This is a genomic window from Variovorax sp. P4_B11 (assembly GCF_056402355.1).
Genome location: NZ_JBFUHO010000004.1, coordinates 224,026 through 279,572, shown reverse-complemented (window position 1 = coordinate 279,572; position 55,547 = coordinate 224,026). Strand labels below are relative to the sequence as shown.

At 61.2% G+C, this 55,547-nt stretch carries 57 protein-coding genes and 1 pseudogene (2 of these 58 only partly in view); 29 read left to right on the top strand and 29 right to left on the bottom strand.

The window, feature by feature from the left end:
* Positions 1-1,349: the 5' portion of an ABC transporter permease/substrate-binding protein gene (locus AC1DYD_RS06920; protein ID WP_478171998.1), read on the bottom strand. 199 nt of this gene lie to the left of the window's left edge; 1,349 of the gene's 1,548 nt are visible here — the first part of the coding sequence; the start codon lies at positions 1,347-1,349; its stop codon lies off the left edge, out of view.
* Between the two features lie 89 nt (positions 1,350-1,438).
* On the opposite strand from AC1DYD_RS06920, the gene AC1DYD_RS06915 reads away from it, so the two are divergent.
* Entirely contained in the window at positions 1,439-2,263 is an 825-nt protein-coding gene (locus AC1DYD_RS06915) for an alpha/beta fold hydrolase (protein ID WP_478172030.1), read from the top strand.
* 15 nt (positions 2,264-2,278) lie between these two features.
* Positions 2,279-3,358, top strand: a complete 1,080-nt coding sequence (locus AC1DYD_RS06910; RefSeq protein ID WP_478171997.1) for an ROK family protein — start codon at positions 2,279-2,281, stop codon at positions 3,356-3,358.
* A gap of 9 nt (positions 3,359-3,367) precedes the next feature.
* On the opposite strand, the gene AC1DYD_RS06905 is transcribed toward AC1DYD_RS06910, so the two are convergent.
* The 4 genes from AC1DYD_RS06905 to AC1DYD_RS06890 form a co-directional block, all read right to left on the bottom strand.
* Positions 3,368-4,045: a dienelactone hydrolase family protein gene (locus AC1DYD_RS06905; protein ID WP_478172029.1), complete on the bottom strand. Its 678-nt coding sequence runs from the start codon at positions 4,043-4,045 to the stop codon at positions 3,368-3,370.
* A gap of 74 nt (positions 4,046-4,119) precedes the next feature.
* Positions 4,120-5,502: a phospholipase D-like domain-containing protein gene (locus AC1DYD_RS06900; protein WP_478171996.1), complete on the bottom strand. Its 1,383-nt coding sequence runs from the start codon at positions 5,500-5,502 to the stop codon at positions 4,120-4,122.
* Positions 5,499-6,167 (bottom strand): glutathione S-transferase family protein, encoded by a 669-nt coding sequence (locus tag AC1DYD_RS06895; protein WP_478172028.1) that lies wholly within the window; start codon positions 6,165-6,167, stop codon positions 5,499-5,501. Before AC1DYD_RS06895 ends, AC1DYD_RS06900 begins: the two co-directional genes overlap by 4 nt.
* Positions 6,168-6,199: 32 nt before the next feature.
* Positions 6,200-7,321 carry a 5-methyltetrahydropteroyltriglutamate--homocysteine S-methyltransferase gene (locus tag AC1DYD_RS06890; protein WP_478171995.1) on the bottom strand — a complete coding sequence of 374 codons (1,122 nt, stop codon included), beginning with the start codon at positions 7,319-7,321 and terminating at the stop codon, positions 6,200-6,202.
* Positions 7,322-7,468: 147 nt separating this feature from the next.
* Between AC1DYD_RS06890 and AC1DYD_RS06885 the strand changes: the two genes are divergently transcribed.
* The 9 genes from AC1DYD_RS06885 (at position 7,469) to AC1DYD_RS06845 (ending at position 15,562) form a co-directional block, all read left to right on the top strand.
* Positions 7,469-8,572, top strand: a complete 1,104-nt coding sequence (locus AC1DYD_RS06885; protein WP_478171994.1) for an aromatic ring-hydroxylating dioxygenase subunit alpha — start codon at positions 7,469-7,471, stop codon at positions 8,570-8,572.
* Positions 8,569-9,315, top strand: coding sequence for a GntR family transcriptional regulator (locus AC1DYD_RS06880; RefSeq protein ID WP_478171993.1), 747 nt, complete (start codon positions 8,569-8,571; stop codon positions 9,313-9,315). Before AC1DYD_RS06885 ends, AC1DYD_RS06880 begins: the two co-directional genes overlap by 4 nt.
* Before the next feature lie 13 nt (positions 9,316-9,328).
* A complete protein-coding gene (locus AC1DYD_RS06875) occupies positions 9,329-10,339 on the top strand; it encodes a PDR/VanB family oxidoreductase (protein WP_478171992.1) in 1,011 nt (336 codons plus the stop codon).
* Positions 10,340-10,495: 156 nt separating this feature from the next.
* Complete coding sequence (locus AC1DYD_RS06870; RefSeq protein ID WP_478171991.1) at positions 10,496-11,668, top strand: ABC transporter substrate-binding protein; 1,173 nt, start codon at positions 10,496-10,498, stop codon at positions 11,666-11,668.
* 27 nt (positions 11,669-11,695) lie between these two features.
* Positions 11,696-12,568 (top strand): branched-chain amino acid ABC transporter permease, encoded by an 873-nt coding sequence (locus tag AC1DYD_RS06865; RefSeq protein WP_478171990.1) that lies wholly within the window; start codon positions 11,696-11,698, stop codon positions 12,566-12,568.
* The gene (locus tag AC1DYD_RS06860; protein WP_478171989.1) at positions 12,568-13,623 is read left to right on the top strand and encodes a branched-chain amino acid ABC transporter permease; all 1,056 of its coding nucleotides are present in this window, start codon (positions 12,568-12,570) and stop codon (positions 13,621-13,623) included. Before AC1DYD_RS06865 ends, AC1DYD_RS06860 begins: the two co-directional genes overlap by 1 nt.
* Positions 13,620-14,459: an ABC transporter ATP-binding protein gene (locus AC1DYD_RS06855; protein ID WP_478171988.1), complete on the top strand. Its 840-nt coding sequence runs from the start codon at positions 13,620-13,622 to the stop codon at positions 14,457-14,459. The genes AC1DYD_RS06860 and AC1DYD_RS06855 overlap by 4 nt, the downstream gene beginning before the upstream one ends.
* Before the next feature lies 1 nt (position 14,460).
* Positions 14,461-15,165, top strand: a complete 705-nt coding sequence (locus AC1DYD_RS06850; RefSeq protein WP_478171987.1) for an ABC transporter ATP-binding protein — start codon at positions 14,461-14,463, stop codon at positions 15,163-15,165.
* Positions 15,166-15,169: 4 nt separating this feature from the next.
* Positions 15,170-15,562 carry an SRPBCC family protein gene (locus AC1DYD_RS06845; protein ID WP_478171986.1) on the top strand — a complete coding sequence of 131 codons (393 nt, stop codon included), beginning with the start codon at positions 15,170-15,172 and terminating at the stop codon, positions 15,560-15,562.
* Positions 15,563-15,688: 126 nt separating this feature from the next.
* On the opposite strand, the gene AC1DYD_RS06840 is transcribed toward AC1DYD_RS06845, so the two are convergent.
* Positions 15,689-16,306 carry an NAD(P)-dependent oxidoreductase gene (locus AC1DYD_RS06840; protein WP_478171985.1) on the bottom strand — a complete coding sequence of 206 codons (618 nt, stop codon included), beginning with the start codon at positions 16,304-16,306 and terminating at the stop codon, positions 15,689-15,691.
* Positions 16,303-17,007 carry a DsbA family protein gene (locus AC1DYD_RS06835; RefSeq protein ID WP_478171984.1) on the bottom strand — a complete coding sequence of 235 codons (705 nt, stop codon included), beginning with the start codon at positions 17,005-17,007 and terminating at the stop codon, positions 16,303-16,305. The genes AC1DYD_RS06840 and AC1DYD_RS06835 overlap by 4 nt, the downstream gene beginning before the upstream one ends.
* Before the next feature lie 77 nt (positions 17,008-17,084).
* Between AC1DYD_RS06835 and AC1DYD_RS06830 the strand changes: the two genes are divergently transcribed.
* Entirely contained in the window at positions 17,085-18,044 is a 960-nt protein-coding gene (locus AC1DYD_RS06830) for a LysR family transcriptional regulator (RefSeq protein WP_478171983.1), read from the top strand.
* On the opposite strand, the gene AC1DYD_RS06825 is transcribed toward AC1DYD_RS06830, so the two are convergent.
* From AC1DYD_RS06825 to dnaG, 4 genes are all read right to left on the bottom strand, one after another.
* On the bottom strand, positions 17,989-19,116 hold the full coding sequence (locus tag AC1DYD_RS06825) for an HPP family protein (protein ID WP_478172027.1): 1,128 nt from the start codon (positions 19,114-19,116) through the stop codon (positions 17,989-17,991). The genes AC1DYD_RS06830 and AC1DYD_RS06825 overlap by 56 nt on opposite strands.
* Before the next feature lie 169 nt (positions 19,117-19,285).
* Positions 19,286-20,524 carry a multidrug effflux MFS transporter gene (locus AC1DYD_RS06820; protein ID WP_478171982.1) on the bottom strand — a complete coding sequence of 413 codons (1,239 nt, stop codon included), beginning with the start codon at positions 20,522-20,524 and terminating at the stop codon, positions 19,286-19,288.
* 162 nt (positions 20,525-20,686) lie between these two features.
* Positions 20,687-23,002, bottom strand: coding sequence for an RNA polymerase sigma factor RpoD (gene rpoD, locus AC1DYD_RS06815; RefSeq protein ID WP_478171981.1), 2,316 nt, complete (start codon positions 23,000-23,002; stop codon positions 20,687-20,689).
* A gap of 291 nt (positions 23,003-23,293) precedes the next feature.
* The gene (gene dnaG / locus AC1DYD_RS06810; RefSeq protein ID WP_478171980.1) at positions 23,294-25,249 is read right to left on the bottom strand and encodes a DNA primase; all 1,956 of its coding nucleotides are present in this window, start codon (positions 25,247-25,249) and stop codon (positions 23,294-23,296) included.
* Positions 25,250-25,330: 81 nt separating this feature from the next.
* Here dnaG and AC1DYD_RS06805 point away from each other — a divergent pair.
* Positions 25,331-26,210, top strand: a pseudogene (locus tag AC1DYD_RS06805) (YihY/virulence factor BrkB family protein); the annotation flags it as partial.
* A 239-nt stretch (positions 26,211-26,449) separates the two neighbouring features.
* On the opposite strand, the gene AC1DYD_RS06800 reads toward AC1DYD_RS06805, so the two are convergent.
* The 15 genes from AC1DYD_RS06800 to AC1DYD_RS06730 form a co-directional block, all read right to left on the bottom strand.
* Positions 26,450-26,962 carry a hypothetical protein gene (locus tag AC1DYD_RS06800; protein WP_478171979.1) on the bottom strand — a complete coding sequence of 171 codons (513 nt, stop codon included), beginning with the start codon at positions 26,960-26,962 and terminating at the stop codon, positions 26,450-26,452.
* Between the two features lie 13 nt (positions 26,963-26,975).
* Positions 26,976-30,344: a hypothetical protein gene (locus AC1DYD_RS06795; protein WP_478171978.1), complete on the bottom strand. Its 3,369-nt coding sequence runs from the start codon at positions 30,342-30,344 to the stop codon at positions 26,976-26,978.
* The gene (locus AC1DYD_RS06790; RefSeq protein ID WP_478171977.1) at positions 30,344-32,584 is read right to left on the bottom strand and encodes a hypothetical protein; all 2,241 of its coding nucleotides are present in this window, start codon (positions 32,582-32,584) and stop codon (positions 30,344-30,346) included. The genes AC1DYD_RS06795 and AC1DYD_RS06790 overlap by 1 nt, the downstream gene beginning before the upstream one ends.
* A complete protein-coding gene (locus tag AC1DYD_RS06785) occupies positions 32,584-33,189 on the bottom strand; it encodes a hypothetical protein (RefSeq protein ID WP_478171976.1) in 606 nt (201 codons plus the stop codon). The genes AC1DYD_RS06790 and AC1DYD_RS06785 overlap by 1 nt, the downstream gene beginning before the upstream one ends.
* Positions 33,190-33,198: 9 nt before the next feature.
* Positions 33,199-33,663 (bottom strand): GNAT family N-acetyltransferase, encoded by a 465-nt coding sequence (locus tag AC1DYD_RS06780; protein WP_478171975.1) that lies wholly within the window; start codon positions 33,661-33,663, stop codon positions 33,199-33,201.
* A gap of 37 nt (positions 33,664-33,700) precedes the next feature.
* Positions 33,701-35,671, bottom strand: coding sequence for a phage nozzle protein (locus AC1DYD_RS06775; protein WP_478171974.1), 1,971 nt, complete (start codon positions 35,669-35,671; stop codon positions 33,701-33,703).
* A gap of 9 nt (positions 35,672-35,680) precedes the next feature.
* Positions 35,681-36,247: a phage connector family protein gene (locus AC1DYD_RS06770; protein WP_478171973.1), complete on the bottom strand. Its 567-nt coding sequence runs from the start codon at positions 36,245-36,247 to the stop codon at positions 35,681-35,683.
* 181 nt (positions 36,248-36,428) lie between these two features.
* Entirely contained in the window at positions 36,429-37,232 is an 804-nt protein-coding gene (locus tag AC1DYD_RS06765; RefSeq protein ID WP_478171972.1) for a phage capsid protein, read from the bottom strand.
* Positions 37,233-37,429: 197 nt separating this feature from the next.
* A complete protein-coding gene (locus AC1DYD_RS06760; protein WP_478171971.1) occupies positions 37,430-38,221 on the bottom strand; it encodes a hypothetical protein in 792 nt (263 codons plus the stop codon).
* A gap of 19 nt (positions 38,222-38,240) precedes the next feature.
* Entirely contained in the window at positions 38,241-38,441 is a 201-nt protein-coding gene (locus AC1DYD_RS06755; protein WP_478171970.1) for a hypothetical protein, read from the bottom strand.
* Positions 38,425-38,655: a Bbp19 family protein gene (locus tag AC1DYD_RS06750; protein WP_478171969.1), complete on the bottom strand. Its 231-nt coding sequence runs from the start codon at positions 38,653-38,655 to the stop codon at positions 38,425-38,427. The genes AC1DYD_RS06755 and AC1DYD_RS06750 overlap by 17 nt, the downstream gene beginning before the upstream one ends.
* 37 nt (positions 38,656-38,692) lie before the next feature.
* Positions 38,693-40,354, bottom strand: a complete 1,662-nt coding sequence (locus tag AC1DYD_RS06745) for a portal protein (protein ID WP_478171968.1) — start codon at positions 40,352-40,354, stop codon at positions 38,693-38,695.
* 15 nt (positions 40,355-40,369) lie between these two features.
* Positions 40,370-41,101 carry a hypothetical protein gene (locus tag AC1DYD_RS06740; protein ID WP_478171967.1) on the bottom strand — a complete coding sequence of 244 codons (732 nt, stop codon included), beginning with the start codon at positions 41,099-41,101 and terminating at the stop codon, positions 40,370-40,372.
* 2 nt (positions 41,102-41,103) lie between these two features.
* A complete protein-coding gene (locus AC1DYD_RS06735; RefSeq protein ID WP_478171966.1) occupies positions 41,104-41,574 on the bottom strand; it encodes a hypothetical protein in 471 nt (156 codons plus the stop codon).
* 32 nt (positions 41,575-41,606) lie between these two features.
* A complete protein-coding gene (locus AC1DYD_RS06730) occupies positions 41,607-42,128 on the bottom strand; it encodes a hypothetical protein (RefSeq protein WP_478171965.1) in 522 nt (173 codons plus the stop codon).
* Between the two features lie 974 nt (positions 42,129-43,102).
* On the opposite strand from AC1DYD_RS06730, the gene AC1DYD_RS06725 reads away from it, so the two are divergent.
* The 4 genes from AC1DYD_RS06725 (at position 43,103) to AC1DYD_RS06710 (ending at position 44,587) form a co-directional block, all read left to right on the top strand.
* The gene (locus AC1DYD_RS06725) at positions 43,103-43,288 is read left to right on the top strand and encodes a hypothetical protein (protein ID WP_478171964.1); all 186 of its coding nucleotides are present in this window, start codon (positions 43,103-43,105) and stop codon (positions 43,286-43,288) included.
* Positions 43,289-43,325: 37 nt separating this feature from the next.
* Positions 43,326-43,673 carry a hypothetical protein gene (locus tag AC1DYD_RS06720; protein WP_478171963.1) on the top strand — a complete coding sequence of 116 codons (348 nt, stop codon included), beginning with the start codon at positions 43,326-43,328 and terminating at the stop codon, positions 43,671-43,673.
* Positions 43,674-43,784: 111 nt separating this feature from the next.
* Positions 43,785-44,360, top strand: coding sequence for a hypothetical protein (locus tag AC1DYD_RS06715; RefSeq protein WP_478171962.1), 576 nt, complete (start codon positions 43,785-43,787; stop codon positions 44,358-44,360).
* Positions 44,360-44,587 (top strand): hypothetical protein, encoded by a 228-nt coding sequence (locus tag AC1DYD_RS06710; RefSeq protein WP_478171961.1) that lies wholly within the window; start codon positions 44,360-44,362, stop codon positions 44,585-44,587. Before AC1DYD_RS06715 ends, AC1DYD_RS06710 begins: the two co-directional genes overlap by 1 nt.
* Positions 44,588-44,595: 8 nt before the next feature.
* Here AC1DYD_RS06710 and AC1DYD_RS06705 read toward each other — a convergent pair whose 3' ends face one another.
* Complete coding sequence (locus AC1DYD_RS06705) at positions 44,596-45,009, bottom strand: hypothetical protein (RefSeq protein WP_478171960.1); 414 nt, start codon at positions 45,007-45,009, stop codon at positions 44,596-44,598.
* Positions 45,010-46,035: 1,026 nt separating this feature from the next.
* On the opposite strand from AC1DYD_RS06705, the gene AC1DYD_RS06700 reads away from it, so the two are divergent.
* The gene (locus AC1DYD_RS06700; protein ID WP_478171959.1) at positions 46,036-46,212 is read left to right on the top strand and encodes a hypothetical protein; all 177 of its coding nucleotides are present in this window, start codon (positions 46,036-46,038) and stop codon (positions 46,210-46,212) included.
* On the opposite strand, the gene AC1DYD_RS06695 is transcribed toward AC1DYD_RS06700, so the two are convergent.
* Complete coding sequence (locus AC1DYD_RS06695; RefSeq protein WP_478171958.1) at positions 46,206-46,799, bottom strand: hypothetical protein; 594 nt, start codon at positions 46,797-46,799, stop codon at positions 46,206-46,208. The genes AC1DYD_RS06700 and AC1DYD_RS06695 overlap by 7 nt on opposite strands.
* Positions 46,800-47,006: 207 nt before the next feature.
* On the opposite strand from AC1DYD_RS06695, the gene AC1DYD_RS06690 reads away from it, so the two are divergent.
* The 6 genes from AC1DYD_RS06690 to AC1DYD_RS06665 all read left to right on the top strand — a co-directional run bounded on the left by AC1DYD_RS06690 (position 47,007) and on the right by AC1DYD_RS06665 (position 49,541).
* On the top strand, positions 47,007-47,492 hold the full coding sequence (locus tag AC1DYD_RS06690; protein WP_478171957.1) for a hypothetical protein: 486 nt from the start codon (positions 47,007-47,009) through the stop codon (positions 47,490-47,492).
* The gene (locus AC1DYD_RS06685) at positions 47,489-47,962 is read left to right on the top strand and encodes a hypothetical protein (protein WP_478171956.1); all 474 of its coding nucleotides are present in this window, start codon (positions 47,489-47,491) and stop codon (positions 47,960-47,962) included. Before AC1DYD_RS06690 ends, AC1DYD_RS06685 begins: the two co-directional genes overlap by 4 nt.
* Complete coding sequence (locus tag AC1DYD_RS06680; RefSeq protein ID WP_478171955.1) at positions 47,959-48,195, top strand: hypothetical protein; 237 nt, start codon at positions 47,959-47,961, stop codon at positions 48,193-48,195. Before AC1DYD_RS06685 ends, AC1DYD_RS06680 begins: the two co-directional genes overlap by 4 nt.
* Positions 48,192-48,515, top strand: coding sequence for a hypothetical protein (locus tag AC1DYD_RS06675; protein ID WP_478171954.1), 324 nt, complete (start codon positions 48,192-48,194; stop codon positions 48,513-48,515). Before AC1DYD_RS06680 ends, AC1DYD_RS06675 begins: the two co-directional genes overlap by 4 nt.
* Before the next feature lie 63 nt (positions 48,516-48,578).
* Positions 48,579-48,941 carry a hypothetical protein gene (locus AC1DYD_RS06670; RefSeq protein WP_478171953.1) on the top strand — a complete coding sequence of 121 codons (363 nt, stop codon included), beginning with the start codon at positions 48,579-48,581 and terminating at the stop codon, positions 48,939-48,941.
* Positions 48,942-49,355: 414 nt separating this feature from the next.
* Positions 49,356-49,541: a hypothetical protein gene (locus AC1DYD_RS06665; protein WP_478171952.1), complete on the top strand. Its 186-nt coding sequence runs from the start codon at positions 49,356-49,358 to the stop codon at positions 49,539-49,541.
* A 42-nt stretch (positions 49,542-49,583) separates the two neighbouring features.
* Here the strand turns inward: AC1DYD_RS06665 and AC1DYD_RS06660 are convergent, their stop codons facing one another.
* Positions 49,584-49,853, bottom strand: coding sequence for a hypothetical protein (locus AC1DYD_RS06660; protein WP_478171951.1), 270 nt, complete (start codon positions 49,851-49,853; stop codon positions 49,584-49,586).
* A gap of 164 nt (positions 49,854-50,017) precedes the next feature.
* Between AC1DYD_RS06660 and AC1DYD_RS06655 the strand changes: the two genes are divergently transcribed.
* The 5 genes from AC1DYD_RS06655 to AC1DYD_RS06635 all read left to right on the top strand — a co-directional run.
* Positions 50,018-51,130 (top strand): tyrosine-type recombinase/integrase, encoded by a 1,113-nt coding sequence (locus AC1DYD_RS06655; protein WP_478171950.1) that lies wholly within the window; start codon positions 50,018-50,020, stop codon positions 51,128-51,130.
* 179 nt (positions 51,131-51,309) lie between these two features.
* Complete coding sequence (gene terL / locus AC1DYD_RS06650; RefSeq protein ID WP_478171949.1) at positions 51,310-52,803, top strand: phage terminase large subunit; 1,494 nt, start codon at positions 51,310-51,312, stop codon at positions 52,801-52,803.
* Between the two features lie 44 nt (positions 52,804-52,847).
* Positions 52,848-54,491, top strand: coding sequence for a tail fiber protein (locus AC1DYD_RS06645; RefSeq protein WP_478171948.1), 1,644 nt, complete (start codon positions 52,848-52,850; stop codon positions 54,489-54,491).
* Positions 54,492-54,502: 11 nt separating this feature from the next.
* Positions 54,503-55,093: a hypothetical protein gene (locus tag AC1DYD_RS06640; protein WP_478171947.1), complete on the top strand. Its 591-nt coding sequence runs from the start codon at positions 54,503-54,505 to the stop codon at positions 55,091-55,093.
* A 3-nt stretch (positions 55,094-55,096) separates the two neighbouring features.
* Positions 55,097-55,547, top strand: the 5' end (the start) of a protein-coding gene (locus tag AC1DYD_RS06635) for a hypothetical protein (RefSeq protein ID WP_478171946.1). Its footprint extends 1,781 nt past the window's final position; only the first 451 of its 2,232 coding nucleotides appear in the window; the start codon lies at positions 55,097-55,099; the stop codon falls past the right edge of the window.

The window sequence follows — 55,547 nt, the reverse complement described above, 5'->3', positions numbered from 1 at the left end:
CCGATCGCGATGGTGGTCGCGGTGCGCACGCCGGCCAGCAGCGTGGGCAGCGCCAGCGGCAGCAGCACCACGTGCAGGTTCTGGCCGCCGGTCATGCCGAGCGCGGTGCCGGCCTCGCGCAGGCCGGCGGGAACTTCGGCCAGCCCGGTCACGGTGTTGCGCATGATCGGCAGCAGCGAATACAGCGTCAGCGCGATCAGCGCCGGCAGCGTGCCGATCGCGCCCAGCAGCGAAATCAGCACGGCCAGCAGCGCCAGCGAGGGGATGGTCTGCAGCAGACCGGTCAGGCCCAGCACCAGGGCGCGCAGCCGCACATGCGCGAACACCGCGATCCCGAGCGGCACGGCGATGAGGATCGCGACGCCGACCGAGATCGCGACCAGCAGCAGGTGCTGGCGCGCCAGCCGGCCGAGGTCGGGGCCGAACAGCTTGGCCATGAAGCCGCGGGCGGCGTTGTCGGACGGGAGGGCGGCCGGCGAACCCGGCTGCGTCGTCGCCAGGAAGTCGCGCGCAATGACGTCGAAGGCCACGCCTTGCAGTTCGGCGCGCGCGTTCATCGCGATCATCGAGCGCTCGTCGATGCGGCCCTCGAGCGGCTGCAGGGCGGCCCAGGCGGCGGGCAGCCGCGCCGGCAGGTCGAGCCGGTACAGCAGCACGGCGTCGTAGCGCGGGAAGTAGCCCTTGTCGTCCGCGAGCACGCGCAGGCCCAGGTGGTCGATCTTGGCGTCGGTGGTGTAGATGTCGATGACGTCGACCTGCTTGGCGGCGATGGCTTCGTAGGCCAGGCCGTGGTCCAGCCCGGTCGGCGTCTGGCTGAAGCCGTAGCGCGCCGCCAGGCCCTGCCAGCCGTCGGCGCGGCCGATGAACTCGTTCGAGAGGCCGAAGCGGAGTTCGCGCTGGCCGGCCAGATCGCTCAGGGTGCGAACGCCGAGCCGGTCGGCGTCGGCGGCGCGCATGGCGAGCGCATAGCCGTCGTTGAATCCGAGCGGCACGGCCACGCCGAGCCCGAGCGGCCGCAGGGCGGCGTTCATGGCTTCGCGCGTCATCGATGGCGAGCCCTTGAGGATCTCCAGCGCGATGGTTCCGGTGTACTCGGCGTAGAGGTCGATCCCGCCGGAGCGCAGGGCCTCGTAGACGATGGCCGTGTTGCCGAGCCCCTGCCGCACCACAGGCGCAACCGCGGTCCTGGGCGCAGCGGTCTGGGCCAGCACCTCGGCCAGGATGTAGGACTCGGTGAAGCGCTTGGAGCCGATGCGCAGCGCCTGCTCCTGGGCGGTCGCGGCCACGGCGGCGCCCAGCAGCAGGATGAAGGCCAGGACAGCGAGCCCGGTGCAGCGCAGCAGTTGCATCGCGGCCAGTGTATCGGCGCCAGGCCCGGCCGCGGCCTCATGGGGGGTGAAGATTCCCTTTCTCCTACAACCGATCGTGCGTGCCGCTGATGTGGCGCCGCTCGGCCGCCCTGCACAGTCCGAACGTGCTGATCAACTACATCCGTCGCGGTCAAGGCAAGCCCCTGCTCCTGGTGCATGGGCTGGGCAGCAGTTGGCGGACCTGGCAGACCATCCTCGACCCGCTGGCTGCCGAGCGCGCCGTGGTCGCGCTCGACCTGCCGGGCTTCGGCAAGAGTCCGCCACTGGAAGGCGAGGTGTCGATGCGCACGCTGGCGACCGCCGTGGCCCGCTTCCTCGGCGAGCACGACCTGCTGGGTGTCGATGCGGTCGGCAGTTCGTTCGGCGCGCGCCTGGTGCTCGAGCTGGCGCGCCGCGGCGGAGTGCTGGGCACGGTCGTTTTGCTCGGACCGAGCGGGTTCTGGGCCGGCTGGGAGCGCATGGCGTACCAGGCCTCGCTGTGGCTCTCCATGCGGCTGGCGCGAGGCCTCGCATTCGCCATGCCCGCGTTGGCTGCCCACGAATGGTCGCGCATGCTGTTGCTGGCCCGGTTCTCGTCCCAGGCGCGTCGGCTGCCGCCGGCGCTGGTGCTGGAGGAGATGCACAGCTTCGCATCCGCCCCGTCCCTCAGTCTCATGCTGAGGGATTTCGTGCGCGGATCGCCGCTCGAGGGCTCCGCCGTCGGGACGCTCGGGAAGCCGGTCGTGATCGGCTGGGGCCGGCTCGACAGGATCTGCCTTCCGAGCCAGGCGGCACGCGCGCAACAGCTGTTTCCCGATGCGCGGCTGCATTGGTTCGAGCGCTGCGGCCACTATCCCCACTGGGACCAGCCCGAAGAGACCGCCCGGCTGATCCTCGACGCCACGGCCGATTGAAGGATCCCACCCCGAATGAAAAAGAACGACGAACCCGCATCGGATCGGCCGCCCGCCGAAGGCCCCGCCGCGCATGGCGCCCGCGAACTGCCCGCCGTGACGGTCGAGGGCTACAGCCTCCAGCTGCGCGACAAGGACGGCTTCATCGGCGACCAGGCCAGCCAGACCGCCTTCAGGCAATTGCTGGAGCGCTGGCGGCAGCGCCGTCGCCGAAAGGGCAAGGACCCGCTGGGCGGCGTGCATTCCAAGGACCTCAGCAAGAGCGAACTCGACGCGACACTGGGCGAAACCAAGAGTTCCGAGGCCGCGGACGTGGTTCACGGCGTGATCGAGCAGTTCGCCGAGGAACTGGCCTGGGTGATCGACCGCTTCCTGCGCCAGCCGTCGTGGCATGGCGTGCAGCGGATCGTGATCGGCGGCGGCTTCCCGGGCAGCGACGTGGGCGAGCGCGCGGTGCTGCAGGCGGCAGCGATCCTGCAGGACATGAATGTTTCCGTGCAGCTGGCCCGTATCTGCCACGAGCCGGACGACGGCGGCCTGCTGGGATGGGTGCATCTGGTGCCGCCGCCGATGCTGAAAGGCCACGACGCGATCCTCGCGCTCGACATCGGCGGCACCAACGTACGCTGCGGCATCGTCAAGCTGCGCAAGAAGCGCGCAGCCGACCTGTCGAAGGCCAAGGTGGTGCGGCGCGAGAAGTGGCGCCATGCGGACGACAGCCCGAGCCGCAAGGCGCTGATCGACCGCTTGGCTGAAATACTCGGGGCCCAGATAGGCTATTGCAAGCGGCAGGGCATCCGGCTCGCGCCCTTCATCGGCATCGCCTGCCCCGGGCTCGTTCGCAAGGACGGATCCATCTCGCGCGGCGCGCAGAACCTGCCCGGCGATTGGGAAAGCGACAACTTCCACCTCCCCACCGAGCTGTGCAAGCGGCTGCCGACCATCGGCGGCGAGCCGACGGTCGCGTTGCTGCACAACGATGCGGTGGTGCAGGGCCTGAGCGAACTGCCGTTCATGCAGGATGTGAAGCGCTGGGCGGTGCTGACCATCGGCACCGGACTGGGCAACGCCAGCTACACCAACAAGCAGAAGTAGGCCGGCCGGTCAGGCGAGTTCCCGGCCGAAGAAACGCAGTGTGCGATCCCATGCGAGCCGGGCCCACACGGCGTCGTATTGCGTGATGGGGATCCGGCCCGGGCCCTGCGCGGTTTCGTTGGCGAAGGCGTGATGCGCCTGGTAGCGGTGCCCTTCATAGCGCACGCCCGCCGCGCGCAGCTTCTCTTCGAGGGCATCGACCCCCGCGATGGCGAACGCCGCGTCCTGCGTGGCCCAATGTGCCATCAACGGCACGGTGATCTTCGAGGCATCGACATACTCCAGCGGCGGATAGCCATACCAGATGACGGCGGCATCGGCCTCGGACGCCATCGTCGATGCCAGCAAGGTCAGCGCGCCGCCCATGCAGTAGCCGGTGACGCCCACCTTGCCGCCGCGCGCCTTCAGATACTGCAGCGCGCCGCGCACGTCCTGCGAGGCGGCTTCGGCGAAGTTCAGCCCGCTCATCAGATGGTGGGCTTCCTCGGCCTCGACGGTCTTCTTTCCGCGATAGAGATCGGGCACCAGCGCGGTGAAGCCGGCTTGAGCGAAACGCTCGGCGACGCCGAGGATCTGGTCGTTCAGCCCCCACCATTCCTGGATCACGACCACCGATCCGAAGGCCTTCTCGGCTTCGGCCAGATAGCCTTGCACCGCGCCGCCATCCGGGCGCTTGAATTCGATCATGGTTCCCATGAAGCTCTCCTGATGTCGTGGACAGGAAGGGAGTATCGAACATCGGCCATGTTCCCGCGCATGGCTCAAAGCTGGAAGGCGATCGTGAGCAGCAGGCCCTCGGCGACGTCGCGCAGCAGTCCGGGCGTGCGCGCCCGGTAGGTTTCGCCGGCCGAGGCGGTGGTTTCGATCCAATGCGCCAGTTCGTCGATCTCGGCGCGGCCATAGAACACCACCGCTGCCTCGTGGTTGAGAAGCAGGCTGCGCAGGTCGAGATTGATCGAACCGCACAGCGCCAGGTCTTCGTCCACCACCACCGCCTTGGCATGGGCCATGTAGGGCAGCATCTTGAACACCACGCCGGCACGTGCCAGGTCGCGCATGCTGCGGGCCCGCACGAAATCGGTCAGCCGGTGGTTCGATCGGCCGGGAATCGCGATCGTCACCTGCACGCCGCGCCGGGCCGCCAGCCGCAGCGCGTCGCGCAGTCCGTCGCCGGGCACGAAGTAGGGCGTGACGGCAAGCAGGCGGTGCTCGGCGCGGAAGCAGGCGTCGATCAGCAGCGCCTGCGCCGTGTCCTCGGTCTGGTCGGGCCCGCTGGGCAGGAACTGCGCCGGCCTGCCACCTTCTTGCGGGCCGGCATCGCCGGCAATGGGGCGCGACTGCCGACCGCGCACCGAGGCCCAGTCATGGTCGAACTGGCGCGCCGCCGCGGTCGCCACGTCGCCGTGCAGATCGAAGGACAGGTCACGCCAGGCCACCGGGTGCGCATCGTTGCCGGTGAAGTATTCGCCGGCCAGGTTCCTGCCGCCGGACCAGAGCCAGCGGTCGTCCGCGATCGTGAGCTTGCGGTGGTTGCGCAGGTTGCGCGGGCCGCTGCGGCGCAGGCTGAAGATCGGTCGGAACACCGCCACCTCGGCGCCGGCGTCGCGCAGCGAATCGAAGTGCGTGCGCGGCAGCGACAGGGCGCCGAAGCCGTCGAGCAGCACCCTGACCTTGACGCCCCCGCGGGCCCGGCGGGAGAGCCGGTTGATCACCTCGTGGCCGAGCGCGTCGTCGCCGATGATGAAGGTCGAGACGTCGATGGATCGCTGCGCGCCCTCGATCACCTTGAACAGCGCGTCACGCGCCGCGGCGCCGTCGGAATGCAGGCGCACCTCGCAGAGGCTGGGTGCCGCGAGGCCGAAGCTCTCGACCAGTTCGGCCGCCCAGTGCCCCGCCGGCGCCGCGCGCGGCGGCCGCGGCCTGCCCACCGGCCGGAGCTTGCGCTGCCCGAACAGCAGGTACATCGGCAGGATCACGTAGGGCAGCAGCGCCAGGCCCATGACCCAGGCGATGGCGGTCGTGGGGGCGCGCTGCTCGCGCCGCGCGCGGGTGGTCAGCACGTAGACCAGCAAGGCAAAAGTCACCACCAGCAGGTGCTGCGAGGGCGAGGGCAGCCAGTCGAGCAGGTCGTCGATCCGGTTCACGAGCGGACCAGGGCCTGCAGATGGGCCGGTACCGGGCGCCCTTGCGAGGCCAGGAAGTTCATCATCGGGCCGACCACGTCCCGCACCGGACCGCGCGCACCCACGCGCTCGCGCCAGGCCAGCAGCCTGGGCGTCGCCGCGGTCATGGGCGCGCCCTTGCGCTCGGCGAACACCTGCGCCATGTAGAAGGCGATGTCGGCGAAGGAGTAGGGACCGGCCAGGAACTCGCTGTCGGCCAGCTTCGCTTCGAGTTCTTCGTAGAAGCGGGCGCAGCCGGCGCAGGCAGCCAGCGCCGCCGGACTTTCCATGTCCTGTTGCAGGCCGAAGAGCTTGATCACGTGGGGAAAGAAGACTTCGTCCGATTTCAGTTCGAGCTGCCGGGCTCGCGCCCGCGCCGCGACGTTGCCAGGCCACAGCGGCGGCTCCGGAAAGCGGTCCTCGAGGTATTCGAAGATTTGCGTCGAGTCGAACAGCTCGACATCGCCGTCGATCAGCACCGGCACCTGCCGCTTCGGGTTGACCCGCAGCACCTGCGGGTGCTTCGGGTCGTAGCGGTCGTCGCGGTCGAAGGGCACCATCACGCACTCGAAGGCGACGCCCTTCTCGAGCGCCGCGATCTGCACCTTGGCGCCGAACATGCTGAGGGGGGCGGTGAAGAGCTTCATGGACATGACGCTACTTCACCACGGTTGGCGCCTCAGGTCGAGCCCCAGACCTCTTGGGCCGTTTCCACGACCAGCCGCAGCTTGGCGCGCTGTGCCTCGACCGCGATGTTGTTTCCGTGCACCGTGCTCGAGAAACCGCACTGCGGCGACAGCGCGAGCTGGTCGAGCGAGACGTACTTGGCGGCCGCTTCGATGCGGGCCTTGAGCTCGTCCTTGTCCTCCATCTCGCCGAACTTGGTGGTCACCAGGCCCAGCACCACGGTCTTGCCCTTGGGCAGGAAGCGCAGCGGCCGGAAATCGCCCGAGCGGGCGTCGTCGTACTCGAGGAAGTAGGCGTCGAGGTCCATCTCCTTGAGCAGCGCCTCGGCGACCGGCTCGTAGTTGCCGGCCGCCGCGTGGGTGCTCTTGAAGTTGCCGCGGCACAGGTGCATGGCGAGGATCATCCCTTCGGGCTTCTGCGCCACCACCTTGTTGATGAAGGCGGCGTAGCGGTGCGGCAGCTCGTTGGGGTCGTCGCCGCGCTGGCGGGCCGCCTCGCGCATCTTCTCGTCGCACAGGTAGGCGAGGTTGGTGTCGTCCATCTGCACGTAGGTGCAGCCGGCCGCGGCGAGCGAACGCAGCTCGTCGCCGTAGGCGTTGGCGACATCGTCGTAGAACACCGGGTCGAGCTCGGGATAGGCCTCGCGGCTGATGCCGGCGCGGCCGCCGCGGAAGTGCAGCATGGTGGGCGAGGGGATGGTCACCTTGGGCGTGTTGCCGGCCGACACCTGGCTCTTGAGGTACTCGAAGTCCGCGAGCTGGATGTTCTTCACGTGGCGCACCTTGTCGATCACCCGCATCACGGGCGGCGCCAGCTCCTCGGTGCCGTCGGGCTTGCGGATCGTGACCGGGATGTCGCTCTTCACGCCGCCGAGCTGCTCGAGGAAGTCGATGTGGAAATAGGTGCGGCGGAACTCGCCGTCGGTGATGCTCTTGAGGCCGATGTCTTCCTGGAACTTGACGATCTCGGTGATGGCCTTGTCTTCGACCTTGCGAAGCTGCTCGGGCGTGATCTCGCCCTTGGCTTTCTGCTCGCGGGCTTCGAGCAGATACCGGGGGCGCAGGAAGCTGCCGACGTGGTCGTAGCGGGCAGGCAGGGACGCGTGCTGGGACATGGGATGGCTCCGTCGTATCTGGGAAAAGAACGGTCGATCGTATCCGCACAGAAAGCCCATGGAATGGATACAGAAAGATCGGTACTTACCCTTGTCAAGGTGAAATATCTTGGACTTTATCGCATCGTTGTATACATTGCGTATCCCATGAAAGCCGAAGTCCGTCCTTTCCCGCTCAATGCCTGGTACGCGGCCGCCTACGACGTCGAGGTCTCGCACGCCTTGCTCGCGCGCACGGTCTGCAACCAGAAGTTGGCGCTCTACCGGCGCACCGATGGCCAGGTCGCCGCCCTCGAAGACGCCTGCTGGCATCGCCTCATGCCCTTGTCCCTGGGGCGGCTGGAGGGCGACGAGGTGGTCTGCGGCTACCACGGGCTGGTCTACAACAGCCAGGGCCGCTGCACGTTCATGCCGAGCCAGGAGACGCTGAATCCTTCGGCCTGCGTGCGCTCCTATCCCGTGGTCGAGAAACACCGCTTCGTCTGGGTCTGGCCCGGCGACCCGGCCAAGGCCGACCCGGCGCTGGTGCCCGACATGCACTGGAACGACGACCCTGCCTGGGCCGGCGACGGCAAGATGATCCGGGTCGCCTGCGACTACCGGCTGGTGGTCGACAACCTCATGGACCTGACGCACGAGACCTTCGTTCACGGCTCGTCGATCGGCAATCGCGCGGTGGCCGAGGCGCCTTTCGTCGCCACCCACGGCGAGCGCTCGGCCACGGTCACCCGCTGGATGGAGGCCATCGATGCGCCGCCGTTCTGGGCCGGGCAGATCCACTACGCGCGCGGCTACCGGGGCAAGGTGGACCGCTGGCAGATCATCCGATTCGAGGGGCCGTGCACCGTCAACATCGACGTCGGCGTGGCCGAGGCGGGCAGTGGCGCGGTGCCGCGCGACGGCCGGCCGGGCGACCGCAGCAAGGGCGTCAACGGCTATGTGCTCAACACCATCACGCCCGAGACCAACAAGAGCTGCCTCTATTTCTGGGCCTTTGCCCGCAACTACTGCGTCGGCGAGCAGCGGCTCACGCACCAGCTGCGCGAGGGCGTCGCGGGCATCTTCCGCGAGGACGAACGGGTGCTCGAAGCCCAGCAGCGCGCGATCGACGATCGGCCCGACTACAGCTTCTACAACCTCAACATTGACGCCGGGGCGATGTGGGCGCGGCGGCTGATCGACCAGATGGTGGCGCGGGAGCAGCCGCGCGCGCCGACCATCCCGATCGAAGCTGCCGGGGGTGCCCGTTGAGCGGCGAGCCGGTCGAGCCCGGCAGCTCGCAGGCGGTCAAGGCCCAGTTGCGGCTGCGCGAGATGATCCTGGCCGGCGATCTGGCCGGCGGTGCCCGGATCGCCGAAGTGGCGGTGTCCGAGATGCTGGGCGTCTCGCGCACTCCGGTGCGCAGCGCGCTGATGCGTCTCGAGCAGGAGGGGCTGCTCGAGGGTTTGCCCAACGGCGGCTATGCGGTGCGCACCTTCTCGGAGCGGGACGTGGCCGACGCCATCGAGCTGCGCGGAACGCTGGAAGGCCTGTCGGCGCGGCTGGCGGCCGAGCGCGGCGCGCCGCCGGTGGTGCTGCGAGAGGCGAGGGCCTGCCTGCGCCGCATCGACGAACTGCTGCGCGAGCCGGCGCTCGACGACGCGGCCTTCTCGCGCTACGTCGCCTTCAACGAGGAGTTCCATCGGCTGCTGTCCGAGATGGCGGGCAGTGCGCTGATCGCCAAGCAGATGGAGCGCGTGATCAACCTGCCGTTCGCCTCGCCCTCGGGCTTCGTGGTGGTGCAGGCCAACTCGCCCGCCGCCCGCGACATGCTGCTGATCGCGCAGGACCAGCACGGCCAGGTGCTCGACGCGATCGAGAACCGCGAAGGCTCGCGTGCCGAGGCGCTGATGCGCGAGCACAGCCGCATCGCGCAGCGCAACCTGAGGGAAGTGCTGCATGGCGCGCACAACCATCCCTTGCCGGGGGTGCAGCTGATCCGCCGACGCGCATGAAGGCAGTTCGAAGATGAAAAGCGATATCCACTGGATGCCGGCGCGCATCAGCGCCATCAAGGACCTCAGCCCCACGGTGCGCGAGTTCGAGATCACGCCCGAGTCGGGCATCGTGGCCGGACACGAGCCCGGCGCCCACCTGCAGGTGCAGGTGCTGGTCGGCGCGCCCGGTTCGGGGCGCATGCAGAACCGTTCCTACTCGGTCGTCGGCGAACCCGACGGCCGCGCCTGGCGGATCGCGGTCAAGCGGCTGGACGAGGGCCGCGGCGGTTCGCTCGCGATGTGGCGGCTGGTGGTCGGCGACCGGCTGCTGGTGAGCGAGCCGCAGACCCACTTCGGCCTCGACCTGACGGCGCCGGGCTACCTGCTGGTGGCGGGCGGCATCGGCATCACGCCGCTGGTCTACATGGCCCAGCGCCTGGCCGCGCTGGCCGCGCGCAGCGGCGTCCCCGTGCGCATGCTCTACGGCGCCCGCAACGAATCCGAGCTGGCCTACCTGGCGGATCTGCGCGAGGCGCTGGCGCCGCATTCGAGCGCCAGCCTGCAGGCCTTCGCCGGCAGTGCGCCGATCGACTTTGCCGCCGAGATCGCCGCGCTGCCTGCGGGCGGCCAGCTCTACGCCTGCGGACCGGTGCCGATGCTCGAAGCGGTGAGGCAGGCCTGGGCCGCCGCCGGCCGGCCGCAGGCCGAGCTGCGCTTCGAGACCTTCGGCAGCAGCGGCCGGCTCCCGACCCAGGCCTTCGAGGTGCGCATTCCGCGCCACCAACTGGCGATCACCGTGCCTGCCGACAGCACCTTGCTGGAAGCGCTCGAAGGCGCCGGCGTCCAGACCCTGTGGGACTGCCGGCGCGGCGAATGCGGGCTGTGCGCAATGGACGTGCTGGCGATCGAGGGCGAGATCGACCATCGCGACGTGTTCCTGAGCGCCCACGAAAAGACATCGGGCCGCCGCATCTGTGCCTGCGTCTCGCGGGCGGTCGGCACGATCACGCTCGACTCCGCCTGGCGGCCCGACAACCCGTGATAGCGCACACCTTGCGCGATCATCGCGCAACCGATGTGCTGATCGCGCAGAATTCGCTGCTCCGGCCTGAAGGCTAGGTAGTTGCCGGCGCTCCGGCTTGCTTGCATCTGGTCACAATATCCCCCGTTCCGCATCCCATTGAATTAGGAGAGTTCCATGCTTCGTCGCCACCTCGTACAGGCTGCCGGCCTGACCGCCATCGCGCTGGCCATGCCTCTGGCCCACGCGCAGGACAACACCTTCAAGATCGGGATGATCCTGCCGATGACCGGCCAGCAGGCCTCCACCGGCCGCCAGATCGAAGCCGCCGCGCGGCTCTACATGGCGCAGCACGGCGACACGGTCGCCGGCAAGAAGGTCCAGTTGATCGTCAAGGACGACACCGGCCTGCCCGATGTCACCAAGCGCATCGCCCAGGAACTGGTGGTCAACGACAAGGTCAATGTGCTGGCCGGCTTCGGCATCACGCCGTCCGCGCTGGCCGTGGCGCCGATCGCGACCCAGTCGAAGACGCCCGAGATCGTGATGGCGGCGGCCACCTCGAGCATCACCCAGGCTTCGCCCTACATCGTGCGCTCCAGCTTCACGCTGCCGCAGGCGGCAGTCGCGATGGGCGACTGGGCGCCCAAGAACGGCATCAAGACGGTGGTCACGCTGGTGGCCGACTACGGTCCGGGCAACGACGCCGAGAAGTTCTTCGCCGAGCGCTTCGAGCTCAATGGCGGCAAGGTGATCGAGAAGCTGCGGGTGCCGCTGCGCAACCCCGACTTCGCGCCCTTCCTGCAGAAGGTGCGCGATGCCAAGCCCGATGCGCTGTTCGTCTTCGTGCCCTCGGGCGCCGGCGCGGCCGTGATGAAGCAGTTCCTCGAGCGCGGCATGGACAAGGCCGGCATCAAGATGATCGCCACCGGCGACGTGACCGACGACGACCAGCTCAACGACATGGGCGACGGCGCGCTCGGCGTGGTCACCTCGCACCACTATTCGGCGGCCCACCCGTCGGCGATGAACAAGAAGTTCGTGGCCGACTTCCAGGCGGCCAACAAGAACATGCGGCCGAACTTCATGGCCATCGGCGGCTACGACGGCATGCGCATCATCTACGAGGCGCTCAAGACCACCAAGGGCCAGGGCGGCGGCGACGCGCTGCTGGCCGCGATGAAGGGCCAGGTCTTCGAGAGCCCGCGCGGCCCGGTGCTGATCGACGCCCAGACCCGCGACATCACGCAGGACATCTACCTGCGCAAGGTCGAGAAGAAGGACGGCCAGTTCTACAACGTCGAGTTCGACGTCATCAAGTCGGTCAAGGACCCGGGCAAATCCAAGTAGGACGGGCGAAGTGTTCCGGACAGCCGCATGTTGACTATTCTCTTTGACGGCATCGCCTACGGCATGCTGCTGTTCGTGCTCGCGGTCGGCCTGGCCGTGACGCTGGGCCTGATGAACTTCATCAACCTCGCGCACGGCGCCTTCGCGATGGCCGGGGGCTATCTCACGGTATTCGCGATGCAGAAGCTGGGCGTGCCTTTCCTGCTGTGCCTGCCGCTGGCCTTCGTGGTCGTCGGCGCTGTGGGTGCGCTGCTCGAGCGCACGCTCTACCGGCCGATGTACGGCAAGTCGCACCTGGATCAGGTGCTGTTCTCCATCGGCCTGGCCTTCATGGCGGTGGCCGCGGTCGATTATTTCGTCGGCTCCTCGCAGCAGAACATCCACTTGCCCGAATGGCTGCGCGGCCGCACCGAGATCGGCGACGGCGCGCTGCTGCTGGGCATGGGCCACTACCGCATCTTCATCATCGCGGTCTGCACGCTGCTCACCGTGGTGCTGCAACTGATCCTCTCGAAGACGCGCTTCGGCAGCCGGCTGCGTGCCGCGGTCGATGACCCGCGCGTGGCGGCGGGCCTGGGCATCAATGTCAACGTGGTGTTCCTGCTGACCTTCGCGGTGGGCTCGGGGCTGGCCGGCCTGGGCGGTGCGCTCGGCGCCGAGATCCTCGGACTCGATCCGACCTTCCCGCTCAAGTACATGATCTATTTCCTCATCGTGGTCTCGGTCGGCGGCACCTCGTCGATCACCGGGCCGCTGCTGGCGGCGCTGCTGCTCGGCATCGCCGACGTGGCGGGCAAGTACTTCATCCCGAAGATGGGCGCCTTCACGGTCTACCTGCTGATGATCGTGATCCTGATGTGGCGGCCGCAGGGCCTGTTCACGCGCAAGGGGGGCAAGTGATGATGCGCGACGCCGGGCCGCCCCAAGGCGCGAAGGCCCCCTCGGGGGGCAGCGAGGACACGCGAGTGCCGAGCGTGGGGGCACAGTCCTTCCAGCAACTCTTGCTCAAGAAGGCGGGTTGGCGGCCCTGGGAATACGCGCTCTGGGCGCTGGCCTTCGTGCTGCCGCTGGCCATGCCCTCGCATGCGCTGATGATCAACGAGATCGCCATCGTCGCGCTGTTCGCCATGTCGCTCGACCTGATCCTCGGCTACACCGGCATCGTGTCGCTGGGCCACGCGGCCTTCTTCGGCTTCGGTGCCTACACGGCGGCGCTGTTCGCCAAGCACGTGATGCCCGATCCGACGATCGGCCTGCTGGTGGCCATCGCGCTGTCGGCGGTGCTCGGCGCCATCGCCAGCGTCACCATCCTGCGCGGCAGCGACCTGACCCGGCTGATGGTCACGCTGGGTACTGCGCTGCTGCTGCTCGAACTGGCCAACAAGCTCGACGGGCTGACCGGCGGCGCCGACGGCCTGCAGGGCGTGGTGTTGGGGCCGGTGCTGGGCTTCTTCGACTTCGACCTCCTCGGCCGCACGGCGGCCTGGTACTCGCTCTCGGTGATGCTGCTGCTGTTCCTGCTGATGCGCCGGCTGGTGCATTCGCCCTTCGGCGCCACGCTCAAGGCGATCCGCGACAACCGGCTGCGCGCCATGGCGATCGGCATTCCCGTGGTGTCGCGGCTGGCCGTGATCTACACCGTGGCGGCGGCCGTTGCGGGCGCTGCGGGCGCCCTGCTGGCGCAGACCACCGGCTTCGCCTCGCTCGACGTGCTGGCCTTCGACCGCTCGGCCGACGTGGTGCTGATGCTGGTGATCGGCGGCGTCGGCTGGCTCTACGGCGGCATCGCCGGCGCGATCGTCTTCAAGCTGCTGCAGGACACGCTGTCGACCGTCACGCCGCAGTACTGGATGTTCTGGATCGGCCTGATCCTGGTGTTGCTGGTGCTGGTCGGGCGCGACCGGCTGCTCAAGCCCTGGACCTGGTTCGGCGCCCGCAAGGCGGTGAAGCCATGAGCGCCAGCAACGATACGGTGCTCTCCGCCACCGGCCTGGTGATGCGCTTCGGCGGCATCACGGCCACCAACAACGTCACGCTCGACCTCAAGCGCGGCGCCCGCCATGCCTTGATCGGCCCCAACGGCGCCGGCAAGACCACCTTGATCAACCTGCTGACCGGCGTGCTCACGCCCACCGAAGGCCGCATCGTGCTCGAGGGCGAGGACATCACGCGGCTGGCGCCGCATCGCCGGGTCGCGCGCGGCATGGTCCGCACCTTCCAGATCAATCAGCTCTTCGACTCGATGACGCCGCTCGAGACGCTGGTGCTGGTGGTCTCCCAGCACGCGGGCGTCGGTGCGCAGTGGTGGCGGCCGCTCGGGTCGTCCAAGGCAGTGGCCGAACGGGCCGGTCAGCTGCTCGAGCAGTTCCGCCTGGCCGACGTCGCGCAGCAGCAGACGCGGCATCTCGCCTACGGCAAGCGCCGCCTGCTCGAGATCGCGATCGCGCTGGCCTGCGAGCCCCGCGTACTGCTGCTCGACGAGCCCGTGGCCGGCGTGCCGGCCGGCGAACGCGAGGAGCTGCTCGAGACCGTGGCGGCGCTGCCGGCCGACGTCTCGGTGCTCCTGATCGAGCACGACATGGATCTGGTGTTCAGTTTCGCCGACCGCATGACGGTGCTGGTCAACGGCACGGTCTTGACCGAAGGCGACCCCGACACGATCGCCAACGATCCGAAGGTCAAGGAGGTCTATCTGGGCCATGGAGGTGATGTGGACCCCCAAGCTCGCATTCGTTCGCTACCCCCCGAGGAGGCGCAGGCCTCCCTTGGGGCGCCCCGGCGGGAGGCCTGACATGTCTGAGTTGCTGCGCATCGAGAACCTCAGCGCCGGCTACGGCGAGGCCGTGGTGCTGCACGACGTCGCGCTGGCGCTCGGCGAGGGCCAGACGCTGGCGCTGCTGGGGCGCAACGGCACCGGCAAGACCACGCTGATCAATACGCTGGCCGGCGCCACGCGCCAGCATGGCGGCCGCATCACGCTGGGCGGCGCCGCGCTGCACAAGCTCTCGCCGCACCTGCGCGCGGCGGCCGGCATCGGCTGGGTGCCGCAGGAGCGAAACATCTTCAAGTCGCTGACGGTGCACGAGAACCTCACGGCGGTCGAGCGGCCGGGCAAGTGGAACCCGCAGCGCGTCTACGAGATGTTCCCACGGCTCGCGGAGCGCAAGGGCAACCTGGGTACGCAGCTGTCGGGCGGTGAGCAGCAGATGCTCGCGGTCGGCCGTGCACTGGTGCTGAACCCGACGCTGCTGCTGCTCGACGAACCGCTCGAAGGGCTGGCGCCGATCATCGTCGAGGAACTGCTGCGCGCGATCCGCCGCATCACCCGCGACGAGGGCCTGGCCGCTATCATCGTGGAGCAGCATCCCCAGGCGATCCTCGCGATCTCCGACGAGGCGGTGGTGCTGGACCACGGCACCGTGGTGCATGCCGACCATGCGGCCACGCTGCAGGCGCAGCCCGAGGTGCTGGAGCGGTTATTGGGCGTCGGGAGGTAATGCCATGGCATCGATTCGACAGGAAATCCAGGTCGCGGCGGGCGCCGAGAAGATCTGGGACGCGGTTCGCGACGTTGGCGAGATCCACCGTCGGCTGGTGCCGGGCTTCGTGACCGACTGCCGGCTCGAAGGCGACACGCGGGTCGTCACCTTCGGCAACGGCATCGTGGCGCGCGAGCTGATCGTCGACTGCGACGACGCGGCGCGGCGCCTGGTCTGGTCCGCCAGCGGCGGCCGCCTCACGCACCACAACGCATCGCTGCAGGTGATCGCCGAAGACCCGACGCACAGCCGCCTGGTCTGGATCGCCGACCTGATGCCGCACGAGATGGCGGCCCCGATCGCCGCCATGATCGCCGATGGAATGCGGGCGATGAAGAAGACCCTGGAAGCTTGAGTCCAGCCTCCGCCACGCGCTCTTCACGGGAACCGCGGCGCAACCGGCTTCGCCGGGCCGCAGCGCGGCGCCCCCTGCAAGGGGGTGGGCGGCCACACGAAGTGAGGCCAACCTGGGGGGGGGTGCTCAGTACCCCACGGTGAAGCGCTGGCGGGAGTGCTTCGGCGATTCGATCTCGTCGACCATCGCGATCGCGTAGTCCTCCATCGAGATCCAGCTCTTGCCGGAGGCGTCGCTCAGCAGGCTGTCGCCGCCGATGCGGAACTGTCCCGTGCGCTGGCCCGGCTCGAAGATCGCCGAGGGCGACAGGAAGGTCCAGTCGAGTTCCTTTTCCGAGCGCAGCGCGGCCAGCATCACGCCGCCGGCCGCTGCCTCGGCCTTGTAGGCGTCGGGGAAGCCCGGCGCATCGATCAGCGCCGCGCCGGGCGCGACCTCGAGGCTGCCGGCGCCGCCGACCACCAGCAAGCGGGGCACGCCAGCTTGCCCGGCCGCGGCGATCAGGGTTGCGGCATCGGTGCCGCCGGCGAATCGGGTCGAACTGACGATGGCGTCGTGTCCGCGCAGCAGCGGGACCAGAGCGTCGACCGCGTTCGCGTCGGCCGCCTTGACGGTCAGGCCGGGCCGGGCTTCGACGGCGTCGACCTTGCGCGCGATGCCGGTCACGCTGTGGCCGCGCGCCAGCAGTTCGTTGGCGATGCGCGAACCGGCGCGGCCGGTGATACCGAGAAGGGCGATCTTGCTCATGGGAGTTCCTTGGGTGACGTGGGTGAGAGGGGTTGCAAAAGGAGGGCCTCGAGGTGTGCGACCCAGGCTTCGGGTCGACCGAGCCAACGGCCGGCCTCCAGCGGCGTCAGCCGGCCGTCGGCGGTGGCGAGCGCCAGGGTCGGGAAACCATGTCCGCCGATCCGGGCCAGCCAGCGGCGGCTGTCGACGATGTGGCGCTGGGTCGGCTCGCCGGCCATGAAGTCGAAGGCGTCGGAGAAGGCCGCGGCGTCGAGGCCCAGGTCCGCAGCCAGCGTGCGCAGCACACCGGGGTCGGCGATGCGCCGCCCTTCGACGTAGTGCGCTTGCTGGACGCGGTGGATCATGTCCAGCCCGCGGCCGGCTTCGGCTTCGGCCACCAGCACCGCCGTCAGCGGCGGCGCGGAGTCCAGCATCGCGCCGGTGTCGTTCAGGAGCCCGTCGAAATAGGCGCTGCCGAAGGGTTGCCCGCTGAGTTCGGCGATGCGGCGGTCGTGCGGCATCACGTAGTCGCGCCATTGGGGCGTGACCGCGCGGCGGTTGCTGCCGGTCAGCATGCCGCCGCCGTGGAATTCGATCGCCAGCGCCGGCACACCGCGCGCGGCCTCGATCAACGGCGCCGCGGCATAGCACCAGCCGCACAGCGGATCGAAGACGTAGTGCAGCAGTGTCGCGCGCGGGGGGAGGGGGTTCGGTTCCGACATGGCCTGGATCGTACGTTTCTTGATCCGATCGAAAAACCGCTTAGCATGCAATGGTTTGTTGCTTGGATCGATCAAATATGGACCGGATCACCGCCGCCGAAGTCTTCGTGCGGATTGCCGAGCGCGGCAGCATGAGCACCGCCGCCGAGGCGCTCGACATGTCGCGGGCCATGGTCACTCGCTACCTTGCGCAGATGGAGCAGTGGGCCGGCGCGCGGCTGCTGCATCGCACGACGCGCCGGCTCAGCCTCACCGAGGCCGGCGAGGAAACGCTGGCGCGTTGCCGTCGCATGCTCGAGGTCGCGGCGGAAATGGCGACGGCCGCCAGTGCCTGCGCGGACGAACCGCGCGGCTTGCTGCGCGTGGCCTGTGCGCAGTCGCTGGCCCAGGATGTTCTTGCCGCGGCGGTGGCCGACTATCTGCGCCGCCACCGCCAAGCCGCGATCGACTTGCACATCGACGCCCGTCCGGTGAACCTGGTCGGGGAGCGCATCGACCTGGCGATCCGCATCACCAACGAGCTCGATCCGAACCTGATCGCCCGGCCGCTGGGCCATTGCGCCTCGGTGGTCTGCGCCTCGCCTGCGTACCTCGCCGCGCATGGCATGCCGCGCAGCGTGCAGGACCTGGCGCGGCACAACTGCCTGACCTATTCCTACTTCGGAAAGAGCCTGTGGCAGTTCGACCATGGCGAAGAGCGCATCGCGGTGCCGGTCAGCGGCAACTTGAGCGCCAATGAATCGCAGGTGCTGCTGGCGGCGGCCATCGAAGGGGCCGGCATTGCGATGCAGCCGGTCTATTCCGCCAGCGGCCCGATCGCGCAGGGCCGGCTGGTGGCGCTGCTGCCCGGCGTCGTGCCGCAAGGCCTGGGCGTCTACGGCGTCTACGCTTCGCGTCGCCAGATGCCGGTGTCGCTGCGGGTGCTGCTGGATTTCCTGGTGGCCCGTTTCGCCGACCCGGCCCACTGGCCGCCGCCGGAACCTAGTTCTCCGGACCGACCGCGCGGTAGAGCGCGCGCACGAAGTCCGACTGCGTGATCATTCCGGTCAGCCGGCGCTGGCCGTCGATGATCGGGATGTGATGGTGTCCGCCTTCGGAGAACAGCGGCACCAGCTCCGCCAGCGGCCGGTCCTCGCTGGCCACGCGCACCTGTCGCGTCATGATCTGGCCCACCACTTCGGGCTTGCTCGACATCACGCTGCGGGTCGCGCGGATGAAGTCGCGCAGCCGTCCGCCGATGCCCTCGTGGTGCTGCAGGTCGATCTGTCTGAAGAAGTCGGCCTGCGTGACGATGCCGACCACCCGGCGCGTGCGGTCGATCACCGGCAAAGCCTTGATGCGGCGTTCGTGCATCAGCGTCCAGGCTTCCTGCAGGGGCATGCCGAACTCGGCCACCACCAGGTCGCGCGACATGATGTCGGCGCAGCGCACGGTGCCGAGCCGCCGGCGCCAGGATTCCATCTCGGTCTGCCGGATCAGCGATTCGAGGTCGTCGCGGCTGATGTCCAGCACCTGGTTGTAGCGTGCCAGCACGGCGTCGATGTCGGCCGAGCTGAAGCGCGCATCGGCCGCCGGCTGGCGCGGCGCCAGTTGCACGTGCGGATAGCGGCGGCCGGTCAGGCTGTTGTAGGCCACGCCGGCCAGCACCAGCAGCAGCGAGTCGGCCAGCACCGGCAGCAGCGCGAAGGGAAGTTCCGCCCGGTGCGTGAGCACGGCCAGCAGCGCCACGGCGCCGCCCGGCGGATGCAGGCAGCGCAGCGTGAACATGAGTCCGATGGCCAGTGCGGTTGCCAGCGCGCCGGCCCAGACCGTGTCCGCGGGCAGCCAGCGGGCGCAGGCAACGCCGGCCAGTGCCGCCAGGGTATTGCCGCCGATCACCGGCCAGGGTTGCGCCAGCGGGCTGGCCGGCAGCGCGAACACCAGCACCGCGCTGGCGCCCAGCGGTGCGATCAGCCAGCCGCTGCCGCCGGCCAGCCATTCGCAAGCCAGCCCGGTGAACAGCAGTCCGAGCGCTGCGCCCGCGACCGCGCGCAGGCGTTCGCGCCCATCGACCGCCGCCCGGGCCGGCAACCATGCGCGCGCGAAACTCCGCAGGTTTTCGGTCCGCATCACTTCGTTTTTTCTCTGGGCCGGGGCGTGGGCGTGGCGCGCGGCGCATGAAGTCGTCGCTGCCCGTGGCCAGGAACGCCGCGGAACCGGCTTTGCCGGGCCGCTGGTGTTGCCCCCTTGAGGGGGGAGGCGGCTACACGAAGTGAGCAAGCAACGGGGGTGGGCGTCATCAGGCAGCCTCGGCGGCGACCCGGCGGCCGATCTCGGGCCAGCGTCCGTGCAGCCAGACCCAGGCCACCAGCCCGACGCCCAGCATCAGCAGCGAGGTGGCGGCCAGCGCCAGCGTGGAGTGCATCACCAGCGGCGCGACCACGCCGGCCACGATGCCGTTGGCGGTCGAACCGATCACGGCCTGCAGCGACGAGGCCATGCCGCGGCGCTCGGGGTGCAGGTCGAGCACCAGCAGGGTGACGACTGGCACCATCAGCGCCCAGCCGAAGGCGAACACGGCCAGCGGCCACAGTGCCCACGCGGCGTGCGGCGTGAACAGCGCGTTGGCGGCGACATTGAGGACCGAGGTGGCCAGCATGATCACGAAGCCGTCGCGGATCTGCCGCTTCGGTGCCACCTTGCCGGCCATCCGGCCGCTGGTCCAGGCGCCGGCCATGATGCCGCCGATCGTCAGGATGAAGAACCAGAAGAACTGCGTCGGTGCCAGCGCCAGGTGCTCGCCGAGGAAGGCGGGCGCGGCCAGCACATACAGGAACATGCCATTGAAGGGCACGCCGCTGGCCAGTGCCAGCAGCAGGAAGCGCGGGTCGGAGCACAGGTCCCAGTAGCCGCGCATCAGGTGCCGCACCTCGAAGGGCTGCCGATGGTCCTTGTGCAGCGTTTCGGGCAGCAGCTTGAAGTTGGCGACCCACAGCACCACGCCGACGCCGACCAGGAACCAGAAGATGCTGTGCCAGCCCAGGTGGACGAACAGGAAGCCGCCGACGATCGGCGCGATCGCCGGTGCGATGCCGAAGTAGATCGTCACCTGCGACATCACCTTCTGCGCCTCGGCCGGCGGGAACATGTCGCGGATCACCGCCCGCGAGACCACGATGCCGGCACCGGTCGACAGGCCCTGCAGGGCGCGGAACAGCACCAGCTGGCCGATGGTCTGCGACAGCGCGCAGCCCAGCGAGGCGAGCGTGAAGACGGCCAGCCCCCACAGCACCACCGGCCGGCGGCCGAAGCTGTCCGACAGCGCGCCGTGGAACAGGTTCATGAAGGCGAAGCCGAACAGGTAGGCCGACAGCGTCTGCTGCATCTCGCCCGGCGTGGCGCCGATCGAGCGCGCAATGCCCGAGAAGGCCGGGATGTAGGTGTCGATCGAGAACGGGCCCAGCATGCCGAGCACCGCCAGCAGCACGGCCAGCGCCCAGCGCGGCGCGCGCCAGAGTTTGTCGGCTTCGGGGTTCATGGGTGCGGCTCCTGTCTCCAAAAAGAAGAGCGCCTCGTGGGCGCCTTCTGGTCTTCCTTCTTTTCGTGAAACACCGCGGAACCGGCTTCGCCGGGCCGCTGGTGTTGCCCCCGGAAGGGGGTGGGCGCCCGACACGAAGTGCGGGCAACCTGGGGGGTGAGGCTACAGCGTATCGATGAAGCTGCGCAGCTTGTCGGAACGCGACGGATGCTTCAGCTTGCGCAGCGCCTTGGCCTCGATCTGGCGGATGCGCTCGCGCGTCACGTCGAACTGCTTGCCGACTTCTTCCAGCGTGTGGTCGGTCGACATCTCGATGCCGAAGCGCATGCGCAGCACCTTGGCCTCGCGCGGCGTCAGGCTGTCGAGGATGTCCTTGACCACGTCGCGCAGGCCCGCCTGCATCGCGGCCTCGATCGGCGCCGTGTTGCTGCTGTCCTCGATGAAGTCGCCCAGGTGCGAATCGTCGTCGTCGCCGATGGGGGTTTCCATCGAGATCGGCTCCTTGGCGATCTTCATGATCTTGCGGATCTTGTCTTCCGGGATCTCCATCTTCGCGGCCAGGATGCTGGCGTCGGGCTCGAAGCCGAACTCCTGCAGATGCTGCCGGCTGATGCGGTTCATCTTGTTGATGGTCTCGATCATGTGCACCGGGATGCGGATGGTGCGCGCCTGGTCGGCGATCGAACGCGTGATCGCCTGGCGGATCCACCACGTCGCATAGGTCGAGAACTTGTAGCCGCGGCGGTATTCGAACTTGTCGACCGCCTTCATCAGGCCGATGTTGCCTTCCTGGATCAGGTCCAGGAACTGCAGGCCGCGGTTGGTGTACTTCTTGGCGATCGAGATCACGAGGCGCAGGTTGGCCTCGATCATTTCCTTCTTGGCATCGCGCGAAGACGATTCGCCTTCGTTCATGCGCTTGTTGATGTCCTTGAGCTGCGTCAGCGGCACCACCACGCGCGACTGGATGTCGGTCAGGCGCTGCTGCAGTTCCTGCACCGGCGGAATGTTGCGCGCCAGCACGGCGCTCCAGGGCTTGCCGGCGGCGGCCTGCTTCTCGACCCACTTGAGGTTCAGCAGGTTCGAGGCCACGCGGTTGCCGTTCTTGTCGTAGCCGCTGAAGTCGCGGATGAAGTCTTCCTGCGGGAAGCCGCACTTGTCGACGATGATGCGGCGCAGCTCGCGCTCCTTCTTGCGCACGTCGTCGACCTGGGTGCGCACCAGGTCGCACAGCTTCTCGATCGTGCGGGCGGTGAAGCGGATCGTCATCAGCTCTTCGGACAGGGCGTGCTGGGCCTTGTCGTAGGCCGGCGTGCCGTAGCCTTCCTTGTCGTAGATCTTGTGGACCTTCTCGAACAGAGCGGCGATGCGGTCGAAACGCTCGAGCGCGTCGCGCTTGAGTTCTTCCAGCTTCTTGGTCAGCGCCTTGGAGCCGCCCTTGCCGTCGTCGTCGTCTTCCTCGTCGAACTCGTCGAAGTCTTCCTCGGCCACGTAGTCGTCGGCCTCGTTGGGGTTCGAGAAGCCGTCGACGATGGTCGAGATCACGACCTTGCCGTCACGGATTTCCTGGCCCAGGCGCAGGATCTCGGCGATGGTGGCGGGCGAAGCGGAGATGGCCTCCATCATCGCCATCAGGCCGCCTTCGATGCGCTTGGCGATCTCGATCTCGCCTTCGCGCGTCAGCAGCTCGACCGTGCCCATCTCGCGCATGTACATGCGCACCGGGTCGGTGGTGCGGCCGAACTCGCTGTCGACGGTCGACAGCGCGGCTTCGGCTTCTTCCTCGGCTTCCTCGACCGTGGTGGCGGTCGGGGCGGTGTTGTTCAGCAGCAGGGTTTCGGCGTCCGGCGTCTGCTCGTAGACGGCCACGCCCATGTCGTTGAGCATCGTGACCACGACTTCCATGGTCTCGGCGTCGACCAGCTTGTCGGGCAGGTGGTCGGAGATTTCGCCATGCGTCAGGTAGCCGCGGGTCTTGCCCAGCGTGATCAGGGTCTTCAGGCGCGAGCGGCGCTTGGCCAGGTCTTCTTCGGACAGCACCGTCTCGTCGAGGCCGAACTCCTTCATCAAGGCGCGTTCCTTCGCCTTGCTGATCTTCATGCGCAGCGGCTTGACCTTTTCCTCGGTCGTCGTGGCCGCCGGTTCCTCGCCGACCAGCTCGTCTTCGATGTCGGACAGATCGATGTCGCTGCCCGCCGACTCGTTGCCGGCCTTCGGCTTGCGGCCGCGCTTGGCGCCGGTGGTGGTGGTGGTGCCGGCAGCCTTGGGCGGGCGACCCACCTTCTTGGCGGCGGGCTTGGCGGTGGTGGGTTCGGCGGAGAGAGTCGTTTTGGTGGGCACGGTTTTCACTTTCGTAGCTGCGGACGCCTTGGAGGCGACGGCACCCGTCTTGGTTGCCTGCAGCGCGGCGGTCTTCGACGGTTTTTCTGCAGCGGGCTTCTTGGCAGCGGACACGGCAGGCTTCTTTGAACTGGGCATACGACCTCGTACAACAAGATGGACCAAGCGGAATCACACGCGCCTCGAACCCGGCGCAGGCAGGAGCACAAACACTGCGGCTGAGGGAACGCGAGCCCCCTGGCAGCCGTCAAAAGGCAAGATGTCGGGCGAACATTTGGTGTGCAGTCCTTGCGGTGTATTGACCCGTTTCCCGTCGGGAAGTGCATTGCGCTTGGGGTCGGCCCGGAGGTGCTGCTGTCGCTCTTGCCTTGTTGCCAGACGCTGGCTGGCGTCTAGCTAAGCCTTACATTATAGCGCGGCGCTCGTTTTTCAAGCAGTGTTTGTGCTGGGCCTGAGGCGATTTCGCAACTCCAGCCGGCGCGCCTCGAGCGCCTTGTAGCGCTCCAGCGCCCGCGGGTCGCTGCCCACCGCCGCGATCGCCTCGCTCTGCTGGGCCTTGAGCAGGTCGTCCAGCATGTAATCGAGCACGTTGCGCAGCTCCCGGGCCGCGTCGGCCGCCTGTTCGCCTTCGGCGTCGCCGATCGGGCCGCCGTCCGGGCCGGTCATGACCCGCACTGCCAGCGACTCGAAGGCCAGGCCGCGCAGGCCCTCGCGCAGCGCCGCCCAGGGCTGGACCCCGTGCTCGTGCGACTGGCTGTCGAGCCAGGCGAACAACTGCCCGTGCTCGCCGGGCAGGTCGCACAGCAGGGCATGAAGCTCATGCGACAGCGCTTCCCACTCGGCCGGGTTCGACAACACCAGCCGCGCCGCGACGTCGGCCCGGCTGGTCGGCAGGCGGCGGCCGCCCGGGGGAGGCCGAGGCGGCGCCGGCTGGCGAAAGGACTTGAAGCGCTTCTTCTCCGGACCGCTGCGCGCCTGTTCGTCGAACCATTGGTCGCGGCTGGCCCAGTCCGCTTCGGACATCTCGGAAGAGGCCGGTGCCGACCGGGCAGGCGCCGGGGCCGGCGGGCGCGGTGCCGCCGGCGCCCAGAGTTCGCCCAGTTCCTGGGTGCCGAGCTGCACCAGCGCGGCGATCTCTGCCAGCAGCTGGCGTTTGAGCGCGCCTTCGGGCAGCGCGCTCCACAGCGGCCGGGCGTTGCTGGCCATGTGGGCGCGGCCCTCGGCCGTCGACAGTTCGCAGCCTTCGCGCGCGGCCTCGATCAGGAAGCGGCTCAGCGGCGTGGCCTCGGCGACGAAGCGCGCGAAGGCGTCGGCGCCGAATTCGCGGATGAAGCTGTCGGGATCGTGCTCGGCGGGCAGGAACAGGAACTTGATGCTGCGCACGTCGGTGGCGTAGGCCAGCGCGCCGTCGAGCGCCTTGCGCGCGGCCCGACGGCCGGCGGCGTCGCCGTCGAAGCTGAAGACCACCGATTCGGTGAAGCGGAACAGCTTCTGCACGTGCTCGGGCGTGCAGGCGGTGCCGAGCGTCGCCACCGCGTTCGGGAAGCCCAGCTGCGCCAGCGCCACCACGTCCATGTAGCCCTCGGTGACCAGCGCGTAGCCGCGGTCGCGGAAGGCGGCGCGGGCTTCGTAGAGGCCGTAAAGCTCGCGCCCCTTGCTGAAGACCGGTGTTTCGGGCGAGTTCAGGTACTTGGGCTTTTCGTCGCCGAGCACCCGGCCGCCGAAGCCGATGCACTCGCCCTTGACGTTGCGGATCGGAAACATCACGCGGTCCCGGAAGCGGTCGTAGCGCTTGCCGTCGCCGTCGTCATTGGCCTCGCCGACGATCACCAGGCCGCTTTCGGCCAGCAGCGGATCGTCGTAGTCAGGAAACACGCTGGCCAGCGAGCGCCAGCCGGCCGGCGCGTAGCCGATGCCGAACTGCTTCGCGACCTCGCCCGAGACGCCCCGCCCCTTGAGGTACTCGATGGCGCCGGGCGACTGCCGCAGCTGCTTGCGGTAGGCCTCGCCGGCCTTCTCGAGCACTTCGGTCAGCGTGGCCTGCTTCTGTCGCTGGCCGGCGGCGCGGGCGCGCTCCTCGGGCGAGGCGTCGTCTTCGGGCACTTGCAGGCCGTACTGGCCGGCCAGGTCGTGCACCGCCTCGACGAAGCCCATGCCGGCATGCTCCATGAGGAAGCCGATCGCATTGCCGTGCACGCCGCAGCCGAAGCAGTGATAGAACTGCTTGGTCGGGCTGACCGAGAAAGAGGGTGATTTTTCGCCGTGGAAGGGGCACAGGCCCATGAAGTTGGCGCCGGCCTTCTTCAGCGGGACGTAGCGTCCGACGATTTCCACCACGTCCGCGCGTGCGATCAGTTCCTGGATGAAAGAGGCGGGGATGGTCATGTAGGCTCGGAACTCCAAATGATACGCAAGCCGCCAGGCCCGCATCGGCCGCCCGACCCACCGATGGCCCGAAAGCACCGAATGATCCGCCATTCCGTCACCCACCAGGTCGGCCCCGTGCTGCGCCACCCGCTGCGTTTCGCCTGGCAGGCGCTCAAGAGCTTCAAGGCCAACCACGGCCTGCTGCTGGCCGGCGCGGTCGCCTATTACGCGCTGCTGTCGATCGTGCCGCTGCTGATCGTCAGCGTCATCGCACTGTCGCATTTCATCGACCAGGAGGCGCTGCTCGGCGCGGTCGGGCGCTACCTGGCCTGGCTGCTGCCCGGCCAGTCGCAGGCGATCGTCGCCGAGCTGTCGAACTTCCTGACCCATTCCGACGTGCTCGGGCCGGTGCTGCTGGTGACGATGATCTTTTTCAGCTCGCTGGCCTTCACGGTGCTCGAGAGCGCCATGGCGGTGATCTTCCACCACCGCCAGGCGGACCACTCGCGCCATTTCCTGATCTCGGTCGTGATGCCCTACATCTACATCCTTTGCCTGTGCGTCGGCCTGCTGCTGGTCACGCTGGTGTCGGGCGCGCTGCAGGTGATCGGGGAGGAGAGCGTCGAGCTGCTGGGCTACCGCTGGTCGCTGTCGGGCGTTTCGGGCGTGCTGCTGTACCTGCTGGGGCTGGGGGGCGAGATCTTCATGCTGACCTCGCTCTACCTCGTGATGCCGGTCGGCCGGCTGCGGCTGCGCCACGCGCTGATCGGCGGCGTGACGGCGACCCTGCTGTGGGAGGTCACGCGGCGGGTGCTGGTGCTCTATTTCGCGACGCTGTCGCAGGTGAACGTGGTCTACGGCTCGCTCACCACCGCGATCGTGGTGCTGCTGAGCCTGGAGATCGCCGCCACGCTGGTGCTGTTCGGCGCCCAGGTGATCGCGCAGTTCGAGCGCCTCGAACGCACCGGCAGCCTCGCGCCCGACGAGCCCGCCGCGGGCGAACTCGGCGGCGTCGATCCGGCTAGCGCGGCGCGAGTCGGATCGCGCCGTCGAGGCGGATCACCTCGCCGTTGAGCATGTCGTTCTCGAGGCTCTCACCAACGATCGTTTACGCTGGGGAATGTTGCCTGTTTACAACAGTGCTCCTGAAATTGAGCCCAGTCGGCTTGCCCCTGTAGATAAGCCAAAAGAACGCTCGGGTTCTTTTCTTGTGCCTGCTCACTTCACGCCTGACTTCTTGAGCAGCTTCGCTGCGTCCTTCATCAGCAGCACGTTGTCACCACGACCGTCCTTGACGTCCTCTTTCTTGAGGTTGTACTTCTCTTCCAAAGCTTCCTGCATCTTCTGAAGCATCTGAATGGTCGCCATCGTCTCTTTCATGATCGACATCTGGTCCTTGCGACGACCAACAGCCTCTCGGTCATGCAACGTACCTACTGCGATCAGTAGCAAGCTCTGAAGCTCGACCGCGAACTGGCGAAGCATTTCACCGATAGCAACCCCAAGCTGGTTGTGGATTTCCTTCTGCTCTTCGTACCGCGCCTTCATCTGGTTGGCACGGATGCGCTGGCGGGTTGCCTCGCCATTGCGCTTGATGTTCTTCTCTTTCAGTTCAGCGCGTTGCACGATCTCTTGCTCCAGCTTCTCAGCCTTGCGACGTGCGCGTGTGATCTCGTTTTCCTGCACGGCCTCAACGACCTCTGCGTACTGCGATAGGTTTACCTGTTCCATCCCTGTCTCCTTCTTATTGTGTGTCTCGGTGGTGTTCGTATTTAAGGATCATCTTCGTGAACATCTGACCGAGTGGTGTGTTGAGGAACGGCATCATCTGTGAGCTGTTCATCCAAATCTTGTCCTTCTTCTCATCCGACATCGTGTCGTCTGTTGCGATGTCGTACAGACCGCCGATGTTCTTCGCAACGCGACCGACGCCACCCATGAGCGGAATGGATTCCTTGCCCATGCTGTACTTCTTCTGCAAGCCGAGCCATTCGCTGGCTTGACCCATTGAAGGCTCAAGAACCTTCAGTGCTGTCATCAGCAGAGAAGAAGGAAGCAGGATCGTGTTGTTGATCGCACGACCCCAAATCTTGTTCTGCGTCTTCTCGTCGTTGAGGTCGTCCTTGCCGTACATCGCTTCCCATGTGTAGGCACCAGCGAAGTTGAACGCTGCCAGCTTCAGGTACGTCTTCAGGATCGAAGTAGGGCCAGCCTGGAACGAAGGAAGAATCTGCTTGTCAATCGCAGCACGGATGAAGCTTGTGAACTGCAACGCAGACGAGAAGAAGCCAGCATGTTCGCCACGCTCGATCATCATCTTGGTTGTCGCATCCGGCTCAAGGATGTACGAGTTGACAGCACGCTTGTTGAAGCCCATGAAATGTTCAGCAGCTTGTGCGTCGTCCCACAGGTGAGCGTTCGCATAGCTGATGCCTTCCACGTCTTGGCCATGCTTCGCAACCTGAGCAGCAATGCGCTGCGTCATCTCGTCATCGAGGTTCGTTGCTAGGCCGAAGCGGTTGTACTCGCTGATCTGGTTCTCAGTCAGCTTGCCGCCCTTGAGGTACTTGATGAAGTTGTCGTTGATGTCGCTGGTGAACATCTTGCGACCGGAATCGTTGAACGCCTTCATGCCGCTCCAGATGTGCGTTGTGTCAGCGAACCATTGCATGCCGCGCTTCCAAGACGAAATGCGTCCCTTCTCCATTTCACCAACGACAGCGTTCATGCCGTCGTTCAGCGAGTCATAGATGAAGTGGCGTTGCATCGTGCCAAGGCGACGTGCTTGCTCGAAGTCGATCGAACCCGGTGTTGATGGGTCTGCAATGGCACGCTTGATGCCAGCAACAATCTCAGTAGGGAACTCAACGAAGACGCGCTTCATCGCATCGATGACGGTCATCGAATGCAGGTCGCCCATGTTCGCGTTCAGAGAGCGGCCGAGCATCATGCCGCTCATGCCAGTGCGCAGAGCAGACACGATGTCCGATTGCTTCTCAGGAACACCAAGCGCACGGTCCAAGGCCCATTGCAGTTGCTCCGTGTCCTTCTTGGTACGGTTCAGAATGCTTGCCTGTTCCTTAGCAAATTGCTCAGGTGTGAGGTCCGTACGCTGACCAAGCTCAACGATTTGGTTCTCAGCCTCTTGGTGGATGTGGGCGACACGTTGGTCGAACTCCTTCGTCCACTCAGGGCTGTTGAAGTGCTCACGAGGAACGATTGCACGAGCGCTGCGCTTGACGTGCATCTCAACCAGCTTGCTTGCGTCGTTCTCAAGGAAGTCAACGAATGCGTTCGTAGGCAGGTGGCCGAGGACAACACCCTTGGCTGAATCAGGACCGCCGGTTGCGCCACGGAATTCGAAGTTGCTGAACTCACCTTGCGAGTCGCGGAAGTGGTTGTACAAGCGCCATGCCTGATCCAACGGCGAGCCCTCAAGCTCTGGATTGTGGAAGCGAGCAGCGATGCGGACGAACGGAGGAATCTCGTTGCCTTGTTCCATCGCAATGATCTTGTCGCGGTTCCACAGGCGAGCATGGCCGTACGTTTCCGAGATGCCACGTTCTGCGTTCTGGTCGATGCTCCATGCACCAGCACGGTTGCCACGGGTAACGATGTCGCCTGTGATCTCTTGGTTCAGACGTTGCGCGTAGCGCGTGACAGTCGAGAACGGAGAATCGAAACCGTTGTCGCCAGCGAACTTCGCCAGCATGTTGAAGTCCTTGCGAGCAGCGTCGTTGCCCATGTTGCGACGTGTGCCCTTGAACACACGGCTCTGTGCTGCGTTCGTACGGAAGCCATCTGCCATCTCGTATGCACGTGCGCGGTCGCCATTGGTGACAACACGTTCCAGCCAATCGATAGCTGCTTCGTGTTGCTCCGGTGTCATCTTCGACCACTCTGCCTTGTACTCAGCAAGGTTGTGGTTCTCCAGTTCGTCCAGCTTATCGAGGTAGCGATGCTTGAACGATTCGACCTTCGAGCCAAGAGGCATCGGGTTGCCAGAGCCAGATTCGGATAGACGCGTAGCTGTGTTCAGTGGCAAGAGGTCAGCAGCCAATGCACGTGTGCTTTGGTTCTTCGACATCAGCATGTAGCTGTTGAACGTCATCGTCGCATCGCCCTTTTCGCCAAGCGTCCTGCGAGCCAGCGAATCGACCGCAGTAGCTACAGCCGTCATCCTCGGGCTCTTTGGATCGAGTGCGAACTGACCTGTGTTGCCTTCGAACGGGAACGTTGCCGGTGTGTCGTGACCACGAGCGAGCAGTTGTCCTGGCTGAGCGAAAGCAGAACCACCGCTGTGGCCTGGAGCATCGATGTCCTTGCCGAGCTGATCGATTGGCTGCGACAGACCTCTTGTCAGTGGATCGTCGAACAGGTCGTGCTGATGGCCGACTACATCACCGAGGACCTGATTCTTGCGAACGGCCAGAGGTGCGTTGCTCCATGACTGCAAAGGCGAGTTGTCCGTACGCAGGACGCCCTTGCCGAGTTGTTCTTCAGCAGATGTGCCGAGGTTCAGGTAAGCCTGACGTAGTGCTTGCTCGTTCGCGCCAACAGAGGCACGGCGGCTCAATGCACCAGCAGCACCTTCGAACACGCCTTGGAATGCACCACCAAGCAAGGCAGCACCAGCAATCGTGTACGCAGATTCCTTCGCGGAGCGCGTCTCTTGCATCGCGTGCAGTGCGCCTTCCTTACCTGCCGTCAAAGCGGCATTGGTTCCAGATGCGATACCTACGCGAGCGACAGCGGCACCGACGCGGCCTAGCGTTGCAGGAACTGCACGCATAGCAACTGGCGGCACAGCAAGCGAAGCCAGTGTGCCCATCAGAACTTCGTCTTGCGAGAACGTTGCACGAATCTGTTGACCGAACGATGCGTAGCTCAGCACGTCGCGTGCTTCGTCTTCCTCTTGCTTCTTCAGCTCAGGCGAATCGTTGCGGTGTTCCCAGTTGTCCACAGCATTGTTCAGGCGAGCATCAGCAGCACGTACTTGCTTGAACGTTGGACGCCATTGATCCCCAACCGCTGTTGAAGAATTGATGTTGTCGCCTGCTGTGTAGTCAAGCTGCGTCGATAGACGCTGTTCTGCTGGAAGTAGACCTGCCATTACTTGTCTCCCTGAATCGTTGGGTTGTTAGGTGTGTTGAAGCCTTGGGCTGCACGAGCGAGCGGGTTGCCTGCCTTACCTGTTCGTTCTGCTAGACCCGGTGCCTTCGGTGCTGCAACAGGTGCAGGCATCTTGTCCTTCGGATCGAACTCGATCTCTACCGGACCGCTGCTGTCGATCAGTGGCTTTGGAATGCCCGTGCGCTTGTCGAGGACGTTCACGCGGTACACAGGATTGCCGTTCTGCTTCTGGCCGACGAATGTGAACTGCGTCAGTTCAGAGCCATCAAGCTTCTTCGGTACAACCGCGGTCTTGCCGTCTTCACCGACAACGCGTTCGTTGATCGTGACGCCTCGCAGGTATTTAGCCTGTTGGTATTTCACGTCTTCAGGAGCCATGCCGAACTTGTCTGGCTGCATGTAGCGAACAACCTTCTTGCCGTCCGTTGTCGAAAGGCTGTACTCAGCACCAATGCCGTCTGCTGCATCCTTCGTCGCAGCTTCGATGTTCTGACCGTTCGTGCTGTAAGCGATGCGAACACGTTCCTTGTACGCAGCTTGTGCCTGCACCGGAATAGCAGCACCCTTGAACAAAGGTGCAAGCATCTTGTCGGCAGCGTATGGCGCTGTCTTGTTTGGTGTGCTATCCAGTTGACGATCAACGTTGCGCTTCAGAACTTCGCGTTCCTCTGGCGAACGAATGTCGTCATCACGGATGGCCTTCTGCGCTGTTGCGATTGGGATGCCATGGCGGTTGACGTTGTGGATCAACGTTTGCATGTCCTTCGGCAGTTGACCCATCACGTTCGAGTCAACCTGCGTCAGCAAGCCGAGTTGCTTGACAGCTTGTGATGCCACCAACGGATCGTCGCTCAGTGCGCGTTGCTTCAGATCACGCTCGCGCTTTTCAGGCAGGTAGCCGAAGCGAGAGACGAACGTCTTGTCGAACTCCATCTTCTGGCCGTCGCCCAGCTTGTCGTAGCCGTTCGCTGATTGCAGCTTGCCGTACAGGTTGTCGCCCATCTTGCGGCTCTTCGGGTCAGTAGGATCAACCTTCGAACCGCTGGCAACGAAGTCGCCGATCTGCGCATCAGCAGCACCAGCCTTCGCTTCCTTGTTCGCTGCGGACTCTGCCTTGCGTTGGCGTTGCTCCATCTCATTCGACATCTGCACAACGCTACGACCCAGCACGTCCAGCATTGGGTTGCCTGGGTCGTTCTTGATCATGTCCTGCATCTGGCTGCGTGTCGTCAGCAGGCGCTGTGCGATCTGTGAGCCTGTCGTACGTGGGTCGGTGATGAACAGAATCATGTCGTTCTGTACGCCGTTCGCCTCTACGCGTTGTGCGCGTTCGCGCTCAGCTGCTTCCTCGGCATCCTTCTTCTTCGCGATGTACGTGAAGTCGTTCTTCAGGTCGAGCAGCTTCATTGTCGAGAAGCCACGCAGCGGATCGTTCGACAGGGACACAGCAGCGGATGCTTGGTCTTCGCTCTTCTCAGCTGCACCACGAAGGGCAAGGCTGCTGTTAGCAAGTTCGATAACGCGCTTTGGGTCTTGCGATGCGAGGTTCTTCATCGCGCCGTCGCTCCAAATCTTGCCCTTGCGGATCGCGATCTGGTCAGGTGTGAACAAGACACCTGCTTGTGGTGAGTCGAATGCWGCGCCAGCGTCACCGGATGCTTGCAGCGAACCTAGGATGTCACCAGACGCAGCAAGTGCCGATGCACGCTCGCCGTGCTTCTGTGCAATCGTTTCAACGTTGCGGCGGCCAATGTCAGCCATGCGAGGCTGAACCACGCTGCGTGTGTACGATTCGTTCGCAGCACCGGTCCACTTCGACAGCGATGCTTCCTGTTCGTCCTGAATCCAATCGACCTTGTACTGACCACGCACGCGCGTCTTCTCAGTTTCAAGGCGGGTGTTGTAGTCGTTCTGAAGTTGCTCAGGCGTCCACATCTCGCCCTTCTCTTGCTGAACGCGTTGTTGCTCGACACGGATGTTTGCTTCTGCTGTGCCGAGGTCGGCAAGCATTGCTTCCGTCTTCAGCTTGTCGTTCTGGATGCCAGACTTGCGAATGATTTCCATGCTGTCCTGAACGGAGTCACCGAGCTTCGCCATGGCGAGTTCAGGAAGTGTTGCCGACTGGATCGAATCGAGCGGCGTCAGTTGAACTGGTTTTGCAGCAGGTGCGGCACCTAGTTGAACGTTGCCGAACTGCTTGCGTGGATCTGGTACTGCCATTATTCACGTCCCCATTTGAATGTGTCGCCTACGCCCATACCGGACACTTGAGGCGCTTTTGTTGTGCCTGCCTTGTTGTACGTGCCGTACGTACTTGCAGCAGTGCTGATGAGAGTGCCGATTGCTTGACCGCGCAGTGCGCCTGCCTGTGCATCGCCTTGACGAATCTGAGCAAGTGCATTCGATGTGCCGCCAGCGATGATGTTCTTTGCGCCTTCAGTACCGGCGACATACTTCTGTCCACCGTCTTGAAGCATTGCCAAAGCATCGACTGCAGCCAGGTTGTCGGTCTGCTGTTGGAGGTCCTGCATGGTGCCGCTGTCGTACGTGAAGCCGGTAGCAGCAGCGAATGCTTGTTGCGAGCTACGGAACTCGCGTGCATCGGCAAGCGTCTTCTGTGCGTTCAGTTGAGCGACGCGACGGGCTTCTTCAGCTTCGTAGCGCAGCGTGCCTGCTTCAGCACCGGCATTCATTGCAGCGTCATAGGCAGACGCACGGCCAGCCGCTCCCGCTGCCTTACCAGCTTGCGCTTGTTGGTTCGCACTGTATGCACCGGCTGCTGCGGTCACACCTGCGACGATCAATGTTGAAGTAGCTACTGCCATCCTCGTTCCTCACAAATCCAGTTTGTAGAACCCGCCGACACGCTCCATACCTACGTACTGGTACAGACGCTCGACGTGCTCTGAATAGACACCTGTCGTGTTTGTTATTTGTGCCTGTGCGGCACCTTTTTCCTTTGCCTGACGGAATGCTTCCTTCAACAGATTCACAGCCGTCATGCCACCGCGATGTGATGGACGAATGAACAGAGCAAGGTCTGCTAGGACTCTCGTCGTGCTCAACATCCACATCACTGGGACGTGACCGACGAAGCCACCAACAATCTCGCCTTCGTCAGTTCGGCAGACGATCACAACACCTTCCTCGTGGCTCTCAATCAAGTACGTGAGCGTGTCGTAAACCTTGCCAGCGTCAAAGTCTGTATAGCGGCCGTAGTTCGGGCTTTCCTTGAACATGAGCGCCGCCAGCTTTACCATTGGGATCACGTCTTCTGTCGTTGCGTTTTCAATCTTCATCGTTGCTTCCTTTGCCCTTATTTATGCTGGAGCAACGTCAGTCGTTGACGGTTACCTTCATGACAACAGCAAGCAGCGTGAAAGGCATCGGAAGGTCTTGCTCGATGAGCATGTTGTTCGGCGTGGACCAGCCAAGCTGACCGAGCGGGTAATCGCCTGTGAACGGCACAGGCGCCTTGTCCGCAAGCTGAGCAATCGTGCTGAAGGAATGCTTCTCACCGTTCACCTTGCAGCCAACCGTCTCGTGAACGATCAGTGTTGCCTCGTGAACTGAAAGCTGACGACCGCGAGCCGTGCCACCGTCAACCTGTGGGTTCGGGTGCAGAAGCTCAATCGTCGTTGTGTACGGCAGGCCGATAGCAACTTCCTTTGCAGCCACATCAAGATTGATCGCGCCGCCGGAAACTACCTTGCGTGTCATGTTCGAGCCGTCACCGACGATGACGACTTCCTTGCCTTCCAAGTGGCTCAGGCCAGTCCAGTTCGTCTTCGCTGTAGCGTTCGCACCGAAGATCGTTGAATCGGATAGCGACTTCAGAACGTAGTCGATGCTCTCGATGTACTTCTTGTAGACGCCGTTGACCAGACGTTCAACGCACACGTACGTGGTGTCACTGTTGTTCTCTGGAATCGTTGCGACCGCCTTGACCCAGCCATCAGTTGTGTGCTTCGCCCAAGCGATGACTTCCTGCTCATCGAGGTACGTCAGCGAAACCAGAACGCCATCCTTGCGAACAAGCCAAACGTTGAAGTCCGGGTCTTGCTGGAACGCCATGTCAACGATGCCGTTGCCTGTGATGTGTTCGGATGTCACCGTCATGTCCGCAGCTGTGTTCGAACCTTTGCCTAGGTCGTAAGCAGCAGCACGAACGCGGCGACCGTCACGCTGGATGAACACAGCAGAGTTGCTGATGCGCAGAGGTGAGACGAGGTTGCAGCCGTACGTTGTCTGTGGCTTGACGATGGCCGTCTTCGGTGTGTAGACGCCGTTCGAAGAACTCATCACAAACTCGTTCGCATAGCTCATGATCAGCAGGTCCGTTGGAGAAGGAACCATGTGCAAGATCATGTCGTTCGAAGAAGATGCAAGCGTCAGTTCAACACCGTCGTTGTCATCCGGGCCACGGGTGAAGTTCGTAATGTCGAGGTCACTGCCAGCCTTCGAACCCCAAACGGTCTGTGGCTGCGCAGGTGTGCCAGCCAAGAACATGCGTTGCTGGTAGAACGCAATCGCCGCTGGATAGTTGCCTGTCTTGAAGACGAGCGACATCGCACCAGAGACGGAGCCTGTCACCTGCCACTCCTGGCGGTTCATGTCGGAGTACACGCAAGACACCGTCCACGTTTCCGCTGGGCTGCCTGCCTTGCTTGCAGCGATCATCTGGCCGTAGCCTGTACCTGTGAACGCAGGTGTAGCAGCGCCACCGCCACCGGGGCTTGTCACAGTGAAGTACGAACCTGCCGTGTACTGCACGCTGTTCGCGATGATCTTGAATCGGAGGTGTGCGTTCTCGTACCAGTAGTCCGTAAGCGCTCGATGCGTGAATGCAATGTCAGTCAGCGACCAGCTTGTGTCGCTGTTGCGGAACAAGCGCTTCGGTGGGTAGTTCGGATGCGTGAAGTACACACTGTTGCCGAACTGCGCAAAGCGAAGCTCGTTCAGTTCGTCAGATGTGTACGGGTGCGTGATCTCATAGCGAACACCCGGCGATGTTTCAACGAAGTCACCATCCTTGATGAACTGGATGCGACTGTTGTTGAACACGCACATGTAGCTCTGCGTGCGTGAGTAGATGAACGGCACCAGCTTGACAGCGAACGAGCTATCGCGCACTGCGCCATGGAAGAACGTGCCAGGACGACGCTTCGTGCCGCCGTGATAGAACGGCAGTGCATTCGTCATCGTCTTCGTGCTTGTGTCGTAGCCCTTCAGGTCCGTACGGCCAAGCATCTTTGGAGAAATCTCACCGCCCAAGAAGGCGGTTTGAATCATGGTTGTTTTTGCCATCGTCTCTCCTTAGAAGCGAACGGAGAGGAACGAGCTTTCGTATGGGCCGAAGTCGTCGGAGATGTCCTCGGATGCGTCGATTGCTTGCGCATTCATCAAAGCAATCTGGAGGTTTTGCGAGGCGAGGTTGACCTGATCGGCGCTCTTCGTGATCGGGTATGCGAGACGCAGCGTCAGTGCTGCGATCAGCACTTCGATGAAGCCTTCAGACCACTGCGAAACGTCAGTGACATTCGACAAGTACTTAACAAAGCACGTGCTTTTGTTCGTGACGATCTTTCGGCCTTCGGCTGCATACTTCTGAGCACCATCAACCGTCAGGATGCGAAGGCAATCCGCTGGAAGAGTGAACTGGTAGTCGTAGCCATACAGCGGCTTGTCCACGTCTGGTGGTAGCTCGATGCGACGGATAGCGAAGTTCCATGGGTGCTTGTCGAGGTACGCACGGGCAAGCTGGTCGTAGAACGTCTTGCACAGAGCGGCGTAGGCTCCGTCATCGTCTAGGCTGTGGATTGGTTTTGCGCCAAGCTGCAAGAGCGCGACGTTGCAGATCGAGACTGCACTTGTTGTTGCCATAAACACTCCCTGTTTGTGTTTGGTTTAGGGTGTATTTATGGAAATGGCGAACCGAGTGGGTGGCGGTCGAGAAGAAGTGCAGAAGAAAGGAACGCACCGCGCAGGCCCACCGGTGCTGTATTTACTTCAGGCAAAGAAAAAGGGCTCAGAAGAGCCCTTTGTTCGTGCGTTAGCTAAGTGCTTAGCTGTATGCCAGCTCGATAACACCGGCTGGATCGATCACGACTGCACCAGCGGAGCCGTATGCATTCACGAGGTCAGACATACGTGTTGCAACGTAGTTGATTTCGGACGTGATGTCCTTGCCGATAGCCAGACCAACTGCCTTCTTGTTGAAGTAGAAGCCTGATGTCACGCCTGTGTTCACTGGCAGACGGTTCGAAACGATGACCTTCACACCGTGCAGTGTGCCGATCTGGCCGTTAACTGCTGGCTGGAACGAAACGTAGTCTGCGCTTGTGAACTTTGGTTCGTTGTAGATCGCCGACAGTTGCGCTGGAGAGATCACCATGAAGCGGTCTTCCAGATCAACTTCAGCAGCGTTCAGTGCTTCGATTGCGCCGAGGTGACGAGCAAACGTCCATGCGCCAGTACCAGCAACTGGAGAACCAGCAGCCATTGCAGCGATGATCAGGTCATCGAGCTTGCGGTTGATAGCGGAAACAGTGCCGTCAACGTATGCGGATTGCACGTCAACGTTTGTCTTGACATCGCTCAGCTTCGGCCAGTAGATCGAAGCGTTGAAGTCAGTCAGAGTTGCTGTACGCAGGATGTGCAGCGGTTCAGCGGAAGTAACTTCAGCGTACGAACCGATTGTGCGATCAACAGCATTGAATGTGCCCATGTATGGGAACTTCGCTACGCTGCCTTCGACACCGCGTTGAACTTGAACTGCTTGTGAAAGCAGAGATTGTTTTTGTTGGAATGCGACCTTCAGTTGGTCGTTGTATTTGACACTAAAAATGTCTGCTGATGTATCTGCCATAACTTGCCCCTTTTTGTTTTTGTTGTTGGCGTTGAGTTAATTGATTTCTTTTGCTTGTCTCCACCTCGGGAGGGCATCAACTACTCAACCAATCGGGCGGCTAGGCTTGTCTCAGTGGTTTTTCGTCCTGGCAGTTATTTATTAAGGTCAAGAAAAAAGCCGCACATGTGCGGCTTTGTCGTAGGAGAGAAGTGCGGTTACTTGATCTTCGAAGCGTTCTTCGAGTACCAAGAATCAACCTCTGCACGGATGCGGTCACCTTCCGGTGTGCGCTGGCGGTACTCAGGACGTGCCATGAGAGCCATTGCGTCTTCACGCGTCATGCCTGCTTGTGAGGCTGCACGAGAAGGTGTCTTGTCTTCGCCCATCTCAGCACCGACGCGAGCAAGGAACTCAACAAGGTGCGGGTTCGTGCCGAGGACGTCAGCGCCAATCGAGGAAGGAGCGAATGCATCGAACGCTTTGCGAGCGAAACCAACATTGCGTTGGTACTCATCGCCCCATGTTTGCTCTAGGTGCTGCTGAACCATCGCCTCTGTGACGGTTGTTGCACCGATGATCTCGTCGTACTTCGACATGACAGCCTCGTACTGCTTCGGAGACAGGCTGATGTCCTTTGCAAACTCCTTGAAGCCAGCAGCTTCTTCCTCCGAGGACTGGAAGTTCTTTGCTTCGTAAAGGTAGTCGTCGAGTGATTCTGGTGCTAGACCGGCCTTCGAATGGATCTTCTTCTCCAGAGCGGAGTACGAATCAGCCAGTCGATGCAGGTCAGGCGTGCCGTCAGGGCGCAGGAACTTCGACGGAACCTTGCTGTAGTCGGGCTTGTCGTCCTGAGCAACTGGCTCTGCTTGTGCAGGAGCAGCGGCAGGCGTAGTTTGTTCGGTGGTTGTCGCTGGCGTGGGGACTGGAGCGGCTGTTGTTTGTGTTGCCTCTGGTGCTGGTGCAGCAGTGGCAGGTGCGTTTGTTGTGGCTTCTTGTGAGTTGTCCATTCGGGCTCCCTTGATGTCATTACTTGTTGTCTGGCTGGTTCTTCAGCCGTTGTTGTTCGAAGTAGGCTTTCTTGCCTTCCTCGTATCGAGCACGCCAACGTGCGACGATCTCTTGTGGTGCGTCTGGTGGACATCCGTCCTCGTACTTCCAGTTCGCCCATTTGTCTTGTACTGGCTGAGCTTCATGCTCAGCCTTTGGTGTCTTACGCTTGAATGTCATCTTCTTCTCCGCGATCAGGAAGCTGGCCGAGCTTCCAGATGATGTGGCGCATCACGGCACGCTGCCCTTCGAGGTAACTTGTGTGATGCGGTTCGTTGCGCGCATAGCTTTCGATGTCGTAGAACATCGCGCTTAGCTCTTCCAGCACTTGTTGGCCGAATGCTGTTTCTTGGAAGACGGCGCGGTACGCAGACCCGTCGAGTGGTTCAGTCATGTTGTTGTTCCTTTCGACGGGTATTTATGCGTTTCAATTACTGCGTGATTTCATTGATCAGGCTGTTCGCTTGCGCTGGGTCTGGACGAGCAGACAAAGCACGAGAAGCGGCTTCCATCTGAGCTTGTTGAGCTTCAGCCTCGGCACGTTGCTTGCGAATCTGTTCGACTTCGCGCATGTCACGGAGCAGGCCGACAGGGATGCCAACAATCTCTGCGCGCTTCTGAACAGCAGAATCCCAGTCGTACAGGTCATGTACTTGTGGGCCTACCGACTGCGCTTGTGCCGTCAGCGCCGACTCAAAGCGATCCATCGCAGCCACGTCATCCATCAGCTGAGCGCGTTGCAGTGGGTTCTTGAAGTCAGGGATGAACTGAGGCATCTGCGCCAGCTCGTCTGGTGGTGGCTGTAGGCGCTGCGCACGAGCAGCCAAGTTGAACGTGCGCTCGATGAGCGGGTTCAGGAACTCAGCCTGGAGGCGAGCGAACGTAGGGCCAAGAATCTGACGGATGATCTGCGTGCGAGTGCGGACCTCTTCAGCGGTCATCGGTGCACCGCTCTGTGCAGGTGCCAACTCGTCCGACATCATCACGCGCTTGATCTGCGCTTGCAGGCGACCGATCTCACCAGAGGCGATCTGCCAGTTGCCGCCGGAAGCCAGTGGCTTGATGTTGTCCGTATTGGCAACCATGATCACCTTGCGCGGGCCGATGCGGACTGTCGATGGATTGAACACGCCGTCATGCTTCGCAACGAACGTACCGGCGATAGCCATCTCGCCGTTCGTCAGGACCATCTTGATCAACTCGTTCAACGTCTTCACGTCAGCGAGTGCTGTGTCGAGCGGACCGACCGCGTACTCGGTATCAGGGATGACAGCCCAGCGAGGGATGACAACCGGGAACTCGTGGAAGCCGGATTCGTATGCAACCTCACCGGACTTCTGGCAGACGTACACCGATTCGAACGGCATCTGCGTCTTGAGCTTGCCCTGTGAGCGCTTGCCCTTCTTCATGCGAGGACGGATGGCATGGACGTAGGCGTGCTTCGTTGTGCAAGTCGGATCGTTTTCGTACAGAGCTTGCATCTCGCTGTTCAGGTTGCTTAGACCGAACTTCTCCGCAGCTTCGCCAACCGTCATCATCAGCTTGCGGTACACCGTATCGATGCGCTGTGCGCGTGTGCTGTCTGCGATGTACAAGCTGCTCAACGGCCAGTTCTCGAAGTGCAGACGGCCTGTGTTCTCGTCAATGTCGATGAACAAGCCAGCTTGACCAGCAACCGCAATGTCGATGAAGAACTCGAAAGCAACTGCGTTGTAGTTGCTGCTGTTGATCATGGCGCGCAGCGTTTCCGAAGAACTCTGCAACCATGCACGGACAGGACGAGGGATGTATGCGTCTGGTGTGTCAGGAATCGAAAGGCCAAACCACTGCGTTGTGCTTGGTGTCAGGCCACCAATCATCGAAGCTGCAAGCAGACGGCACGCATCAGCGCCGGTGCTGTCATAGACCTTGCCTTTTTCGCTTCGTGCCTTCGCTGCATTCGAGAACGGATCGTCGTTGCCGAAGAACCCTTGGCCGCGTAGCGGGTACGTGTATTGGTACGCTTCCTTCCATGCCGGTTCAAGAATGCTGCGTTCAGATTGCAGACGCTTGAATGACTTCAGGATGTCTTGTCCCTTGTTGTTATCTCCCATAGCTCACCTTCCTTTTTATTGTTTTGGTGCGCCAGTAACTCCACCAGACATGATCTGTTCTAGGAATGACTGCTTTACTTGTTGTTGTTCTTCTTCAGTCTTGGTGGCTGAGAACATCTTGTCCTTGGCATCTGCGGTGAGAGCCGTCTTGTCTTCCACTGCAACTAGGTCGTTCTCCTTGACGGCAGCAACGCGCTGCATGTCTCCAAGGACCGTACCGGCACTGATCCTTGCTTCACCGGCTAGCTTCTCTTGCTTCGCCTTCTCAGCTGCCACCTTTGCTTGCTCACGTGATACGCGATCAGCTTCGAACTGGCGGGATTGCTCTTCAGCTGCGCGTTGTGCTTCTGCTGTCTGGCGGTTGAACTCATCCGTCTGCGCTTGCAGTTGGGCTTGCCACTGAGCGCGTTGTGCTGCTTGATCTGCCTCGATACGTTGACGTTCTGTCGTCAGTTCGCGGTCCCAAGCTTCTTGCTGTACGACCTGTTGGCGTTGCCAGAAGTACGGACTGTTCTCAAGCTGGCCGTTGTTAACGCCTTGTGCAGCGGAGTAGTTCAGGCCGACGAGAGTGAAGTCGTCGCCACCTGAGTAGAAGTTGCCCGACTGATCCGTCCAGCCTGTGAAGTACTGGTAGTCGTAGTCCTGCGTGCCTACCTGTGCAATGTCGCCACCTTCGCCACCACCACGGTTCTCGTAGATCGGGCGTGAACCTTGGCGCGTCTCATACGTTCTTGTTAGTGATGCCATGATTACTGCGCCTTTGCAGCTTTCTTGCGGCGGTCAGCAACGGACGTGTTTGCGTCGTCGTAAATGTTGTCGTCGTCCAAGTAGTAGAACGATTCGAGGAACGTCTTGCGGCGAGCCTGATCAGCTGCAAGCTGTTGCGAGTTCAGTTCGCTGTTGTTGCGAGCCTTCTCCGCTTCCTGTGCCTTCTGCAGTTCTGCTTGCTGAGCTTCCGTTTGCAGCTTCGCTTCCTCTTTGGCCTGATCTGCCTTCAGCTGGTCTTGATACTGCTGACGGCTCTGATCGCTAGCTGCCTGCATCTGGCTCATGCGCTGCGCTTGAGTCTCACGGTCGAACGCCATCTGGTTGTCCAGGCGCGAACGCTCTGCGTCTTGCTGTGCCTTCAGTTGTGCCGCTTGCTGTGCTGCGCGTGCCTCAGATGCCGCCTGAAGCGCCATCTGTTCAGCCATCGAAGGCCCTTTACTTCCTTTTCCCATTCTTTTTCTCCTAGGTTGGATACATGAATGGGTTATTTATGGAAGTCGGTAACTGTTGGGGTTGCTTCCTCCTGGTCCCGCTTTGCCTGGCGCTTCTGTTCTCGACGCAGGCGAGCCCGTTCTTTGGCGCGTTCCATAGCTTCCGGGTTTCTTTCCATCCAGCGCTTGACTGCATCGATGCGACTTCTACGTTGCTCCTCCGTCATCTCAGCGTATGACGGGTACTTGTCAGGATTCGCACGGTAGTAATCGCGGTAGTAGGCGAGATGCTTTTCCTTGTTCTTCTCGTAGTACTCGCGTTCGTATTCACGACGCTTCTCAATCTGTTCTGGAGTAYGAGTGCGGTTCTTGCGACGTTCTCTCTCCATCGCGTTCAATCGTTCACGGTTACGTAGACGCCACTTCTTTCGAGACTCCAACTCCTTGCTCGAACTCGGATCAGCTTCAACTCCCGCCTTGTCGTTCGCATACTTCTCACGTTGCTGCGCACGAATCTTGTCGCGGTTCTTCTCGCGGTACTCTTTGTTGTATTGCTTGCGCTCTTCCTTCGTCATAGACGGCTCCTGTTAAAGAAGCTATTTATGACTGTGGGTTACTGGCAGGTCAGAGACGTTTTCCAAAAGTTGCGCAAAAATAATTTCGTCTCTCAAAATTGACGGCCGAACTCATACGCGGGCATACGTGTTTTTTCGCGTGTGTTCCCCAGCGAGAGTGGAAAAGTTCTCCGCAGCGAAGCTGCCGACCTTGCTGCTCTGGCCGCTGCCGCGGGATGTCCAGCTGAGACAAATCGAGTCGTCGGTGCGGTACATGCTCGTCAGCTGCTCAATTGCATTGCAGGCTCATGCAGGCAGTAGAACCGTCTAGGAACGGTTTTCCAAGGCTGGCCCAGGGCATGGCACCAGCTCGATGCGATCGACGGTCCTAGGCAGACCATTGAGCAAATCACTCTTCATGATGTGTCGTTCCCCAGCTACGACGATGGAGTGATCCCGAAAGGGAGCTGTGATCAGCAGGTCTGTTGAGCGTTCATCAAGCGGATCGGAATGTCTATCGAGTCTGTTTGCACGATTCGGTGAGTGAATCGACGATCAATTGGGTCAATTCGATAGATTTTGCGAGGTACCACTGACAAATCGACCTTGTTGGATGGTCTCAATTGCAGGTGTTCCCAGCGAACACAGTTGCTTTAACAGCTTGGACAGCTTCTAACTGACGACTGTTCTTCCACTGCTCAATCGTGTGCAACGTCTTCGATGGATTCAATGCAATCCGTTCGATGGACCTAGCTGTCTTGGTCCTCTTCCTTTAGGTCTTCCATCCATTACTGAATGCATCGATGTCGTTGATGCTGATCAGGCTCGTTCTCCTTATTAGGCTTTTGTTCGGTCTAGGAGGAATTCGAGATGCGGCTCAGACGGGAATCAGCAATACCTGATCGGTTCGTAAGCTCAATCGAACTCGACATGTTGACCTTAATTGAACTCGTGTTGATGGTTGCCTCATCGATTAACAAACCAAGGACGTAAACATGAATGCAACTGTTAAGGAACTCATCGAACTCGTTAAGGGAATGTCTCAAGAAGAAGCGATGGCTGCTGTCAATCAGTACTTCACCACTACTGAATTCAGCTTGATCATCGACGAGTGGAACAACAAGATGTCTGAAAAGGAGAAGGCTAACTTCATCAATGCACTGCTGACCTACAAGAAGTAATTCATTTCAATCAATTGTTCAAGAAGGAAATCTAATCATGCAAAACCAATCCAAGCGTCAACTGCAACTGCTCGCTCTGATCGAGAAGGAAGAAGCTGCGAAGGAACAACGTCTCGCTCAGCTGAAGGCTCGGCTGGAGAAGGAGCAATCGAAGACGAAGGAACTCAAGCTGGACGACGAAGGCATTGCTGACCTGCTGTTGATGCTGAGCAATACGGCTGAGAAGAATGGTGTCTCCGTGCTGAAGCTGCTGGACTTCGCAGGCAAGCAAGCAGTCGGTGAGACGTTCAAGGCTGTCTACCGTCGCAAGCGGGAACCCCGTGCACCGAAGGAACCAAAAGCACCTAAGGCACCAGCAGCAAAGAAGACGGCTGCCAAGAAGTAACTCAATCCGCTCAACACACAGCCCGCCTCGTGCGGGCTTTTTTACGTCTGGTGGTTTTGCCCTTCCATAAATACCTGCGCACCAGAAGAGTGCTTATGAAAAGGGACAACAATGACAAATGAACAAGAAAAGCTGACGGCCACGCAAGAAAAGAATTTGGTGGACATCGAAATTCAAAAGATCAACGACGAGCTGGCGTTAATCGCAGCACGCAAAATGCTCGAATCTAAGAAGTTGGAATTGAAAAGGGCGACTGAGCCTTCGTTCATTCAAGTGTTTCAAGCCGAGATCAACAACGCATGGCGAGCCCTTAACCTCTCAGATGTGGTCGAGGCAGTGGAACTCGGTACTGTAGGTGTTGCTGCAGAGGAAGGTATTGCTTACCAAGATCGATACATCCCGTTCTACATCGACAACTTCGAGAAGCTGAAGATGAACCATGAGTTTCGTAGGACGTACATTGAGACGGCTATGGCAGCATACCGACATGCAGTTAAGAAGATGATTGCAGAAGCAGGAATTACAGGTCCGGTCAAGCTGATCCATACACCACTGATGGTTGACATCAATTACGTTCCTCAGAAGGTAAGCTGGCTTGTCAACATCTATAACTCAATCATCGTGACCGAATACACGCCGCTCGTCCTTGAGTCAACAACCAAGGCACGCAACGCAGATGTGAGCTGATGAACAAAGCTCAGCTGCGTAATGTCAAAGAGGTGTTCGAAGGCTGGCAGGTCTTTGATACCTCTGAGCGATGCAAGCAGCTGCGCAAGGCGAGCAAATACACGATGGAATTCGAAGTGCTGCGTACGGTGGAAGGAAAGCTTGTTGTGCAGTACGAGCTAACGTGCCAGGAGTACTGCAAATCACACGGGCTGCAATGGCCCGGTCCGAAGTTCGAATGCAAATAAAAAGGCCCTCACTGGGCCTTTTCCTTTTTCTGACGCTTGATTGTGAATCCCTTTTCAGGTGGAGCAGAAGCGATTGCGATCTGCTCATGCTTCTCTGCTGCCTCTTCGCTGGAAATGAACCCGTGCTTGAGTAGCCAATCAACAACCTTGCTGTGTCGCTGCACTTGTTGCCATACCGTCTTGCTGTCCGTCCATCTCTCATGCAGACCAGATGCCATTGCATCAACATGAACCTTCATCGTCTCTTGCTGTTTGGCAAGCTCTTCGCTGGTAATAACACCTTGCTGATGCAGTTTCAAAAGGAATCTGGATACGTGGTTGCGCACGGAACTCCACACCAGAGGTTTCTCTGTGCTGAATTGTCGGCCATCTGATGTGTGGACGAAGTAGATGTAGACAGGTGGGTTCTGTGTCTTTTGCATTGCGTTCTCTTTGGTTGTTCCCTTTATTTATTGCATTCGGAAAACAGAAAACCCGGCTGTGATTAGCAACCGGGTCTCTGATCTAGACACATAACTTTAAGGAAATACTCATGTGACCTTCACAGGCAACACTGTCGGGAAATGAACTACCTAAACCCGACTGTGGTATTTATGCAAATGGAATTCACTCAGTCAAATGTCTTTCTTCTCACCTGACGGGTTGGTTAATCGATGGCAGAACGTTGCATGGATTGCCCCGCAACGGGTTTGACTTACGTTTGCACTCGATTGTAGGGAAGTGGTTCAATTCAAATTCTTTGTTTGATCTGACGGTATAGGCTGAATCGAAGTCAGAACTAAACCACTTGTTGCTGCGCAATCAACCTTCGCATTTGCTTCCTTCGTCGCAAACACTCAGTTGATTTGATTAATTAATACCGGAGCGGAATCAATAGACACAGTTATCCCTAATGCCTGCCGCAAGTGATTGCGGTGAGAGACTCTGACCATGCCTGCCTAACGTCTTGCTTGCAGTAAGCTTCCGCTTTGTTGATGAACCAGTTGTGAAGTGATCCGTTCGGTCTCCTGATACTCACCGGTCAACAAAGAACCCGGTGCAGGTTTGAAGCTTAGGCTTCTGGCGATACTGGCAGACGTTGCAAGTGTTGGGACACGTTCATCTGATCTCTCGCCTAGTCTCTCGGCATAGTGCTGAGAAGTTAGGTTGGAGCTTCAACTTTTTACCTTAAAGTTTTTGAAATCTTTAGGTTAAAAAAGCGGAAACCCCTGAAGAGTGCAGCGGCCAAGCAAACAGTCAGACGAGGGGTTTCCGAAGTGAACGGGTACTAACATCTGACTGATTTTGCTTGGCCGGCTCTTTATTTATGACGAGCGACCGAGAGTGTGCAAAAAATGACGTTAGTGGATGCTTACCTTCGGCGTTGCGCCGGGAAGCTCATGCGGTATTTATCGAGGCAAACGGACCCCGCTCATAAATACAAGGGTCACTACAAGGAGAACCCTGACATGAACTACCTCGAACTCGCAACCATCCTCACACCTATCGTCATCGGCGTCCTGGCTGTCGTCACCTACAACCAGCACCGCAAGATCGCAACGCTGCGCACAACGCTGGCTCAAGTCCGCTTGCTGAAGCGCCTCTCCGATTCGAAGCACCAGCTGCTGGCCGCTGCGGCTCAGTAACTTGGAAAGTCGCCCTGTGATGCCCGGAAGATCAGGGCCTTAGCCTGCTTGATCGCACGGCCTGCTGAAGCACCCAGGACGTTCCTTCCGTCCGCGTCGCCAGGATGCGGAAACGCAACCAGCTCGGCATCGATAGCTGCTTCCCAAAGCTTCTTGCCTTCCACCTCTCGCGCATGGAACACGTTCAGCAGCTTGTTGATGTACTCGACGTTCGGCGTTCCGGCCAGTGGGTACTCAGCGAACCGAGGGCGCACCGGCCTTCCTCGCTTGTTCCTCTGAAGCTCCTTCAGCTTCTGCTCGATGTCGTCCATCAACACCTTCGTTGGGTTGTCCAGATTGACGACGAACACAGCCTCGTTTAACTCCTTGTGCTGCCATAGGCCCCAGCCCTCGATCTGCTCCATGTCCTCCATCACGGTCGTGAGCACCGGAGGCACTTCCTCAAAGAACTGACGCACCTCGGCCCACCAGTCCTCAAACGGCAGGTCTCGGGCTGAGCCGACGTGCCTCCTGAATGCTGGCTTCCATTCCTTCAGCGGCACCAGTTGCAGGCACCGCCACCAAAGCTCGTAGGGGTTCTTGGTCATGCTGGAATCTTAACAGTTCAATTGACCCAATGACGCGCCAATAGTTAAGAACGGCCTTTTTTGTCACACTTGCTTCCATGTTGAATGCATCGCCACTCAACTGAAGCGTTCTTTAAACCTGATGCAAATTAACTCAATCGAATTCGAATCCGTACGCGGAGGCGAATTCACACACACAAAATCTAAACACAGAGAGGAAACTCAAAAATGAACAATGAAAGAATCCAACAAGCCCTGAAAGACATGGGCATCAACTTGCAAGCAATGAAGGACTTCGCAGGCACGCCTACGGGCAAATGGCTTGACGAGTTCGACTCAAGCACATTGGAAGAGGCCATCGTGCTCGACCAAGCTACACCGTCGCTCAGCCAACTCCATGCTGAATCGATTCGCGTTTCTCGTGAGTACGTGGAGGCACAGGGTGCACATCTCCCTGAAGAGGTCACCTACCTGATCGATGACCTGCTGACCCGTGCAGCTATCGATTCCTACGCACGCCATGAGGCGATGTGGGATCAGATCGAAGAGTGGGACCGTGTTGCTGACAACGTGCCGGATGGCAAAGTGCTCCAAGCAGCCCGCCACTCTCGACTGATCGAGATTGATGGCGTGCTTGATCGGATGAAGATCAACACGCCGCTTCCGAAGGCAGAGCGCCAACACCTACTCGGACTTCTGGAGGCAGTGGTATGAACTTCGAACAAGCAATCCGAACTTTTTACGAACTGAAGGTTGAGGACGAAACGTACTCACTGGAGGAAGAGATCGAGCGTGACGAGCGGACACCTACGTTCGGGCAGCTGCGCAACATGATGTTCCACGCATCAACGAAGCAGCAGAAGGACGCAATCATCAAGCTGCTGTGGGTTCGCGCAGAGATCGACGCGAGGGCGCGCAGCATTGCTGACAGCTACCTTGACGCTGAGTGGAATCGGATCGTCCCAATCGGCGAAGACGGCGAACCGAACATCAAGCGTGTCAAGAAGCACGACATCGAGCGCTTGCGTGAGATCGCGGGCCAGCTTCGCGAGATGGGAATCAACTCTGAAATCCCATGGCACGAGCGTGAGGGCGACAACAACATCTTCGAACTGATCGATGACCAACGCAAGGAGCGCGAGCGACTGGCAGCGGGTGGTGCCCCAAAGGAGGTGGCAGCATGAAGTTTGAAACGGAACACCAACGTCGGCTCAGGATCGAAACACACAGACGCTGGCGCGAAAGAAACAAAGCGCAAGTGTTGGCGGTATCGAAGAACTGGTACGCCGCGAACAAGGAGCAAGCTGCCGCGTACATGAAGGCATGGCGACAAGCTAACAAGGACAAGACCAGCGCTTACTGCAAACGCTGGCACGCGGCCCAGAAGATCAACGCGCAGCAAGGAGGTGCAGCATGAGTAGATCAGTCTCCGTGTGGCACATCCCGGGCGAGTGGACGAGGGACAGCAAGGGCAAGGCGAAGCGCAAGCCTCCTGTCGCGATTGCTGTCAGTAGCAAGCGACCGCCAGGAGGCGGATGGGAGTCGGACACCTTCATCGAAGTGGTCTGCCCTGACATCAACGCACGCTTGATCGCTGGCGAGGTGCTTCAGCCTCACGATGTCATCAAGGCGAACTGGAGCTACCGGTACGCAAATGGATTGGTAGATGCATGGTTGCAAGAAGGAAAACGAAAGCCCCCTTCGCTGGGGGAACTCGACTTTTYACCGGGTTTTTGAGGACCACTGATAAATAAAGGGGCGGCTGATTACCGCCCCTTTACTTTTTCAAGGAACCTCATCATGAACTACAGCAACACAACAGCACGCAGCACCAACGCAGCGCACGTGCATCCCGTTATCACAATCCGAGTCGTCAGCGTCACAGGCCGCGCTGTCTGGTATCGGAACTATCACCAAGGCGAAGCCGGCAAGGTCTTCAAGTTCGTAGCCACTACGAGCAAGGACTTCAAGACACTCGCAACGCTTGAGCCAGGTAAGGCTTATCAGGTCTGCCAAGAAGTTGACCATGTGAACTTCACGCACTGGACTGCTGCGATGCCATTCTCAGGCGGCAAGGTCTTCAAGCCAGCGGCCATCATTCAACGCGTTGAGGTCAAGCGCAAGGTCAAGGAAAACCTGAGCGCAGATTTGATCGTCTTCTGATACCCATCCATAAATACAACAACAAAGGAACACACAACATGAAGAAGATACTACTCATCAGCTTGGCTGCACTCGCCTTGGCAGCATGTGGCGACACAATCACAGAGGGTGGAAGGATACATTCAACGCGATGCATTTATGGTGTCACATACATCATGAACGGCGGCAACACGTACGTGCCAATGTTCAACACTGACAGCAAGATCATCCCTTGCAAGGGAGAGCAACAATGAATACACGACTTACACAAGAGTTCGCAGCATGGAAGGCCACAGGGCCTTCTCTGGATGTCGAGCTAACAACATCAGACATCCGACGCGCAGCGCAAGTGCTGAAGAGGTTGGATTCGAACGCTGACCCAAAGGAACTCAAGGCAGACGTCACGCTCTTCTTGCTGCAGTACGAGGTGCAGTGATGGAAGGCATTGCTGAGAAGGAGTTGCGCCTGTTGAGGGCCGAAGGTAAGGACGATCAAGCGAACATTCTTGAACAACTGATCGAGGAACGCAAGAATCTAAAGATCGCGGGCACCTTCGCTTACGATCCTACCAAACACGAGCTTGTGATCACACGAGAGAAGATCACGGTGAAGTACAAATAAGAAAAGGCCCCGATGGGGCCTTTTGCTTTTGGTGGCTACGGATCAGTAGTCGTCTGGCAGAAGCACTGTCGTAGCTGATCTGTCGTGTTCAGTGATGATCCAAATCTTGACCTTCGTCCTCGGCAGCACGTACGCACTCAAGATGCGATTGCCGTACTTCAAAGCATCGTCGTTCGCCTTCTTGTCTGATGCATCGAGGTCGCCCCAGTCGCCTTGCTGGTGCCTGCGAACGAATGCAATCGCATCACACCCCTCGTCATCCAATGCTCCCAGCGCTGCTGGAGTAGCTACTAATCGCCCAATCTGAAACATGCACGCTCCTTTGTTGATGGAGCGCCCACCATCCTGGCGCGCCCATGATTTCAACAACTGGGGTCACTGCAACGGCTTCGCTGGGGATAGGCATGTCACTGTTGATCGAAAAGTAAATACAGGAGAAGGTGGGCTCACCTCAACTGCTAACAAAGGAAAACACCATGATCAGGAAGCCAAAGAATAGTCCCAATTACCACTATCGATTCGACTTCAAGGGCAAGACGTACTCGGGATCAACCGGCACATCGAGCCGCTACCTCGCAACACAATTCGAAAGCAAGCGCCGTGACGAAGTGTTCAAGGAAGTGCAGCTTGGCGAGACGGAAGGCGAAGCTGACATGATCATCTTGAGCAAGGCAATGGATACGTACTTCGACGACAACAAGCACAAGTCGATCCCGACGACATACAAGGTGCTGCGCAACAAGACGTTCGGTCGCAAGCAGCATCCGCAGACGAAGAAGATGATGCGCGTGTACGGGCTGGATGACATCAACGTTCACATGCTGAAGGAACGAGACATCCAGAAGCTGATCACGCAACGCCGCAACGAAGGCAACAAGGACTCAACGATCCTGTACGAACTGACGTTCTTGAATGTCGTGCTGCGTCACGTCAAGCGTCTCGGCTACATGGTGCCTGACATCGACTGGGACGAACTGAAGAGCGCGAATGCATTGAATGCTGGCAAGGGTCGTCTGCGGTTCCTGTCGCTAGAAGAAGAAGGTCGTCTGCTGCAAGAGCTTGCAAAGGACCTGCCGAACGACAACGTCTACACGAAGATGCGTCGCACGAACGCACTGCACTTCATCGTGATGAGCCTTGATGTTGGCAACCGTTTCGGCGAACTGGCGAACCTGAAGTGGGCAGACATCGACATGAACAAGAAGACGATTCAGCTTTACCGCTCGAAGGTGGACAACGAATCTGCACTCGTGATGACCAACCGTGTGTTCGAAGTGCTGACGGATCGCCTCACTGTCAAAGCAGAGAAGCAGGAGCTGGTGTTCGAAGGAAAGAATGGCACGCTCGTCTGTCGTTCCGCACTGAAGGGTGCGTGCAAGCGGGCAGGGCTTGTGGGGGTTTCTTTCCATACCCTTCGCCACACAACTGCGTCCAGACTCGTGCAGGCAGGTGTGCCGATCTACTCGGTGCAGCATGTGCTGGGGCACGCATCGCCCAGCACGACCCAGCGGTACGCACATCTGTCACCGAAGCAAGCATCGTTCGATGCTGCGCAAGTCCTCAATCAAATCCACGGAGCCCAAGCATGATCGTCGCACTCGTCAACTGGTTGCTGAACCTAGTCCTCGCAATCGTATTCATCTTCGTGTGCGCTGGCATCGTAAGTGTCTGGGAGTTCATCAAGAAGCGAAGAGGCCGCATGCACACCTAAGCGTTTCCCATTCTCATAAATACCTCCTCATGGCTACGGCCATCAGGAGGTTTTTCTTTGTCCAACAGAAAGAATCAGAAGGGTGTCTTCGAGAAGGTTGAAGGCGTCAAGGTTTCATACAGGGAGTTCTATGCGATCCATGCAGCGATGGAAGGCTGGTCGCACGTCCCAAGTTTCCACTGGGACCTAGTTGAGTTCCTGGAGAACGAAGCGCAATGGACGAACCGCGATGCGGTCATCCAAGCTTTCCGTGGTGCAAGCAAGTCGTCTCTGACCGCTACATGGATTGCATGGAAGCTGGCTGGTGACCCTACGCTTCTGTTCCTCATCCAGTCAGCCGATGACAACTTGGCGATGAAGATGAACACGGACGTGAGCAAGATTGTTCGCTCGCATCCGTTCTGCGAACACCTAGTCAGCAAGACAAGCAAGTGGACGGAGCGTGGCTTCTCGGTACGCGGAGCGACATCAGGCCGTAACTGGAGCGTCTCGGCACGCGGCGTTGGTTCGAACGTAACCGGCCTGCGTTGTAACTACTTGGTGCTCGATGACGTTGAAGTCCCGAACACATCTCGTTCCGAGAAGCTGCGTGAAGACCTTCGCGCCCGCATCTCTGAGTCATCGAAGCTGCTCCTGCCTAACGGCGCTCGTGTCTACATCGGCACGCCGCACGCAACTGATTCGATCTATCCAGAGCAGATCGACAAGGGCGCATCAACCTTCCGCGTGCCGTTCCTCAAGGACATTGAGGGTGAATGGCCGTTCTGCTCTGGTACTTGCTCGTGGCCTGAGCGCTGGAACGATGAGCAGATCAAACGTATCCAGCAGGCATGTACCGGCAAGGCTGAGTTCTATTCGCAGTACCAGCTGATCCCGATGCTGGCAGAGGATAGCTACCTCGATCCAGCATTCATCCGCACCTACAACTGTGAGCCTGAGTTCATCGAATCGAACGGCTCCCGCCTGTACCGGATCGACGGCAAGAAGATCACAGCGCACTGCGCGTTCTGGGACCCGGCTCTGTCGAAGGTTGGCCGAGACAGTTCCGTCCTGGCGATTGTGTTCTGCACGCAGGCAGGGGACATCTACATCCACCGCACGGTTGCAGTGCAGGGGGACATCGACCGCCAGTGCGAGGACGTGCGCAAGCTGCTGGTTGAGTTCTGCGTTCCTACCTGCTACGTGGAGACGAACGGCTTGGGTGCATGGACTCCCGGCCTGTTGATCAAGCACACCTCCGGGCTAGGCATCGCGATTGACGGACGGCACACGTCCACCAAGAAGTCCGAATCGATCCAGACGGCCTACGAGACACCTCTCAGTGCGGGCATCTTGCACGTGCATGAGAACGTGATGGAGACGAAGTTCCTTTCGCAGCTACGTGACTTCAACCCGAGGTTCATGAAGGGCGGGGACGACTTCATTGATGCACCAGCCAAAGCAATCCACTTGCTGCCTGTGCAGATCGACCGCGCATCTCTGGAGCATCCGGGGTTCGAACCGTACCGCATGTACGGCACCGAGGTTGAGATCGCAGTCGACTACGTCTAAGCGCTACCCATAAATAACAACAACGAAAACAGGGGAGGGACGGCATGACCGTTTCAGTACAAGATCCAATCAAGAAGTACTACGGCAATGGGTCTGCCGTCAGTTTTGCATTCCCGTATCGAGTGATCGACAACGGCGACTTGCGTGTGTACCTCAACGGGGTACTTCAAGCATCCGGCTACACGCTCACCGGCATCGACAGCCCAAGCGGCGGATCGGTTGTCTTCAGCACACCTCCTGCGAACGGAGTGCTCGTCATCTTGCAACGTCTGCTTGGCTTGGAGCGCGAGACGGACTACCAAGAAGCAGCATCGATTGACACGGACACATTGGACCGTGACTTTGATCGTCTGTGGATGGCTGTGCAGGACGGTCGCGCTGCAACTCTGGAGATCGTTGGTGGTGACATCCTCGATGCCAAGAACCAGCGAATCATCAACGTTGCGAACCCAGTAAATGCACAGGATGCAGCAACGAAGGTTTGGTCAGAGACTGCGATGACGGCGAACGTCTCTCAGGCAACGACACAAGCTGGCATCTCAACAACGAAGGCAGCAGAGGCAGCAGCAAGCGCAGCAGCAGCACTGGCATCTCAGAACGCTGCATCGGCAAGCCAAGCAGATGCTCTCGTCTCCAAGAATGCAGCAGCAGCAAGCGCGGCGGCAGCTTTGGCTTCACAGAATGCAGCAGCTACTTCGGCAACGAATTCAGCGAACAGCGCTACGGCATCCTCAGGCTCCGCGACGACAGCAACGACTCAAGCTGGCATTGCGACGACGAAGGCAGCAGAATCAGCAGCAAGTGCTTTGGCGTCACACAACGACGCAGCGTACTCAGCTGCAACGAAGCAGGAGATCATTGACGCTCTTGCCGATGGCTCCGTTGCTTCGATAAATGGACGAGGCGGCCTTGTTGTCCTGACGAGCGCAGACGTTGGACTTGCGAACGTCAACAACACATCTGATGTCAACAAGCCAGTCAGCACAGCACAGCAAACAGCGATCACGCAAGCAGCACCTCCAGGTGTCGTCCAGTACTACGCAGGTTCCTCTGCACCAGCAGGCTGGCTGAAGGCGAATGGCGCAGCTATCTCACGCACAACGTACGCAGCACTGTACGCAGTGTTCGGTACGTACTACGGTGCAGGCAACGGCTCTACAACATTCAACCTTCCAGACCTACGAGGTGAGTTCCTTCGTGGATGGGATGACGGCAGAGGTGCTGATTCAGGCCGCACGTTCGGTACGTGGCAGGAGAACCAGAACCAATGGCACGGTCACGGCGTCAACGATCCAACGCACGCACACGGCGTTGCAGACCCGGGCCACGCGCACGGTGTCTATGACCCCGGCCACGCACACAGCGCTTGGACTGACGCGCAGGGCAACCACGATCACGCTTCCGGCTGGAACGCCAACAACGGCGGCGCGTACGGTCTGCAATTCGGTTCAGCTGCGTACTCAGGAAGCATCGGTATCTGGGGTGCTGATGGTGGTCGTCGCACAGACGCAGCTGGCAACCACGGCCATAACGTAGGCATCGGCGGTTCAGGAACCGGCATCGGTATCTACGGCGCAGGTACAGGCATCTGGATTTACGGAGCGGGTACAGGCATCTCCATCCAAGGACAAGGCGCGAACGAGTCACGTCCACGCAACGTCGCCTTGCTGGCGATCATCAAGTACTAAAGGAAGACAGCATGAAGACTGTTTACGCATTTGACTCAGCTACGAAGCTGTACCAAGCAACGATCCAACTGAACGACAGCGACCGCGATCCACTCGATGGTGGCTGGTTGATCCCTGCACATTGCTTGGAGATCGAACCTCCAGTGACGCCAGCGGGCAAGCGTGTTCGTGCAATCAATGGTGCATGGGTTCTCGAAGACATCCCGGCACCACCACCAGCACCAGCTGCTCCAGTGGTCGAGGCTCCACCTCCAATCAAGATCAATCCTGCTTCGTTCCTGAAGGGGCAGACGCCACCAGCACGCACAACGGAGTCAGAACAGGAACGCCTTGTCGCTCACGTTCAGCGCTACCTCGACACGATGGCTCAATCGTTCGGCTACGACAGCATCGCAACAGCCGTCACATACGCAGAGGAACCTGCCGTAGAGAAGTTCCAAACAGAGGGCCGTTCATTCCGCGCATGGCGCTCTCAGGTCTGGGCTCGTTGCTATGAATTGCTTGATGACGTGCTGAACGGCAGACGTTCAATTCCATCCGAGCAAGAACTCATTGCACTCGTGCCTCAGTACACCCCACCACAAGAAGAACAACAAGGGTAAGACATGACGATCAGCGTCCAGAATCCAATCAACGAGTACGTAGGCAACGGCTCGATCAAGAACTTCTCGTACACGTTCTACGCAACATCTGCGGCAGACATCAAGGTGTACCTCAACGGTGTGTTGCAGTCATCCGGCTACACGGTTCCTGTCGTAGACAACCAAGGTGGCGGCACGGTGAACTTCACCACTGCTCCCGCGAACGGCACACTCGTTCGCGTACAGCGCCTCGTCAACCTTGAGCGCAGCACGGACTACCAACCCGGCGCCTCGATCAGCACGGATACGCTTGATCGCGACTTCGACCGTCTGTGGATGGCTGCACAGGACTCCGCTGTCGGCACATTGAAGCTTGATCTGTCTGGCACGTACAACGCAGGCAATCACAAGATCATCAACGTCACGGACCCAACGAGCGCACAAGATGTCGCTACGAAGAACTGGGTTGAGACGG

Coding starts and splice junctions, on each gene's coding strand:
- AC1DYD_RS06915 (WP_478172030.1), top strand. CDS start 1,439: ATGTGGCGCCGCTCGGCCGCCCTGCACAGTCCGAACGTGCTGATCAAC.
- AC1DYD_RS06910 (WP_478171997.1), top strand. CDS start 2,279: ATGAAAAAGAACGACGAACCCGCATCGGATCGGCCGCCCGCCGAAGGC.
- AC1DYD_RS06905 (WP_478172029.1), bottom strand. CDS start 4,045: ATGATCGAATTCAAGCGCCCGGATGGCGGCGCGGTGCAAGGCTATCTG.
- AC1DYD_RS06895 (WP_478172028.1), bottom strand. CDS start 6,167: ATGAAGCTCTTCACCGCCCCCCTCAGCATGTTCGGCGCCAAGGTGCAG.
- AC1DYD_RS06890 (WP_478171995.1), bottom strand. CDS start 7,321: ATGTCCCAGCACGCGTCCCTGCCTGCCCGCTACGACCACGTCGGCAGC.
- AC1DYD_RS06885 (WP_478171994.1), top strand. CDS start 7,469: ATGAAAGCCGAAGTCCGTCCTTTCCCGCTCAATGCCTGGTACGCGGCC.
- AC1DYD_RS06875 (WP_478171992.1), top strand. CDS start 9,329: ATGAAAAGCGATATCCACTGGATGCCGGCGCGCATCAGCGCCATCAAG.
- AC1DYD_RS06870 (WP_478171991.1), top strand. CDS start 10,496: ATGCTTCGTCGCCACCTCGTACAGGCTGCCGGCCTGACCGCCATCGCG.
- AC1DYD_RS06865 (WP_478171990.1), top strand. CDS start 11,696: ATGTTGACTATTCTCTTTGACGGCATCGCCTACGGCATGCTGCTGTTC.
- AC1DYD_RS06860 (WP_478171989.1), top strand. CDS start 12,568: ATGATGCGCGACGCCGGGCCGCCCCAAGGCGCGAAGGCCCCCTCGGGG.
- AC1DYD_RS06855 (WP_478171988.1), top strand. CDS start 13,620: ATGAGCGCCAGCAACGATACGGTGCTCTCCGCCACCGGCCTGGTGATG.
- AC1DYD_RS06850 (WP_478171987.1), top strand. CDS start 14,461: ATGTCTGAGTTGCTGCGCATCGAGAACCTCAGCGCCGGCTACGGCGAG.
- AC1DYD_RS06845 (WP_478171986.1), top strand. CDS start 15,170: ATGGCATCGATTCGACAGGAAATCCAGGTCGCGGCGGGCGCCGAGAAG.
- AC1DYD_RS06840 (WP_478171985.1), bottom strand. CDS start 16,306: ATGAGCAAGATCGCCCTTCTCGGTATCACCGGCCGCGCCGGTTCGCGC.
- AC1DYD_RS06835 (WP_478171984.1), bottom strand. CDS start 17,007: ATGTCGGAACCGAACCCCCTCCCCCCGCGCGCGACACTGCTGCACTAC.
- AC1DYD_RS06830 (WP_478171983.1), top strand. CDS start 17,085: ATGGACCGGATCACCGCCGCCGAAGTCTTCGTGCGGATTGCCGAGCGC.
- AC1DYD_RS06825 (WP_478172027.1), bottom strand. CDS start 19,116: ATGCGGACCGAAAACCTGCGGAGTTTCGCGCGCGCATGGTTGCCGGCC.
- AC1DYD_RS06820 (WP_478171982.1), bottom strand. CDS start 20,524: ATGAACCCCGAAGCCGACAAACTCTGGCGCGCGCCGCGCTGGGCGCTG.
- rpoD (WP_478171981.1), bottom strand. CDS start 23,002: ATGCCCAGTTCAAAGAAGCCTGCCGTGTCCGCTGCCAAGAAGCCCGCT.
- dnaG (WP_478171980.1), bottom strand. CDS start 25,249: ATGACCATCCCCGCCTCTTTCATCCAGGAACTGATCGCACGCGCGGAC.
- AC1DYD_RS06800 (WP_478171979.1), bottom strand. CDS start 26,962: ATGGAACAGGTAAACCTATCGCAGTACGCAGAGGTCGTTGAGGCCGTG.
- AC1DYD_RS06795 (WP_478171978.1), bottom strand. CDS start 30,344: ATGGCAGGTCTACTTCCAGCAGAACAGCGTCTATCGACGCAGCTTGAC.
- AC1DYD_RS06785 (WP_478171976.1), bottom strand. CDS start 33,189: ATGGCAGTAGCTACTTCAACATTGATCGTCGCAGGTGTGACCGCAGCA.
- AC1DYD_RS06780 (WP_478171975.1), bottom strand. CDS start 33,663: ATGAAGATTGAAAACGCAACGACAGAAGACGTGATCCCAATGGTAAAG.
- AC1DYD_RS06775 (WP_478171974.1), bottom strand. CDS start 35,671: ATGGCAAAAACAACCATGATTCAAACCGCCTTCTTGGGCGGTGAGATT.
- AC1DYD_RS06770 (WP_478171973.1), bottom strand. CDS start 36,247: ATGGCAACAACAAGTGCAGTCTCGATCTGCAACGTCGCGCTCTTGCAG.
- AC1DYD_RS06765 (WP_478171972.1), bottom strand. CDS start 37,232: ATGGCAGATACATCAGCAGACATTTTTAGTGTCAAATACAACGACCAA.
- AC1DYD_RS06760 (WP_478171971.1), bottom strand. CDS start 38,221: ATGGACAACTCACAAGAAGCCACAACAAACGCACCTGCCACTGCTGCA.
- AC1DYD_RS06755 (WP_478171970.1), bottom strand. CDS start 38,441: ATGACATTCAAGCGTAAGACACCAAAGGCTGAGCATGAAGCTCAGCCA.
- AC1DYD_RS06750 (WP_478171969.1), bottom strand. CDS start 38,655: ATGACTGAACCACTCGACGGGTCTGCGTACCGCGCCGTCTTCCAAGAA.
- AC1DYD_RS06745 (WP_478171968.1), bottom strand. CDS start 40,354: ATGGGAGATAACAACAAGGGACAAGACATCCTGAAGTCATTCAAGCGT.
- AC1DYD_RS06740 (WP_478171967.1), bottom strand. CDS start 41,101: ATGGCATCACTAACAAGAACGTATGAGACGCGCCAAGGTTCACGCCCG.
- AC1DYD_RS06735 (WP_478171966.1), bottom strand. CDS start 41,574: ATGGGAAAAGGAAGTAAAGGGCCTTCGATGGCTGAACAGATGGCGCTT.
- AC1DYD_RS06725 (WP_478171964.1), top strand. CDS start 43,103: ATGAATGCAACTGTTAAGGAACTCATCGAACTCGTTAAGGGAATGTCT.
- AC1DYD_RS06720 (WP_478171963.1), top strand. CDS start 43,326: ATGCAAAACCAATCCAAGCGTCAACTGCAACTGCTCGCTCTGATCGAG.
- AC1DYD_RS06715 (WP_478171962.1), top strand. CDS start 43,785: ATGACAAATGAACAAGAAAAGCTGACGGCCACGCAAGAAAAGAATTTG.
- AC1DYD_RS06710 (WP_478171961.1), top strand. CDS start 44,360: ATGAACAAAGCTCAGCTGCGTAATGTCAAAGAGGTGTTCGAAGGCTGG.
- AC1DYD_RS06705 (WP_478171960.1), bottom strand. CDS start 45,009: ATGCAAAAGACACAGAACCCACCTGTCTACATCTACTTCGTCCACACA.
- AC1DYD_RS06700 (WP_478171959.1), top strand. CDS start 46,036: ATGAACTACCTCGAACTCGCAACCATCCTCACACCTATCGTCATCGGC.
- AC1DYD_RS06695 (WP_478171958.1), bottom strand. CDS start 46,799: ATGACCAAGAACCCCTACGAGCTTTGGTGGCGGTGCCTGCAACTGGTG.
- AC1DYD_RS06690 (WP_478171957.1), top strand. CDS start 47,007: ATGAACAATGAAAGAATCCAACAAGCCCTGAAAGACATGGGCATCAAC.
- AC1DYD_RS06685 (WP_478171956.1), top strand. CDS start 47,489: ATGAACTTCGAACAAGCAATCCGAACTTTTTACGAACTGAAGGTTGAG.
- AC1DYD_RS06680 (WP_478171955.1), top strand. CDS start 47,959: ATGAAGTTTGAAACGGAACACCAACGTCGGCTCAGGATCGAAACACAC.
- AC1DYD_RS06670 (WP_478171953.1), top strand. CDS start 48,579: ATGAACTACAGCAACACAACAGCACGCAGCACCAACGCAGCGCACGTG.
- AC1DYD_RS06665 (WP_478171952.1), top strand. CDS start 49,356: ATGGAAGGCATTGCTGAGAAGGAGTTGCGCCTGTTGAGGGCCGAAGGT.
- AC1DYD_RS06660 (WP_478171951.1), bottom strand. CDS start 49,853: ATGTTTCAGATTGGGCGATTAGTAGCTACTCCAGCAGCGCTGGGAGCA.
- AC1DYD_RS06655 (WP_478171950.1), top strand. CDS start 50,018: ATGATCAGGAAGCCAAAGAATAGTCCCAATTACCACTATCGATTCGAC.
- AC1DYD_RS06645 (WP_478171948.1), top strand. CDS start 52,848: ATGACCGTTTCAGTACAAGATCCAATCAAGAAGTACTACGGCAATGGG.
- AC1DYD_RS06640 (WP_478171947.1), top strand. CDS start 54,503: ATGAAGACTGTTTACGCATTTGACTCAGCTACGAAGCTGTACCAAGCA.